Source organism: Eremococcus coleocola DSM 15696 (assembly GCF_000428865.1).
Lineage (GTDB): Bacteria > Bacillota > Bacilli > Lactobacillales > Aerococcaceae > Eremococcus > Eremococcus coleocola.
In genome coordinates, this window is the sequence record NZ_AUAT01000010.1 from 1 (window position 1) to 57,671 (window position 57,671).

A 57,671-nucleotide genomic window follows, 5' to 3' on the forward strand; every position below is an offset into this window, starting at 1 on the left:
TCAAGTATGGGACTATTATAAAAGTAAAGCCAAAGAATACTTAGAAAGCGATTCAGGTTGCCAACTATATGCTCAACGTAAAATAGAAGTTGAGCCTGTTTTTGGTCAAATGAAGCGCAATTTTGGTGTACGAAGAGTTCATGTAAGAGGAAAAATTGGGGTTTCAAATGATATTGGAATCCTGTTAATGGCAATGAATTTAACCAGATTAGCAGAAATGATAAGAAGAAAAGGAAGGGGACCTCTTTTCTTTTCTTATATTTTATTAAAATTAATAAAAACCGAGAAACATCTCATCTTTTTGAAATGTTTGTCGGTTATTTTTGAGACTTTTTGCCCAGCCTCTTTTTTTGAAATAATTTTTCATTCTTAGAGAAGTACTTTGCAAATTTTTACAAACTACTAATTATTTCAATTTTTCCTAATGATAAAATTATGTGTTTTTTTATTGAATTTAATATAAACATAATGATCAAATATTGTTATAGCATTGATGTTTTTGCTTAAACAACTTATAATCAAGTTAGCGCTTACATCACGTTATAATCATTTTTGCTGGCCAGCAGATAGAAAAATCAAATGATGGATCCGCTAAGTATTTGAGAGGAATTTTTCTATGGTTAACAAAAAATTGACATGACTATCAACCCTAGCAATTGCAGCAATAACAATGACAAGCTTAAGTCCCAGCTTACCGCTCTTGTGGCAAGATAGTCAGCTGACCGCTGTCCTCGCCCAAGAATCTAAGGATGAAATCCCAGGCTACCAAGAAGATTTCTTCCAAGCGGTCAATAAGGAATATCTTGATTCAAAGGCTTCATAGAATTCATCAAAGTTCTGGTATCAAGGAAGGCGACCCAATGTATATGAAACCAGAAGATCGGATTATTTTCTGGTAGAATATACCTAAATTTAGCGTCTCTTTTATAATTTATACTCCCTTTTTGAGCGGGTCAGACTTAAGGAAATATTTTTCTTGGGTCTGTCCCGCTCTTTTTGGATAAATTTAAATCAGCCAATGAAGATAAATGCCAGTATCTAGCTATTTAACCTTAAATTCGGTAAAATAAAAGCAGAAGTTACTAAAGGAGAATCACTAATGGCATCCTATTTAAATAAATATCCCCACCTACAAGCAAATATTAAACAAGTCCAGGCTTTGATTGATCAACGTGTAGTGGTGGCCAACCCCCAAATCACCCAAGCTGTCCAAGCCCTCAACGCAGCTGGCGGTAAATTCCTCCGTCCTGCCTTCTTTTTTTTATTTACAGAATTTGGACCTGGGGTTAAAGATCACACTCAAAAAGAAAAACTCTTAAAGGTTGCAGCTTCTTTGGAAATTCTCCATATCGCAACCCTGATTCATGATGATATTATTGATGATTCCCCCCTCCGTCGGAGTCAGGTAACGATTCAAGCTAAGTTTGGTAAGGATGTTGCGGTCTATACGGGGGACTTACTCTTCACTATTTTCTTTGAACTAATCCTAGAAACCATGCAGGCCTCTGATTTCATGGCTATCAATGCCCAAGCCATGAAGAAAATTCTGATGGGCGAGCTCGACCAAATGCAACTCTATTATAAGCAAGATCAAACCATAGATGATTATCTCCAAGCCATTGCCGGTAAAACAGCCGCCCTCTTCGCCCTAGCAGCCCAAGAAGGAGCTTACTTTGGGGGCGCTGATAACCACGTGGTTGCTTTGGCTGAAACCATTGGATACAAGATTGGTATGGCTTTTCAAATCTTAGATGATATTCTGGATTATTCTGCTTCAGCCGAGACCTTTACCAAACCGGTCTTGGAAGACCTAGCCCAAGGCATCTACAGTCTCCCTCTCTTAATTGCTATAGACCAACACCCCGATTACTTTGGACCGCTCCTTAGCAAAACACAGACCATGACCCAAGCAGACATGGAAGCAGTAGCCAAAGGTGTGGTTGATTATGGCGGTTTGGATGGCGCCCGCCAGATGGCCCGGTCTTATACCCAAGAAGCACTAGCAGCCATCGATTCCTTACCTGATAACAAGTCCAAACAGACTTTAAAACAATTGACCCAGTATCTATTGAAACGTAAATTATAAGTAAGTGGCTCCTTGGTTTTTATGGCCAAGGAGTTCCTTTTTTATAAAAAATTATTATTCATTTGGACAGGCGTAGGCTCCTAGCGACTCATCTTGCCAAATGCTTGCGAAAACTCTATTCTTCGCAACGCTTCTTGCCAAAATACTTGCGAAGATTTATTTCTTAGCAACTCCTTAACTCAAAAACCCTAAAAAACACCAATCCCCTCAAAATGAAAAATCGTTACCAGCGAACTGGTAACGATTTTTGTCATAATATTAAACTAAGCCATCATCAATGGCCTTCAATTGTTGGTAACGGGCATTAGATTGGGCCAGGTCAGCCGGGGACCCTTCCATTTCAAGGACCCCATCTTCGATAAAGAGAACCCGGTCTACAGACTCAATCCCCTTCAAATGGTGGGTAATCCAAATTAAGGTCTTTCCTTCCAGAGCGACCATAAAGGTATCAATCAAGGCTTTTTCTGTGATGGGGTCTAAGCCCACCGTTGGTTCATCCAGCAAAACAATCGGTGTATCGGCCAGGAGAATCCGGGCCAAGGCCAGACGGTGGCGTTCGCCCCCAGAAAAACGGAGACCGGCTTCATCAACCATGGTATCCAGACCATGGGGCAGACTTTCAACCATCGGGTTCAGGCCGACTTGGTCTAAGACTTGCCAGACTTGATCTTCACTGGCTTGAGGATTAGCCAAACGAACATTATCCAGGATGGTTGTATTAAAAAGATAAGGTTCTTGATGGATAACGCCCATATAGGCGGCCATATGGTCACCTAAGGCTGCTACGGGGACTCCGCCTAAGTCAATTGACCCTTGACTAGCTGTTAGGTCACCCCGCATTAAGGCCGCCAAGGTAGATTTACCAGACCCGGACCGACCCAAGAGGGCAATTTTTTGCCCTTGAGGAATGGTCAAATTAAACTTTTGCAGAATAAGCCGGTCTGTGCCAGGATAGACAAAACTCAAATCACGAATGACCAAATCATAAGGAACTTGAGGTGTCTTATCAACAGTCAAAGTGTCTAGATCAAAACTGTCGTCCTCGACTTGAGGTAGGTCATTGAGCCGCACTAAAGAATCTGCATAGACATTGGTTTCTTGGACCGCAGCCGACAAGCCGGCAAAAGCATCCACAACCGGGAAAATAGCTAAGACAAAGGCCCCAATCCAGTTGGCGGCACCACCATGACTGCCGACAAATTGGTTAGACGCCCAGACCAGGGTCACCAAAGCCAAACCGCCATAGACCATTTCAAAAATAAAATTCCGCCGGTTATTAAAGTGCCGTAAGCCAGCTTGGACTGCTTGAAGCTTATCTTCATGCGCTTCATGGAGACTTACATATTCTTGACTCCGTTGGGAAAAAATCCAGTCGGCTATGCCCAAGACATTATCAGTTAAGTCAGTGTAAAGGGCATTTTTGATGGTTTTTTCCTGACTTTGTCGGGCCCCATTCGCTAAGACCGACCATAAAGGTAAGGCTAACAAAATCAGAGCAAAATAAAGTAAGACAAAAATAGCAAAGGGCAGCGATACAAAACCTAAAGCCACCACAATAAAGAAGTAAAGGATCCATGCAATAATGGTTGGAAAGATGGTCCGTAAGTATAGATTTTGGAGGTGGTTAATATCTTCAGCTAGCAGCCCCATCACATCCCCCAAACGATAATCGCGCTTGAGGAAAATAGCAATACCTTCTAAGCTTTGATAGAGTTTGAGTCGCAACTTAGAAGTCATCCGCAAGACCCAATTGTGGCTGGCCAAGCGTTCTAAATAACGAAAAACGGGGCGGCCAATCCCAAAGGCTCGGGTTAAAACAATCGGTACATAAACTAAGAGAATATTTTCTGGTTCCGATGCGGACTTAGAAATCAGGAAGCCTGAATTGAACATCAAGGCTCCACCCGCAAAGAAGGTTAAAAAACCCAAAAAGAGGGCTAAGCCCAAGATAAACCGGTATTGAGAAAAGAAGGGTTTGACCCACTGGTCCCCCTTTAAGTGGTTAAATAAAGGTATTTTAGTCATGGTCTCCCCCCATCGCATGTTTTAAGGCGTAAAAATGCCCTTTTTTATCCATTAATTGGTCATAGCTCCCCACTTCCACCATTTGTCCCTGGTCTAAGACTAGGATTAAATCCATTTGTTTTAACCAGTGGAGTCGGTGGGTCGCTAGGAAGACCAAGCGGTCTTCCATTAAAGGCAGCATTTTTTCTTTTAATTCTACTTCCGTTTCAATATCCAAATGGGCCGTAGGTTCATCTAAAAGCATAACCTTACGATCTTGGTCCAGGAAGGCCCGAGCTAAGGCAATCCGTTGGGCTTGACCACCTGATAGCGGTCGGGCCCCATTCCCAATCCGGGTCTCAATCCCTTGGGGCAGCTCTGCCACTAGGTCAGTTAATCCCACTACCTCAATAGCCTGGCGCACTTGGTCGTCACTGGCCTGACTTTGGTAAAAACGGATATTATCGGCTAAGGACATTTCAAAGACATAGGGACTTTGGGGGATATACAGCAATTGCTTCCGCCAATCCACTTGGTTGAAGTTGGGCAAGTCGCTGCTATCCATTTGAATTTGGCCCTGAGCCTTATCCAAAAATCCCGCCAATAAATTAATCAAGGTTGACTTACCTGATCCCGACATCCCAACCACACCAATCTTTTGGTAGCCTTGGACTGAGAGGTCCTTAATATCTAAGGCTATTTTGTCTCCGTAAGCCACTTGGAGGTCCTTTAAGTCAAGTTGACTTTGGTCAGACCATTCACCAATGGCCTGACTAGGCCCTTCAATGGAGTCTTGGTTCAAGATGGATTGAATGGCAGTCATGGTGTTTTTGCCATCCAGGGTAGCATGGTAGTCGGATGAAAAATCCCGCACAGGCAAAAAATAATCCGGCGCGATCACCAAGACCGTCAAGGCTGGTAGTAATTCCATATGCCCATTAATTAAGCGCAAACCTAACATCACCGCCACGATTGCAATCGACAAGGTAGTAAAAAAGTCTAGAGCAAAGGTTGACAGAATCCCAATACTCAAGGTCGACATGGTCGCTTTGCGGAAATCTTCTGACGTCTCATAGATTTTTTGACCGTAAGCTTTGGAAACGCCAAAATATTTCAAGGTTGCAATCCCCCGCAAGGAATCCAAAAAATGGTTGGAAAGAACTTGGTAGGATTGGTATTGTTTATCAGCTTTAGACTTGGCCGCTAAGCCTAGAATAATCATAAAGATAATAATCAAGGGAAAGACCGCTAATAGAATTAAGGCAGACCGCCAATCTAAGTAAGCCACGAAGGCTAAGATGACCCAGGGAATAATCGCCATATTCATCATCTTATTTAAAATCAAGTGTAGATAATTCTCCACTTGACTGATGCCATCCAAGGCCATGGTAATGACATTCCCAGACCCTTCTTTTTGCACGATTTGGGGACCTAAGTCAAATAATTTCTCCAATAATTGGGTCCGTAATTTTTTAGCCTGGTCGGCGGCATAAGTATCTAAGCGTTGATCTTTTACATAGTTAATTAAATGGCGGCCTAAATGGCTAACTACAAATAGTAATATAAATTTCACTTGAGCACCGAGACTTTGACCCAGCCAGAGACCCGTGATGGCCGCTGATAATCCAAAGGCTTGTCCAATGATAAAGAAAGCTTGTAGGATATCTAATCCTGCAAGCAATCCTAATAATTGTTTAATTCCGGACAAGCGCATAACGGCTTTATCCAGCATAATGATCCTCCCCAACCACCGGCATGGTCACTCGTTTTCTAAAGATGTAATAAGCCCATACCGTATAAGCTAAAACAAAAGGTAAAAGGGTCAAGGCAATAATTGACATTACCTTCAAAGTATAAGGAGATGAAGAAGCATTTTGGATTAAGAGATCATATTGAGCACCTAAGGATGAAATCATCACCCGTGGGAAAAGTCCTTGGAATAGCAAGACTACCACAGCGACTAATGAAAGACCGGAGCTGAAGAAGGCAATGCCTTCAGCCCCCTTAAAGGTTGCCCAATGGGCAATTAAGGATAGGACCACAATGATGACTAATAAGGCGAGCGTCATCACAGGGTGAAGACTTAAGAAATCCGTCTTAAAGGCTAAGAGTAAGGCAAAGGCCACCAAGCCTGCATATAAGACCCAATACAAGGCCTTCGCATATTGACGGGCGCGTTCTCTAATCGGACCTTCGGTCTTCAAAGCAATATAGTTCATGCCATGTAAGTAACATAAGAGGGTCATGGCAACACCCCCTACCAATGAAAAGAGATTAACATAATCGCCAAATTGGGCGGTCATATTACCATCTTGGTCAATCGGCATACCTTGAACCATGGCGATAAACATCAAGCCAAAGAAGAAAGGTACAATAGCAGAACCTATCGATAAGGTCCAATTCCAAATGTTTTTCTTAGCTGGGTCCACTTTATGGCGGAATTCAAAAGAAACGCCCCGAATAATCAAGCCAACTAGGATAATTAACAGAATTAAATAGAAACCTGAGAAAAGACTGGCATACCAATAAGGGAAAGAAGCAAACATGGCGCCCCCTGCCGTTAAGAGCCAGACTTCATTGCCATCCCAAACGGGACCAATGGTCTGTACCACTTGATCCTTTTCAGACTCACTATGGGCTAAGGTCTGAACTGCCATCCCAACCCCAAAGTCAAAGCCTTCAAGGAAGAAGAATCCTGAAAAGAGGACCCCAATTAGAACAAACCAAATAAGTTGTAGTGTTGACATTAGATTGTCCCCCTTCCACTAGCCATTTGACTTGGTGCTACTTGTGTTCCAACTAAATCTTCAAAGACAGGTCCCTTATCTAGTTCTCGTTTAATTAAGCCAATTAAAACAATGGCTAAACTAGAGAAGAGAATGAAATAAACTATATTTGAAATTAAGAGGGAGGTTACAGACACATTAGGTGAAACTGAATCAGCAATGGTGAAAAGTCCATAAACAGTCCATGGATAACGACCTTGTTCGGTAATGATCCAACCAAAGGTATTGGCAATAAATGGTGCAAAGGTCATTAAGAAAGTGAGTTTCAACATCCAAGGTTTTGAATAAAGAATTGGATTTTTCTTACGAGTGAAGAATAAGCCTAAGCCAGCTACTAGAATCATTAAGGCACCAAAACCTGCCATCAAGCGGAAACCATAGAACATAAGGTTAACCATTGGGTAATAATTATTATCATCCCCATATTGGGCGACCAATTCTTCATTGGCTGTATTCATTCCTTTAACTGAACCTGAAAGTGAATGGTAAGAAAGAATGGAAAGCATATAAGGAATCTTAATGCCAAATACTTGTTTCTTTTGGGCTTCATCGGCCCAGGCAATGACTGACCAAGCAGCGGGGTCACCTGAATCTTCATAATCCCCTTCCATAGCGGCAAATTTCATAGGTTGGTCTTCAATTAAGGCTTGCATTTGTAAGTCACCTGAAGCCACTGAAGCTAAAGAGCCGGCTAAGGTTAAGACCAAGCCAAGACGTAAGGATTTTTTAAATAGGTTCGATTCTTTAAGATCGCTGGTTTTTACCTTCAAGAGTTTAAAGGCGGATAAACCAGCCACTATGGCCCCACCTAAAGTAAAGGCCCCAAAAATAACATGGGTGAACTCATAAATAAATTGTGGATTGGTCATTAAGGCTGGGAAGTCTGTCATTTGGGCCCGGCCGTTAATAATTTCATAACCCACAGGGTGTTGCATAAAGGCATTGGCCATGAGAATCCAGGCTGCTGATAAGAGTGACCCAATAAATACCAACCACATAAAAACATTATGTAATTTAGGACTGATTTTTTCATTGTCCCAGGTAAACATCCAAAGACCAATAAAAGTTGATTCCATAAAGAAGGCTAAGAGGGCTTCAACTGCTAGCGGCGCCCCAAAGATATCTCCTACAAAGCGGGAATAGTCAGACCAGTTCATCCCAAATTGGAATTCTTGGATAATCCCAGTCACTACCCCTACAGCGAAGGAGAGTAACATAATGTTCCCCCAGAACTTGGTCATAGTTTTATAGACTTCTTTTTTTGTGACCACGTAAAATGTTTCCATAATAGCTACTGCTAAGGCCGTTCCAATTGAAAATGGCACGAAGAAGTAGTGAAAAATCGTGGTCATGGCAAATTGAAATCGTGCAAGATTTTCGATTGTCATGTTTTTTCCTCTTTTCTGAAAAATCACTCTAAGCAAGTTGGGGAGTGGACAGGAAGTGACATTACCTAATTGTCACTTAATCTGCCTGACTCCCTCACTTAAAGTATATTTAATATTCCTAGTTAGTCCCACGTTTAAATCAAAGTCGAACAGAAGATAGGTATATTAATTCATTATTAATGATATAAGTCAAACCGACCTTTGGCAAAGACTTCTTTAAGTCCACCAATATCCATTAAAGACTTATTCATAATAATTTTCTTCATGAATGAAGCTGGATAACCCTTAAGATTGGTTGACCCTACAACGCCTAAGCCGCGAGTATTACCCACTGAAGCCACGGTTCCGGCAGACTTAAAGGAGAAATTTTCAGTCGCTTGACCTTGCAATTGATGGTCTAAGTTCTTAGCCACATGCTCACCCATGGCAATGGCGATTTGGGCAGTCGTTGGGAATGGACGGTCAGAAGACTTATCCATAAAGGCTGCCACATCACCAATAATATAAACACTATCATGATCTGGATCACGCAAATCATCTGCAACGATGACACGACCACGACGAGCCTTGAAGCCAGAATCTTCCATAACTGGGGAACCTGACACACCTGTCGTCCAAACAATGGTTGAAGTGGTGATACTTTCCAGTTCTTCACTGTCCTTGGATGTGCTATAGAGCACTTTACCTGGTTGGATTTCTTTAATCATACAACCTAATTTTAATTGTACATCTAATTTGTCTAATAAATCGATGGCATAGTTAGCCATTTCTTCTTTAAACATTGGCAAAATTTTAGGAGCTGCTTCGACACAAATAATTTGAATCTCTTTAGGATCGACGCCCGCAATTTGCGCATAACGAGCACGTTCGTCCACAAAGGCACCGGCTAATTCAATCCCAGTAAAGCCCGCACCACAGATTACTAATTTTAAATCATCTGGATCTTTAGTGGTTTGATAAGCTTTCATCCGGTCTAAAATATGATTATGAACTGCTTCAGCGGTATCAATATTAACCATTTGTAAAGCATTCTCCATGGCCCCTTTAATACCAAAGGTTTCAGAAACAAAACCTAAAGCAACCACCAGATAATCATATTTAATTTGACCTTGAGCTTTTAAAGTTACAACTTGTTGGTCTTTATCAATATGGGTTACTTGGTCTTGGATAAACTTAACCTAATTTGAATGAATCACATCTGCGATTGGATAAGATATTTTATCACGGTCAACAGAACCAGCTGCCACTTCATGGATTTCAGTTGCTTCGCAGTGATAATCATTCATATCAACTAGGGTAATATGGAAGTCACCAGACTTCTTTTGTAAACTTACAACTGTTTTGAGACCAGCATAACCGGCACCTAAGACTACTATTTCTTGCATGTTCAACATTCTCCTTTAAAAAATAATTCCTAAAAAATAAGTAAGACAATGAATACTAGAACCGAAAGCCAAAATCTTAACTGCACAAATAAAAGTTTGACTTTTGACTTGCTTATGATAAAGTTGACTCGTTTGTTTAATCACAAATGGGACCAAAAGAAACGTAAGTAAAACAGATATAGGAGCTAAGCCAAAATAATATTGAAAAAATATTGCAACAAATGCTAGGCAATTATTAGCGATAAAAAGTCGCAAAGACCAAGGAATCCCCAGGTAATGGACCAAAGTATAACGGCGATTGGCTTCATCCTCGGCTTTATCACACAAGTTATTAGCTAACATCAAGTTAGCAATCCACAAGGTGTTAGGCAGAGCAATGAGGGCAAGCGAAGCTAGACTAGTCAAGGACCAGGTAAAATGTGGATAAACATTCAGATAGACACAGATTAGACTGATCATAAAACCCATGGTAAAGCCTGAAAAGAACTCACCTAAAGGCAAGGACGATAAGGGGCGTGGCCCACCTGAATAGAGGAGTCCGACCGCATAGCAAAAACCCCCCATAATCAAAATAGGAAACCCCACAAAATAGGCTAACACTAAACCAATCAAAAAAGAAATGACTAAGAAACTATACATTAGGCTTTGGACTCGCTTAATCGATAAGTTCTCACGTCCAATAATGTTGGTCTGACGCTGGTAATCTTGATCAAGGGCACGATGATAGTCATTATAATTATCCCAAATATCAACAAACATATTAAATAAGAGCATGGATATAAAAAATAAAAGTAAATACACCAAATTCAGATGGTGATAAAAATAATAACTATAGCAAAGGCCAATTAAAAAAGGTAAGACACTGGCAGTTTTAGCTTTCATCTCAACAAGTTCTAAGAAGACCGCTAGGGTCATGGCATCCCTCATTTCCAATTATAAAGTAAGACAAAGTGTCACTTCTTCCTTAATCATTATAAAACAAAATCAGGTCACTGTTAAATGAATTAAGTCAAGATTATAAAAAAATAGTGATTACTTTTAACTTTACCCTTGTGAAAGTATATTCTAATCCTCCCAGCTATATTTATCTATTTAGGAGGGTATCGTCAGAAAAAAATAAGTCCACTTATAAAGCTTAAAAATAAGTGTTATTTGATGTTATATTTAAGCTTTTTACCTATTTTTATTCTATAAATATTAAGACAAGCATAAAAAAATACCACTACTATTCCCTGAAGCTTTGGAAGCAGTGGTCTTTATTTTGTGAAATAAAGCTCATTTTATAAAACTATTAGCTGAACTTATAGAAAGTGTAAAAAACTTATATAGTATCTATCCCTTCCGATGCATCATTTTCAGGTAGAAACTTAGTCCAAACACCCTATTTTCAATTTGATTTTGAATCGGACACTTCATAATTATCGGCAGCTACAACTTGTCCTTCTTCTAGTTGAACTACTATAGCTGTTTTTAGAGGGTTATGGTTTTCGTCCATGGTAAAAGTTCCAGTTACTCCATGATAGTCTTTAGTTTGGGCAAGGGCTTCTTTCACCGCTTGTGGCTCAGTCGTACCCACCCGTTCGATGGCATCCATTAATACCATGGCCGCATCATAGCCTAAAGCTTCAAAGGCACCGGGTTCTTTTCCGTATTTATCCTTAAACGCTTGGATAAAATCTTGAACGGTTTTATCTTCTGAAACGAGGGAGAAATGGTCGGTATAGTAAATTTCATTGGCATATTCATTGCTTGCTAATTGAGTCAGAATTTGACTAGAATAACCATCGCCGCCTAAAATCGGTGTCTGGATGCCTAATTCACGGGCTTGGTGGATAAATAAACCTGCCTCAGTATAATAAGTCGGCATATAAATCACATCGACATCCTGGTTGAGTAACTTAGTGATAATCACTGAAAAATCAACATCCCCCGCAGCCATACTATCTTCTAGCACGACTTGACCGCCTAGGGCCTGGAATTTGGCTTTGAAATTGTCAGCCAAGCCTGTAGCATAATCTGAAGTAGTATCAACCACTACCGCAGCCTTCTGAGCTTTTAGTTGGTCATGAGCATAGCCAGCCGCCGCAATCCCTTGATAAGAGTCCGCAAAACAAACCCGGAAGAGATAGTCTAAAACTTTGCCTTGATCATCCAAGGTAATCGTATCACCAGTGGCGGCCGGTAAGACTGTCGGAAGCTGGCCCTTAGTAATCAAAGGAATCTCAGCTTGCGCATTGCCTGTCGTTGCTGGGCCTACAATCCCAACCACTCCTTCAGTCACTAAACGTTGGGCAACGGAAGCAGATTCGGTCAGGTCTGACTTATTGTCATAAACTACTGCTTCAACTAACTGTCCATCGAGGAGACCTCCATTTTGATTGACTTGGTCGATAGCTAAGTCTAATCCATCCTTCATGGCTTGACCATAGGCAGCTGCCGCCCCTGATAATTCATAATTACCGCCGATTTTTATGGATTGAGCCGCTAGGGCCGTTTGGCCCCCTACTAATAAATAGACTAGCATAACTAGTCCAAACTGAACTAATTTTTTATATGACACGTTTTCCCCTCCTATGAATATTGTAAGTATAATCAACTGACTTTACTAATTCAATTTAATCGTAAAATAATTTTAAAAATTATTTATTAAATGAATGTTTGCGATAAGTTGCGAGTCTCTTTTAACTTGTCTCTTGGTCTAGGAAAAATGTGCATTGTAACTTTTCAATGCACACGCCACATATTTTCCCTCTTGTTACTAGGAAATATACAAAAAAGCCAACTCTTTTCTGTAAAAAGGTTGGCCTAAATCAATCATACTTAACTTTTATTCCTAGAAATCTCCTTTATCAGGATCGGTCATTTCAACAATACCTTCCAAGTGATTCAAGCGTTCAATATCTTCTGGGCTTAAATCAAAGTCAAAAATATTTAAGTTTGACTTGATATTAGCCGGTGTCTTAGACCGTGGTAACGGCAAGAAACCATGATGAAGTGACCAACGTAGACAGATTTGAGCAACCGTTCGGTCATATTTAGCAGCCATTTCTTTCAAGGTTTCATTTGAGAAGGCACCACCTTTACCTAGTGGAGAATAGGCTTCAATCTGGATCTCCTTATCTTGGCAGTATTTAACTAACTCATCTTGGGTCAAACCAGGAGACAAGGAAATTTGATTCACATGAGGCACAACTTCAGCAGTCTTTAATAATTCTTCAATATGGTGAATTTGGAAGTTAGAAATACCGATGGCTTTGATTTTACCCTCTTTATAGAAATCTTCCATTGCCCGCCAAACTTCTTTATTCCGTTCTTTCCAAGCATCATCTTCCCGGAAAGCTTTTGGATTTGGCCAATGGATTAAAAGTAAGTCTAAGTAATCCACTTGTAGTTTTGCCATAGAACGTTGGATAGAACTATAGGCTTCTTCATAGGTGCCACGGGTATTCCATACCTTAGTGGTTAAGAATATATCTTCCCGGTTTACCCCTGAGTCAATGATTGCCTGACCTACACTCTTTTCATTACCATAGGCTTGGGCTGTATCAATATGGTTATAGCCATATTCTAAGGCCTTTGATACTGAATTATAGGCCATTTCTCCTTCTTCCAGCTGCCAGGTACCGAAGCCTAATTTTGGAATTTCAACACCGTTACTTAATTTATAAGTTTCCATAAAACCGCCTCTTTCTATTAATCATATTTTAATTTTAACATAGCGCTTTCATAGACACTAGAAATTTGAATTGCCTATATTATTTTATTTTGCTCTAAATATTCAAGGTCTAACTCTGCTATCCGCTCAATAGTATAATTATCCATAAGCGCATCAACATAATAATCCCCCGCTGATAACTATGCATAATCATTATTTAGGAAAACATGGATTTGCCATTTATCTTGATAATAGACGAGAGTTCCTATGTGTCGCAAGGTGTTATCTCCCCCACAATTAAATCAATCTTCAAAAGAACGAATCTTAACCCGATCATACTCAAAATAGAAATGATTCGACAAATTTTTCATTTTTTTACCGTCTATTTCCATTTGGCGCATAAATAATATTTGCTTGTTTTCCAAATAGAGGGGAGAATCTTGACTCCCTTCAAACCCAGAATTATCACCACCAAGTTCTAGGGCCTTTTCCTTAGAATAAGTCAAACTCTGTTTGTTTATATCGAACCACCGATAATTTTGATTTAAATTCATTGCAAACTCCTTATAAATTTATGAATTTCTATTTATGAATGAAAACGTTTTTGTTAGAATAATAAGTGTAATATAATTGATAATTTTCTTAGAGGAGTGGGCACGATTGAATATACAACATATAAAATACTTCATTGCTGTTGCTGAACACCGCAATATCTCTAAAGCAGCTCAAGGATTATACCTCTCTCAACCTTCACTTTCCCTTACGATTAAAAATTTAGAAGCTGAACTGGGTAGCCCCTTAATCTATTATAAAAACCGTAAAATGTATCTTACAGATTTTGGTGAATATGTTTTTACTGAAGGTAAGAAAATTCTAGAAAACTATGACACCTTTGTCGAAAAAATTAACAATTTTCACCAACAGGTTCCCCAAAAAATTGCGATTGGGTCAACCAACTTATTTGTCTTACAACATCAAGAGAAAATTGTGAAGTTTATTGATTCTACGCCTGAAGCTGAAATTCACTCGATCCAAACCGGTTCAATCCATTTGCAGGATATGCTAGTTCAGGAAGAAATTGATCTTGGACTCATCTCTGATCCCATTGTACTTCCCAATATAGTCATTGAACCGCTCAACATTGGTTACGATGTCAGTGTTGTTATCTCAGCAGACAATCCTCTAGCCGCTCAAGCTAAACTCCAGTTTAAAGACTTAGAAGCACTTAATTTCTGTGTTCTAAGTGAAGATTATGTCTTATCAAATCGCTATTTAATTGAACGGGGTAAAGAAAATCATTTTGAACCCCATATCTCCTTTATTCACAATGATTGGGAGATTCTAGTCCACTATACTAAACAATTAAAAGCCGTCTGCCTTTTACCTTCAGCACTTGAAAGTAATTGTGTGGTAGACGGCCTAAAATGGATTCCGCTGGATGATCCAATAAATTATTTTCCAGTCAATGTAGCATACTTAAAAGATAAGAAACTTTCAAAATTAGCCCTAAAGCTAATCAACTGTTTAAAAGAAGATTAATTATTTCTTCATGGCCTCTTCCAAAGAAGAGGCTTTTTCTATACCAGTGATGACACGGAAACCACCTTTAGCAAGCGCAATGGCTTCAAACTCACCCGCGTAAATTTTAAGAGGAGCAATAAAATTAACCCGCTCTTCTATTAATTGGCATAAATAATCATAATGGGCCATGCCACCCGTTAAAGCGATATAGTCAACTTTACCCTTGAGTGAAACGGCTAAAGTAGCAATACATTTAGCCAATTGTAAAGCAAAGGCTTGAATCACTTCATCGGCCTCTTGATCACCTTGCTTAACTCTATCTTCAATTTCTCTTAAATCTTTGGTGCCACAAAGAGACTGTAAGCCCGCTTCAGCTCTAACTTTCTTGCTAAGCTCCTGAACCCCTAATTCTTTGGCTAATTTTAAGACTTCTTTTACAGGTAAGCCCCCAGAACGTTCGGCCGAAAACATAATTTCATCATCAGTAACAAAGTCAACAATATCTCCTTGAGTATGGGCTGAGGCAGTTGCACCCCCACCAATATGTACAATAATCAAATTAGCTTTGTCATAGTCCAAACCATTATCACTGGCTAAACGACGCGCAACGGCTCGCATATTGAGATGATGTCCGATACTCTTACGTTGAATTTCTTTCAAGCCTGTATATCGCGCGATTGGCATCATTGAGTCAACTGTGACTGGATCATAGATTAAAGCTTGACATGACTCATTACCAAAATGATCACGAATGGCCGCAGCTAAACCCGCACCTAAATTTGAAGCGTGTTCTAGCACTGGATGGTTCTTCAAATGATCGATTAATTCAGCATCGACTTTAATCGCTCCAGCTTTTACAGGGCCGATGAGACCCCCACGCCCCACAACCGCATCAAGGTCTTGGCTGATTCCATGATTTTCCAAGAGTACCTGGATATCTTGGTAGCGTATCTCAAATTGATCATAAATCTTAGCATAATCTTTTAATTGATCAGGTGTATAGATGACTTCATCTTTCCACACAAGATCCGTATCTTCAAAATAGGCAATCTTGGTTGAAGTGGCACCCGGATTAACGATTACTATTTTCTTCATATTATCCCTACTTACTAGCATTCATTATAGTTTGGGCCAATAAAATGGAAGCATATTTTTCTTCTGCACTGGCAGATCGAGAGGTCAAAATAATTGGCACCTCTGCCCCCATGATAATCCCCGCCATCATAGCTCCTCCAAATAAAATCAAGGCTTTACTAAAAGAATTACCTGTTACTATATTAGGAACCATAACAATATCAGCATCTCCTTGAATTTGACCCGCGTAATTCTTTTCTTTAGCGATGTCCGGTACTAAACTAATATCAGTCGATAAAGGACCTTCCACAATTTCCGGACGGTTAGCATAATATTCCGTCAATTGTACTTGAATATTTGATGAAGCCAATTTAGAAATAGGCTCTTCTGAGGCAGATAATAAAGTGACTTTTGGATTTTGAATCCCTAGACTTTGAAACACCTCAATCCCATGTTGAATAATAATTTTGCTATCTTCAAAATCAGGTTCTAAAGCCATGCCACCGTCAGTAATTCCAATTAACCGGTCTAGTTTAGGAACATAAAGTACAGCAACATGGGTTAAAAGTTGGCTTTTACGAATCCCATTTTCTTTATTCACAACTGGTTTTAATAGGCGACCTGTCGACAATTTACCTTTCATAATGGCTGAGATTTTATTTTCTTTTGCTAACTTCACAGCTGCTTGACTGGCCTGATCATCATCCGCTTGGTCGATAATCTGATAGCTTTCCGCAGGTAAGTCATATTTTTCAAGTAAGCTCTGTAACTTAGCTTGATCATCAATCAAATACACAAAGGTATCACCGCGATGAATGGTATCTTTAATACATTCTAAGACATGGTTATCAGCTGCTTTCACCACAGCTAAAGTCAGTTTTTGATTATGACTGGTATTTTTTTCATAACTTTCTTTAATTGAACTTACTAAAGTCATAATTCAACTCCTTACTAAATATTTAAGAAATAATCTTGTTCAGTTACAACAGGTACTACCTTGGTAAATACATACTTAAAGAGAATACCAAAGGCTATCGGTACAACGGCAAATACGATTAAAGTAATAATAATATTCATAAATGACCAACCACCTGCAGCGAGATTCAAGTGATTAATTGGCCCTACTAAACCAGAGAAACCAAAGCCCGCACTCATTGGGGTACCTTGAATATTAAAGAGACTTGCCAGAATACCACAGCATGCTGCATTCGCAATAATTGGAATAAGGGTGGCTGGTTTTTTAACCACGTTTGGCATAGACATTTTGGGCGAACCAATGAAATGCGCTAAACTGGTTCCTTTTGAATTTACATTCCAACCCATAATGGCTAAACCAAAGCCACAAGCACAAATCCCAAGGTTAGCTGCACCAGACCCAACGCCTGCTAGTGAGATTGCCAGTGCAATCCCTACCGTCGTAATCGGAGAAACAATTAAAATGGCAAAAATTATCGCAATTAAAATACACATAATAAGTGGTTGTAGGTTTAATAAGGAGGCGACCCCTTGTCCAATTACAGTGGTAATCATTGATACATAAGGTAAGAGTAAGCGCCCGACGCTCCCTACAACAACGAGTAATAGGGCAGGAATTACTAAAATTGTATAAGCTTTGAGCTTATTCCCAATCCAAAGAATAATAGCAGCACCAATTGCAGCTGTAATCCCCATATTAATAATGTCACCCGTTCCAGCAATTGCTAGACTACCTTCATTTATTTGAACGGCACCTGAAGCGAACATAGTTGCTAAACCTAATGAGGCTGACTGAATTGGATTAAACTTAAAATTCATCCCAATCATGGTCCCACAAACGAGACCCATCATTGAATTAGACATTGATAAAGCAGCGGCCACCATCGCCAAGCTTGGCATATTTGGGACTAAAGCTTTGACAATTTCACTTAATAAAGCGCCTGGGATCAATACAACGACTGCCCCGATAGCTAGCCCATTAAGCACATTCATTAAAAACTGTTTTCCAGAAATCTTTTCATCCATAGTTTTTCCTCTTTCTATTGATGAATACCTTGTCCTAATAGGACTTCACTTGTATCCATAATGGCTTCACCTAATGATGGATGATTATGAATCGTTAACACGATATCTTCTGCCGTCATTAAGTTTTCAATCGCCAGGGTCACTTCACCGATTAATTCGGCAACTTCTTGACCAACCATTTGAGCTCCTACAATCCGCTTGCTTTCTTTTTCAGAAATTAAACGGATAAACCCTTCGGTTTCATTTTTTGATAAGGCTCTCCCATTGCCTGCAAAATGGAAGGTCGCTTTTTTAACTGCCATGCCTTTTTCCTTAGCTTGGGCTTCAGTCAAGCCAACCACTGCAATTTCAGGACTGGTATAGCAAACAGTTGGAATCACTTGATAATCCACTGCTGCACCCGCGTCGCCTGCGATGGCGGCTGCTGCCACTTTACCTTCATAAGATGCTTTATGGGCTAAAGCTGGGCCAGCAACAATATCACCAATGGCATAGATATGGGCTTGGTTGGTTTTTCCTTGTTGATCGACAGGAATAAAGCCTCTTTCATCCACTTTCACACCGGCTAACTCCAGACTCAAGTTATCGGTGTTGGGTCTACGACCTACCACTACAGCTAACATATCGGCCTCAATGCTTTGTTCTTGGCCCTCTACTTCATAAACCACTTTAAGACCGGCATCTTGGTCTTGAACTGATTTTGCTTTGGCATTGGTAATAATTTCCATGCCCACTTTTTTAGCATAGTTTAAAACAGGTTTAACTAAGTCTTTTTCAAAGGCATTTAGGACAGAGGTCATCCCTTCTAGAACAGTTACCTTAGAGCCCAAATTAGCATAGGCTAAGGCTAACTCCATGCCGATATAACCGCCACCGACCATAACCAAGCGTTCAGGTAATTCTTTTAAATTTAATAATCCCGTTGAGTCTAATACCTTATCTGAAAATTCAAAGTTAGGAATTTGAATCGGACGACTACCTGTCGCAATAATACAATTATTGAAAGAATAGGAGATTCCTTGTTCCTCACCCTGCATCACATGCAGGGTATTGGCAGAGGTAAAGAAGGCTTCACCTTCGACAATTTCTACTTTATTTTTCTTCAACAAGCTACGTACACCCTTAGTTAAGGTACTTACAACCGTATTGTTCTTCCAGTCTTGCATTTTTCCAAAGTCTAACTTAGCCGGTTGATAGGAAATCCCATTCGGTGTCTCAGATAGTGTTTTGACATAATCATGTCCGGTTGAAATTAAAGCCTTAGAAGGGATACACCCTTCATTAAGACAAACACCACCGACATGTTCTTTTTCAATAATAATTACTTTTTGACCAAGTTGAGCAGCGCGGATGGCGGCTACATAGCCACCAGGTCCTGCACCAATCACAATTGTATCTGCTTCTTTACTAAAATCACCAACTACCATTTGCTTATCATCCTTCCGCTAATAATAAATCTGGGTTGTGTAAATATTCTTTCAATTGGTTAATTGCTTTTTGAACATACACTCCATCAACTACCCGATGGTCAAAGGCAAACGATAATTTCATCACTGGTTTAAGAACTGGGTTACCTTCTTCATCTGGTAAAAATACTTTTTCAATGCGGCCAGGAGCAAAAATTGCCACTTCAGGTTGGTTAATCACTGGGGTTGACCATACCACACCTGTTGCAACACCAGCAACATTTGAAAGGGTCATTGAGCCGTGGTTCATATCCTTAGTGGTTAATTTACCTTCATTTGCTTTTTGTGATAATTGGCTCACTTGTTCAGCAATATCAAAGAGACTTAAGCGTTCTGCATTGCGAATCATCGGTACAAATAAGCCAGTTGGCGTATCGGTAGCTACCCCGATATTGTAATAATTATGGTAGTAGACTTCGCTTTTTGCCAAATTCATTGAAGCATTTAAATTAGGGAAACGTTTCAACATGGCCACCAAGGCTTTGACAAAGTAGGCCGTATAAGTCAACTTAATATCTTTTTCTGCCGCAATAACTTTCAACCGATCGCGATGTTCAACTAACTTAGATACTTCAACTTGGTCAAAGACAGTCACATGCGGAGAAATTTGTTTACTTTCAACCATTGCCTTAGCAATCGCTTTACGGACAGCAGGAATTTTCTCGATTCGATCTGCTTGGCTGTCATTGGATTGGTCTTGATAAGGTAGAACCTTGCTGTCAGATACCGGATTAACTACTTCAACCTGAGTTTCAGCATGTGTCGGTTGACTGGTTTCTCCCTCAAGTGATTGCGCTTGTGGATTTTCTAAGTATGCATCGATATCTTCAATGGTTACCTTGCCATGGTTACCCGTACCTTGAATATTTGCTATATTTACCCCTTTGGTCCGGGCATATTTTCTAACTCGAGGAATAGCCATCACACGAATATTATCATTGACTTCAATGACTTCAGCCCCAGATTTTGCTTTAGGTTTTTGTGGTTGTTCTTCGGTTGACGCTTGCGGTGCTTCTGATTCAAGCCCATTTTCTTCCGTTGGACTGGCACTGCCTTCGGTTTCAATATCAGCTATCGGCTTGCCTACTATTCCCATTTCCCCTTCTTGAACGTGTAGTTTACGGATAATCCCTGACACAGGTGATGGCAATTCTACCACTGCTTTATCAGATTGGATTTCTAAAAGAGGTTCATCTTCTTCAACATGGTCTCCTTCTTTAAAAAACCATTGAACAATTTCGCTTTCGTAGGTACCTTCACCTGCGTCTGGCATAATAAATTGATACATGTTTTCCCCTCCCTTAGAATTCAATAATTTCTTTTGCTTTAGCAATGATATCTTGGCTATTTGGAATCCATACTGATTCAGAGGCACCAAAAGAATAAACCGTATCTGGTCCAGAAATACGTTCAACTGGTGCATCTAATTCCATAAAGCAACGAGTTTGAATATCACTCACTAATTGGCCACCAATACCGCCTGATCTTTGTGCTTCTTGAACCACTAAAGCCCGGTGAGTTTTGTTAACAGACGCTTCAATCGTTTCATAATCAAATGGGGAAACCGTTCTTAAGTCAACTACTTCTGCTTCAATACCTTCTTTGGCTAATTCTTCGGCTGCTTTCATAGCTTCCACAACCATAGCTCCATAAGCGATAATTGAAATGTCTTTACCCTCTTTAACAATATTTGCTTTATCAAGCGGCACTGTATAATAACCTTCTGGCACTTCATCTTTAACAGAACGATAGAGTTTTAGATGTTCCATAAATAGGACTGGGTCATTAGATTCTACCGCTGAAATGATAAGCCCTTTGGCATCATAAGCGGAAGAAGGAATGACAATCCGTACCCCAGTTGCTTGGGAAAGTAGCCCTTCAATGCTATCTGAATGCAACTCAGGTGTATGCACACCTCCACCAAAAGGCGCACGAATAGTGACTGGCATTTTACGGGTACCACCATAACGGTAGCGGTAACGAGAAATCTGAGCCACTAAGGCATCCATTGCTTCAAGATAAAAACCAGAAAATTGTAATTCTGGAATTGGGCGGAAACCAGTTGTTGCTAAACCTATCGTAATGCCTAAGATTCCTGATTCAGCTAAAGGTGTATCAAAAATCCGTTCTTCACCGAACTCCTTTTGTAGGCCATCTGTTATCCGAAAGACCCCACCATTTAAACCAACATCTTCACCATAAATTAAGATCTTGTCATCTTTTTTTAGGACTTCACGTAAGCCTTCAGTAATTGCTTGAGCTAAAGTTAATACGGTCATATTAATTCATCTCCTTTTGTTCATAAAGCTTGATTTGTTCACGGATAATTTGTGGTTGAACTTCATACATATGTTTCAATAAGTCTGATACCTTCATTGCAGGCTCTTCAGCCATTCTAGCTAAGGCTTCTTTGACATCTTGTTTACATTGTTCAACGATTTTTTCTTCATGGTCTGAATCCCATAAACCTTTCCCTTTAAGGAATACCCGCATCCGATGAAGTGGATCCTTTGTCCGCCATTCTTCAACTTCATCATCTTGACGGTAACGTTTCGGATCATCTGACATGGTATGTGGACCAAAACGATAGGTTAAGGCTTCAATAAGGACAGGACCATTTCCTGCTAAAGCATATTCTCGTGCTTGCTTAACGGTCGCGTACATTGCCAATGGATCCATCCCATCCACTTGTACTGAGGCGATACCCACACTAACACCTTTTTGGGCCAAAGTTTCAGCTTTGGTTTGCTTAGAAATTGGTACTGAGATTCCATAGCGATTGTTTTGAATAATCGTAATTAATGGAGCTTTATATACGCCCGCAAAGTTAATCCCTTCATAGAAGTCACCTTGTGACGTTGCAGCATCCCCACAATAGGCCATAACAACATTTTCTTTTCCTTGTCTTTGGTATCCCATCGCTACGCCAGCTGCTGGTAGAATAGTTCCACCTACGATAACTTGAGGCACAAAAGCTTGGAAATCTTCATCAAATTGATTCCCAGCAACATGCCCTTTGTACCATAAAAAGCCTTTATAAAGAGGAAGACCATGTAAGGTAAGCGCACCGACATCACGATAGGTTGGCGCAAAGAAGTCACCATCATGCAAGGCTGCCATAGTAGCGATTTGACTCGCTTCTTGCCCTCCCGCTGGGGCATAGTTTCCAAGAGCTCCTTGACGATTTAAGATAATCGTTCTTTCGTCTAAGGTTCTTGCCCATACCATATATTCCATAATTTTAACTAATTCTTCATCAGTTAGACTATCTACCGTTTTTTGATCGAGAATTTTTCCATCCTTATCCAATACTGAAACAGTTTCAAATTGGTCTTTATATTTTTCAATATTTTTCTTGAAGTCCAAAGAACTTAGCTTAACTGTCATATTAATCTGTCCTTTCTTAATTCACACGATTCTTAGTAGTGCCAGTATTAATCACATCGAGGGTTGCCTGTAATCCACCTTCAACCAAATTCTTAACAGCGGTATCGGTGTAATAAGCAATATGTGGGGTAAATTCAATTTTTTCATGGTCTAAGATTCTCTTAAACATATCATCCTCAATTGGCTTATTTGACCAATCTTTAGGAATATAATCGCCTTCAAATTCATAAGTATCCAAGGCTGCATGTTCAATTTTTCCACTATCAAGGGCATCAATTAGGGCTTGGGTGTCCACCAAACCACCCCGAGCCATATTTACGAAATAGGCGTCATCTTTCATCTTGGCAAACATATCCGCATCAAAAAGATGATGATTTTCCTTAGTCAAAGGCATTTGTAGAACAACCACATCAGCATCTTTAATCGTATCTTCGACTGAATCTTGGTAGTCAACAAAATCTCGAATTTGGTCATTTGGATACAAATCGAAACCTAATACTTTAGCACCAAAACCATTAAATAAACGACCAATAATTTGACCAATCCGACCTGTTCCTAGAATTGCCACTGTCATCCCATGCATAGTTTTAGCACGAATCACTGGTTCCCATTTAAAGTTTTGATCTTTAACCCGATGCTTGATTATATTAACTTTACGAACCATCATCATCGTTGAAGTAACCACGAATTCTGCAATGGATTCAGGTGAGTAAGATGGAACATTGGTAACAATAATGTCATTGGCGGTTGCTAAATCCAAATCATACATATCGGTTCCAGCAGAACGTTGAGCAATTTGTTTGATGCCTAGTTCATGGAGCTTTTCGTAGACAGAAGCTTCTGGTGCAACAACTTGACTTAAGGTAATCCCATCTGCTCCAGCTGCTTTTGCGACACTGGCCGTACTTAAAATATCTTCAACAAACTCAATTTCTACATCATTTTCCTGAGCCCAATTTTTAGCAATTTCAAGCTCTTCTTCTTTTGCAGAAAACATTACGATCTTTTTCATTATTTTCCTCCTAGGTTTCTTAATTCCGAAAGCGCTTTACAAATATTATATTAAAGTTAAATAATGCGCTTTCAAAATATATATAAGGTATAGATGTATAAGAAAGTTTTATACTTACCCTAAATATGACTTATAGTTAACCTGTTATAGTGGTGATGCTATTTATCCATCTTAATTCCCCCTATTCACTGAAGGAAAAATCAGTTGAAATTAATCGATTCCCATTAATCCACATAAAAAAACGCCAAGCCATTCAGTCAGTAAAGGTATGCTCTAAATCTGACTAAATGAATTAGCGTTTTTGCTTATTATTTAATTTTAGAAATTACTATTTCACAACTTCCTTACCAGCAATCCGACCAAAGGTCATAATATCTGCAATAGCATTACCACCTAAACGGTTCCCCGCATGGATACCACCGGTTGTTTCACCAACCGCGAATAGACCAGGTATTACTTGACCATCTTTATCTAAAACTTGGGTTTTAGAGTTGATGGCAATACCACCCATGGTGTGGTGAACAGAGGGTGACCGTGGTGTCGCATAGAATGGACCGACATCAATTTTACGACCAAAGTTGGTCTTACCAAAGTCAGGGTCTTCCCCTGCATCAATATAAGAATTATACTTATCAATTTCACTAACCAAGGTTTCAGGATCTGCCCCAATTTGTTCAGCTAGTTCTTCCAAAGTATCGGCCTTATAGATAGATTTACTTGCAATTAAATCTTCGACCTTATCGCCCCAACCATTCTTACCATCTTTGATACCCGCAGTTTCTTCATCACAGATGATATAGAAAGTTTGATCAGGTTGTTCTAAAGCTGCTGCTGCTAGAACATCACGTTCTGAATATTCATTGACAAAACGTTTACCTTCGCCATTGAAAAAGACTTGGTCTTCAGCAGACCCCCAAACACCACCACCAAGAGAACCAGTACCTGGTTGTGAACTTGGCATTAATTGAATAAATTCCATACCAGTGGTATCTGCATCAACAGCTTGAGCCATCACAATCCCATCACCCGTAATGTTAGGTGAGTTGGTGGTACCCATATCTAGAGGAATATCTTCCCAATAATTATTATATTCTTGACGCATTTTAGGATTAGCCCCAAAACCACCGGTAGCAATAACAACCCCTTTATTAGCTTTCAAGGTTAGTTGGCTACCATCTTTCTTACTTGCTTTGACACCGACAACTTTGCCATCTTCTTGAATGAGTTCTTCACCCCTAGTTTCAAGTAAAATTTGTACTCCGTTTTCTTCCGCCTTATTCGCAAATGGGGTTACGATTCCTTCCCCAATCCCTTTAACTAAGACATGAGACCGTGGCCATAAAGCCCCTAAAATAGTAGAGGTTTGATCAGAAAATTCAACTCCATTATCTTCCATCCAATGAAGGGTATCCAAGGAATTATTCGTTAAAGTTGTAACCAAATCATAGTTTCCTGAAATTTCTTTTCCATCTTTGTCTTCCCGTTTACCTCCAATATAAGTATGGATGGCATGTAGTTCCGGTGAGTCAAAGAGATAGGTTTCGCCACTGTCAAAATATTCCTTAATTTGGCCTTGTAATTTTTCAAAAGTTGGAGCGAAATCACCATAATTTGCTGGGTCATCTTCCAAATAGCCTTGTAATTGTTCCTTCAGGGTATCCGTAATTTCTTGGTTTTGTTCCCGGTCAGGATCATAAGTATTAAAACCAGCTCCAGAAATTAAGGTATTCCCACCGACTGCGATATTTTTTTCGATTAAGATAACTGAAGCGCCTTCTTCAGAAGCAGAAACGGCAGTAGCTAAACCAGCTCCACCCCCACCAATGACAATGACATCAGCTTCCATTTCTTCATCATCTTGGGCAGTTGTTTCATTTTTTCGTTCTTTTAAAGCATTGATATTCCCACCAGCTTGAGTTAAACAATCCGTTACGGCAGCTATTAAAGCCCCTGTTGACTTACTTGCACCTGAAACTGTATCTACCGCTAAGGTTTGTTCATTTTGGATGGTTTCAACTAACTTATCAATCGACACATTCCCTAAACCTTCCGTTTCTTCGTGGTTCACCTTGATAGATTCGATGGTATCTTCACTCACCGTCACTTCAACCTCTACAGGACCATGGTTACCTTCCGCACTCGCCTTATATGTCCCTGGCGTAAATATAACCCCATCATCCCACTTGGTTTCTGCCAGTGAGCTTTGGTTACTTTGAGATAATATAAACAAGCCTACCACTAGGATCGCACTCAACGTCAATAGCCATTTCAACGTATTCTTCACAATATTTCCTCCTTCTAAAAATATAATAATTATTTCACAAGAAGAATTATATAATATTTCCACAAAATTCCCAATAATTTTTGAAAACGTTTTTTTCTTTTCGTAAAAATTTAATTTCACGGTATATAAATAAAACCCCGTTAAAAACGGGGTTTTATTACTATTTAAAAATATCCTCTTTATAATCCACCCGGTAGAGATATAAACCTGATGGATCTGCGGTCGGGCCAGCCTGGTTTCGGTCTTTGACTGCCAACAAACGTTTAAATTCATCTACAGGTTTCAAACCATCGCCAATCTGCAACAAAGTTCCCACAATAATCCGGACCATATTATAAAGAAAACCATTACCAGCAATCATAAACCTTAATTCCTGGTTAACTAGGTCCTCTTCAATTGTAGCAAATTTAATCGTCCGCACCTTATCTTCCTTATCCGAATGGGTCGAACAAAAAGAAGTAAAGTCATGCTGACCCACTAAGTCAGTTAAGGCTCTCTGCATCTTGCCTAGATCATAGCGATAAGGATGGTGCAAGGTATAAAACCGTTTAAAGGGATCGGGATAGGCTTGGGTATCAATCCGATAAAGATAAGCTTTACCGATAGCATGGTAACGAGCATGAAAGTCCAGCGCCACCTGGCTGACTGCTACAACCCGAATGTCCTTATTTAAAATAGAATTTAAAGCCTTGGCCAAAGCTAGAGGATGAATTTCAAAATCCAAGTCAAAATGCACCACTTGCCCCAAGGCATGAACACCCGAATCGGTCCGACCAGAAGCCACGGTCAAAACGGGATGATCAGCTGGCCGCTTAGCCAACTTCAAAAGGGCTCGGTCAAGCTGGGCTTGGACGGAAGGTCCATTGGGTTGAACTTGGTAGCCCACATAGTTACTGCCATCATATTCTACTTTAATTGCATAGCGTGGCATAAGACCTACCCCAAGAAGCGGAGGCCAATAAGGACCGCCGTAATTAGAATAAGGGCCAAAACAGCTAATGCATCAATTCGCTCATAGGATAGTTGCCGGTACTTGGTCCGTCCCTCACCGCCCCGATAACCCCGCGCTTCCATGGCATTGGCCATTTCTTCCGCCCGGTTAAAGGCTGAGACAAAAAGCGGAATCAGGATTGGAATAATGGCTTTAATCCGGTCCATAAAGGAACCTTCATTGAACTCAACGCCCCGTGACCGTTGGGCATTCATAATTTTTTGAGCTTCATCCATTAAAGTTGGAACATACCGTAAAGCAATCGATAACATTAAAGCAATCTCATGGGAAGGAAAACCAAACTTAGCTAAGGGTCTCAGTAAATGTTCAATCCCATCCGTTAATTCTAAGGGGGCTGTGGTTAGGGTAAGAATGGTTGAGAATATAATAATCAAAACTAAACGGAGAAAGATAAAGATTCCCGAAACAATCCCTGCAGAAGTAATGGCTAGGGGTCCTAAATGGAAATAAACCGTCCCACCTGTAGAAAATAAGATTTGAAAGGCAACCGTAAAGAGAATCAACCAAATCATAGGTTTGATCCCATTTAAGAAAAAGCTGATTGAAATCTTGGATAGAAGCACTAAAGTTAGAGCGACTAGAACTAAGAATAGGTAACCCATCCAGTTATTAGCCAAAAAGACTAAGAAAATAAAATAGAATGTAGCCAATAATTTAGTTCGGGGGTCAAGTCGGTGGATTAAAGAGTCGCCTTTAATATAACGACCTAATAAGAGTTTATCTAGCATGGTGACCTCCTTGAACTTGGGCCGCTTTCATAGCCACCAATTGGTCTGCCAGGTCAGCAACGGATAAGACAGTGGTTATACTACGATCAAGCGTCGGGTTGGCCTTAACAATATCTTCTAAAAACCCTGTGGCTCTTGGTAAATCTAACTGCTTGGCTTCCAACCATTGACTGTCGGCAAAAATTTCTTGCGGACTGCCTTTTTTAACTACTGTACCGCCTTCCATCACAACCACATAGTCGGCATAATCAGCCACATCATCCATTTGGTGGGTGACCATAACCAGGGTAATCCCATCTTGGCGGTGTAAGTTCATAAACATTTCCATCATGTTTTTATGACCTAAAGGGTCCAATCCAGCAGTCGGTTCATCTAAAACCAAAACTTCTGGTTCTAAGGCTAAGACCCCCGCAATTGCCACCCGCCGCATTTGTCCTCCGGATAAGTCAAAGGGTGACCGCTCATAAAGATATTCTGGGAGCCCGACTAAGGCTAATTTCTCACGGGCAATCCGTTCAGCTTCTTCTTCCGACACCTTAAAGTTCAAAGGTCCAAACATAACGTCTTTTAAAACCGTTTCTTCAAATAGTTGTGACTCAGGAAACTGAAAGACCACACCCACCTTCTTACGAAGTGGTTTCAAAGATCCATGTTCCGAATCCTTGGTCACCGTAAAATTATCTAACTCAATCGTGCCTTCTGTTGGCCGTAAGAGCATATTTAAATGTTGAATCAAGGTAGACTTACCTGAGCCAGTATGGCCAATAATGGCGGTTACCCTGCCCACAGGGATGGTGACATCCACATCATGCATGGCCCGGAATTCAAAAGGTGTGCCCGCACTATAGGTATGGCCTACTTGTTTAAATATGATTGGTTGATCCATGCTAGTAAAGCCTCCTCATCCATATAGTGATCGGGTACGTCTACCCCATGCGCCTTCAAGGCTGAAATCAATTTCTGAGCAAAAGGTAAGTCCAAGCCCATTTCAATGAGTTGGTCGCCCAAGGCAAAAACCTCAGCTGGCTGAGCTTGCATGGTAAAATGACCGTCTTTTAAAATAAAAATCCGGTCAGCGCGCGAAGCTTCATTAATATCATGGGTAATTGAAATGACAGTTAAGTCATGGTCTTCCTTAATTTGGTCCACGATCGAAATAATTTCTTGTCGGCCCTTAGGGTCCAACATAGCCGTGGCTTCATCAAGTATAATGACTTGCGGACGAAGGGCAATCACAGATGCAACCGCCACTCTTTGCTTTTGTCCACCAGATAAGCGTGCCGGCTCCTTATCTATAAATTCAGACATCCGGACTAACTCTAGAGCTTCCTTAACCCGGTCCACCATTTCCTCCCGTGGCACACCCCGGTTTTCCATACCAAAAGCCACGTCGTCTTCTACCGTAGAACCCACAAATTGATTATCAGGATTTTGGAAAACCATGCCGACGGCTTGACGAATATCCCAAACAGTCTCGGCATTTAATTCTTTACCGTCAACGATAATCTGACCAGAGTCGGGAACCAAAAGGCCATTTATCATCTTAGCTAAGGTTGATTTACCTGAGCCATTGGGACCAATAATGGCAATCCATTCGCCTTTTTTTATTTCTAATGAAACATCTTTAAGTACCTGGCTTTCACTCATCGGATAGTGAAAATTCAAGTCTTTTATTTCAATAATATTCTCAGACATTATTTCCTCCTGTTATTTTCCTTCATAGCTAAGGCCAAAACCGAAGTTATGATTTTAGCTATAAAAAAAAACACTTACGATGATAGCACAGGGTTAGCAAGAATTACCTTGCTAACCAAACATTATTGAATCTATTATATCAATAAGCGTGCTACAGAGCTAGACTAATAGAAATTAATCATAACACTCTCCATCATAAAGTGATTTCTACTCATTAATGAAATCAACTATACTAATTCGATAATTGCCATAGGGGCAGCGTCACCACGTCTTGGTGATGTTTTAAGAATACGAGTATAACCACCATTACGGTCAGCATAACGTGGTCCATAAACATCAAACAAACGGTGTAATACGCGTTCAACCACTACTTGGTCATCTTCGATGCGGGCATCAGCAATTTCATTGCGTAAGAAAGCAGCTGCTTGACGACGGCTTGCTAAGTCACCTTTTTTAGCTAAAGTAATCATTTTTTCAACTGATTTACGTACTTCTTTAGCACGGGTTTCAGTAGTAACAATACGTTCATTGATGATCACATCTGTCGTTAAGTCGCGTAACATCGCTTTACGTTGCGCACTTTTTCTACCTAATTTACGGTATCCCATGTGTCAATCCTCCTTCTTAAAAATATCCTAATCTTCGTCTCTTAAGCCAAGGCCTAAGTCGTTTAATTTATTTTTTACTTCAGTTAATGATTTACGGCCCAAGTTTCGAACCTTCATCATTTCAGCCTCTGTCTTATTCGTTAATTCTTGAATTGTATTAATACCAGCCCGTTTCAAGCAGTTATAAGACCGTACGGATAAGTCTAACTCTTCAATGGTCATGACTAATACTTTTTCTTTTTCAGTTTCTTCTTTTTCGACCATGATTTCTACATCTCTAGCTTCTTCATTAAGATCTACAAATACATTTAGATATTCGATCAAGATTTTAGCTGCTAAACTTAACGATTTTTCAGGGCTGATTGATCCATCTGTCCAAATATCAAGGGTTAATTTGTCACAAATATTTTGTTGACCAATCCGAGTATTCTCAACTTGGTAATTAACTTTCTTGACAGGTGTATAGATGGAGTCAATTGGCAATACGCCAATCGTTGTATCATCTGATTTATTAAAATCACTACGAACATAACCGCGTCCTGTGGATGCATTTAATAACATCTTGATTTCAGCACCTTCAGCAAGGGTACAGATTTCAAGTTCAGGATTTAAGATTTGAACGTCATTATCATGAATAATATCAGCAGCTGTCACGATTTTAGGACCTACTGCATTTAATTCTAAGACCTTGTCTTCTTCAGTATATAACTTCAAAGCTAGGTTCTTAATATTTAAGATAATAGTAGGTACATCTTCAACAACACCGTCAATGGTTGCAAATTCATGGACAACACCATCAATTTGAATGCTTGTTACGGCTGCTCCTGGTAATGAAGATAATAAAATACGACGTAATGAGTTTCCAAGGGTTGTTCCGTATCCACGTTCAAGTGGTTCAATAACGATCTTACCGTATTTTTCATCGTCACTCACTTGAATAGTAGTAATTTCTGGTTTTTCAATTTCGATCATGGTGATAATTTTCCCCTTTCAAAACGTTTGTTTCAATGATAAGAGTGCGTTCAAATTAATGAAGTGATAATTATCATTAGACACGGCGACGTTTTGGAGGACGACAACCGTTATGTGGGATTGGTGTTACGTCACGGATGGCAGTAACATCTAAACCAGTAGCTTGTAATGAACGGATAGCAGATTCACGACCTGAACCTGGTCCTTTAACAGCTACTTCTACAGATTTCATTCCATGTTCCATTGCGCCTTTGGCAGCAACTTCAGATGCCATTTGAGCAGCGTATGGAGTAGATTTACGTGAACCACGGAAACCTAATGAACCAGCGGAAGACCAAGAAATAGCATTTCCGTTTTCATCTGTGATCATAACAATTGTATTGTTAAAGGTTGAACGAATATGTGCAATTCCTTTTTCTACATTTTTCTTGACACGACGGCGTCTACGCGCATTTTGTCTTTTAGCCATTTGTGAATACCTCCTTTATTAATTATTATTTTTTGCCTGCAAGTGATTTTTTAGGTCCCTTACGAGTACGGGCATTGTTCTTTGTGTTTTGTCCACGAACTGGTAAACCACGACGATGGCGTAAGCCACGGTATGATCCGATTTCTTGAAGACGTTTAATGTCCATCCGGATATCACGGCGTAAGTCACCTTCAACCTTGATACCATCAATGATTTGACGGATACGGTCTAATTCTTCGTTAGTGAGGTCTTTGACACGAGTGTCTTCGCTCACGTTTGCTTCTGCTAAAATATTTTGAGCGGTTTTTTTACCAATACCAAAAATATATGTTAATGAGATAACAACACGTTTGTCACGTGGGATATCGACACCAGCAATACGAGCCATAAATCTATTTCCCTCCTTTATATATTATCCTTGACGTTGTTTATGTTTAGGATTTTCGCAAATCACCATAATTTTACCGTTACGACGGATAACTTTACATTTTTCACACATTGGTTTTACAGATGCTCTAACTTTCATTTTATTCCCTCCTCATTCAACTTAGGATTATTTGAAACGATACGTAATACGACCTTTAGTTAAATCATAAGGAGACATTTCGACTGTAACTTTATCTCCTGGTAATATACGAATATAATTCATACGGATTTTACCTGAAACATGAGCTAAAATCTCATGACCATTTTCTAATTTAACTTGGAACATCGCATTGGGTAAGGTTTCAAGAACTGTACCTTCAACTTCAATCATATCATCTTTAGCCATATGGGTTACCTCCTCAATAATACCAGTATAGATAAGTTATCTAGTGACTGTTTACTCACCTAATATGTCACGAATATGTCTGTAAACGACTTCGATGTCTTCTTGACCATTGACTTCATGTAAGATACCTTCTTGGCGGTAGTGGTCTAAAATTGGGCTAATTGAATCCATTTGTAATTGAATCCGGTGACTAACCTTTTCAGGTTTGTCATCTTCCCGTTGATAGAAATCACTGGCACCACAATTATCGCAAACACCATCTACTTTAGGTGGGTTGTATAATTTATGATAGGTTGCTCCACATGAGCGACAAATAATACGGCCACTCAAGCGTTCTTTTAAGACTTCTGGATCGACCTTGATATAAATCACGGCATCCAAGCTTGAGTTAATATCTTTAAGATTAGCTTCAAGGGCTTGGGCTTGATTTAAGGTTCTTGGATAACCATCAAGCATAAAGCCATTGGCTTTAACATCACTTTGTGCTAAACGTTCTTTTACCAAATTATTGGTAATTTCATCAGGGACTAAATTACCTGCATCAGTAAAGGCTTGAGCTTGTTTTCCTAATTCAGTTTGATTCTTAATTGCTTCCCGGAAAATATCACCGGTAGCGATATGAATCATATCGTAATCACGGGAAATCATTTCGCTTTGTGTTCCTTTACCTGCACCTGGTAGACCCATTAATAGAATATTCATTCTCATCCATCCTTATCTCATTGACTTCGTTCTATTGATATAAGAATCCTTTATAACGACGTGTGGTAACCCGACCTTCAATTTGCTTAGCTGTTTCAATCCCAACCCCAACAACGATTAACAAACTTGTACCTGACAAGGATAAATTCATTGGAATTTTATAGAAGAAACCAATCACAATTGGAAGAACCGCAATAATGGTTAAGTATAAAGATCCTACGCCACTTAATCGGTTAATTAAGCTAGTAATGTAGTTTTCAGTATCTTTACCAGGGCGTACACTTGGAATATAACCACTTTGTTTTTGCAGATTTTCTGCCACTTTTTCTGGATTTACTTGCACTAATGAATAGAAGTAAGTAAAGGCAATTAAGAGAATGGTATAGAAAATTGCACCATAGGGATGTTGTAAATTAAAGACTTTCATAAAGAATTTAAGAACCGGTCCTGCCTTCTCAGTATTCATAAATGAGAAAATCATTTGCGGCGTTGTAATGAAAGATGACGCAAAGATAACAGGAATTACACCAGCTGAGTTAATTTTTAGTGGGAGATGGGCAGTTGTATTGGTACCAGACACCTTTTTAGCATGGTGGATGGGTAACCGTCTTTGCCCGCGTTCCATGATGACAACTACAACAATTGAAATAAAAATTGCTAAAACAATTAATGCTAAAACAATTAAATTCTGTTGTAACTTATCACCTGCACCGACAATGCTTGATTCATAGTAAGAGTAAAAGTCCTTCGGTACTTGTGCCACAATCCCCGCAAAGATTATCATGGACACACCATTACCAACCCCATGACGGGTAATCATTTCCCCTAACCAGACCAATAACATTGATCCAGCCGTTAAAATGATTGCGATGGTCACATAGGTTGCTGTTGAAGGATTTTTAACTAAGCCTAAACCTGACAATTGGTTGAAACCAAAGGATAAGCCAAGGGCTTGGGCAAAACCTAAAACTATTGCTGTATAGGTTGTTGCTTGGTTTAATTTGCGTCGGCCAACCTCACCTTGCTTAGCCCACTCAGTAAACTTAGGTACTAAGTCCATTTGTAAAAGTTGGATTACAATCGAACTAGTGATATAAGGGGAAACCCCTAAAGCAAATAAAGAATATTTCTTTAAGGCTCCACCACCAAAGGTATTAAGTAAAGCGAGTACCCCAGTATTGGATAATTCAGAAATAGCTGAAGCATCCACACCAGGAACTGGGATATGAGATCCTAGACGGAAGATTGCAAAAATAAACAAAGTATAGAGTAGTCGTTTGCGGACGTCCTTACTGGATAAAGCATTTTTAATGAAGGTAAACATTAAATCACCTCTATTGATCCACCAGCGGCTGTAATAGCTTCTTCAGCAGTTTTTGAAAACTTAGCAGCTTGAACAGTTAACTTTTTAGTTAATTCGCCATTACCTAAGATTTTCACACCTGATAATTCTTTTTTAACGATTCCTTCTTCAACTAATAATGCAGGTGTAACGGTAGTTCCATCTTCAAATTTGTTTAAAGATTCTACATTTACAATAGCATAGTCTTTACGGTTAATGTTATTGAAACCACGTTTTGGTAAACGGCGGAATAATTGAGTTTGTCCACCTTCAAAACCTAAACGTACATTTCCACCAGAACGTTGTTTTTGTCCTTTTTGACCGCGTCCAGCAGTTTTACCATTACCAGACCCTTGGCCACGTCCAACACGGTTACGTTCTTTACGAGAACCTTCAGCAGGTTGTAAAGTATGAAGTTTCATGTTTGTTGGCACCTCCTTGTATATTCAGTATATAATTTATGCTTCCTTAACTTCAACTAAATGGCTGATTGATTTTAACATATTGCGAACTTGTTCGCTGTCTGCTTTAACAACCACACGATTTGGCCGAGTTAAGCCTAAAGATTTTGCAGTATCTACTTGGTTTTTAGGACGACCAAATAAGCTTTTAGTTAATTTAATTTCTAAATTTGCCATCTTAGGGTCCTCCTTAGCCTAAAATTTCTTCAACTGATTTGCCACGTAATTTGGCAACAGCTTCTGCTTCTTTTAAGTTTTTCAAACCTTCGATTGTTGCTGTGATCATGTTAATTGGGGTGTTAGAGCCCAATGATTTACTAGTAACATCAGCGATACCAGCTAATTCGACAACGGCACGAACAGGTCCACCTGCAGCAACTCCAGAACCGGCAACAGCTGGTTTTAATAACACACGGCCGCCACAGAATTCTCCAATCACTTCATGAGGGATTGTGGTACCGGTACGAGGTACGGCAATTAAGTGTTTCTTAGCATCTTCGATGGCTTTACGGATTGCTTCTGGTACTTCTTGTGCTTTACCAGTTCCGAAACCAACGTGACCATCTTTATCGCCAACTACAACAAGTGCAGAGAAGCGTAAACGACGACCACCCTTAACAACTTTAGTGACACGGTTAATCGCTACTACGCGATCTTCGATCTCACCTAAAGAATTTGGATTGATATAGTCCATTAATTGGTTTCCTCCTTCTATTAAAATTCTAGTCCATTTTCACGGGCTGCTTCAGCTAAAGCTTTCACACGACCATGATAAATGTAACCACCGCGGTCAAACACAACTTTTTTATGACCTGCAGCAACAGCACGTTCTGCAACTAATTTACCCACTTCAGTGGCTTGTTCAGTTTTAGTTCCGGCTTTAAAGTCTTTTTCATTACTAGAGGCACTAACTAGCGTCACACCCGCTACGTCATCAATTAATTGAGCGTAGATGTTTGTATTTGAACGAAATACATTTAAGCGTGGGCACTCAGCAGTACCAGAGATTTTATTTCTTACACGTTGATGTCTTTTTTGACGAGTCTTGTTTTTATCTGGTTTAGTAATCATTTTGTCACCTCTTTAAGTTTTTTTAAGCAAAACAGAATAAGTAGTCGAGAACTATTTACCTGTTTTACCTTCTTTACGACGAACATATTCATCCACGTAACGAATACCTTTACCTTTATATGGTTCTGGTGGACGTACTTCACGGATTTGGGCAGCTACTTGGCCAACATGTTCTTTTGAAATACCAGAAACGGTAATTTCTGTATTTGAAGGGACTTCAAATTCGATATCGCCTTCTGCTTCAAATTCAACTGGGTGAGAAAGGCCTACGTTTAGGACTAATTTCTTACCTTGCAATTGAGCACGATATCCAACCCCAATTAATTGAAGTTGTTTCTTGAAGCCATTTGTTACGCCATCAATCATATTTGATACTAATGAACGAGTAGTACCGTGTAATGAACGGTTTAACTTGTTGTCATCAGGTCGTGTAAATGAAATTTGGCTTTCTTCGATATTTAAGTCAATGTTTGGGTGTAACTCGCGGGTTAATTCCCCTTTAGGGCCTTTGACTGTGATTGCGTGGCCATCTAAATTTACGGTTACGCCTGCTGGAATTTCTACTGGGTTTTTACCAATACGACTCACAGATCGCACCTCCTTGTAATTTATCTAATAATTAGTGGCTTACCATACGTAAGCAATCACTTCGCCGCCAATACCTGCTTGACGAGCTTTTTTATCAGTCATAACGCCATTTGATGTAGTAATGATGGCAATTCCTAAACCATTTAATACTTTAGGAAGTTGTTCAGCATTCACATAGTGACGTAAACCTGGTTTTGAAATACGTTTGATACCTGAGATAACTTTTTCATCATTTTTACCATATTTTAAGGTTAAGGTAATTACGTTTTGTTTGTTATCTTCTGCGACTTCAAATTTTTTGATGAATCCTTCTTCTTTTAAGATTTCTGCAATCGCTAGTTTAGCTTTTGAAGAAGGTGCAGAAACGGTTGCATGTCCTTGTGCATTAGCATTACGGATACGAGTTAGGAAATCTGCAATTGGATCTGTCATAACCATAGGTGTTTTACCTCCTTATTTCTTCTTAATTTCGAGTATTTTACCAGCTTGCTTTTTTAACGCCAGGAATTTGGCCTTTATAAGCTAGTTCACGGAAGCAAACACGGCATAGTCTAAATTTACGATAAACTGAATGTGGACGGCCACAACGTTCGCAACGAGTATATTCTTGAACTGGGAATTTTGCTTTACGTTGATTCTTTTCGATCATTGATTTCTTAGCCAATTATATTCGCCTCCTTCTTATTTTCTAAATGGCATGCCTAATTCTTTTAATAAGGCATATGATTCTTCATCTGAGTTAGCAGTAGTTACGATAACAATATCCATACCACGTACTTTATCAACATTATCAATGTTAACTTCAGGGAAGATTAATTGTTCTCTAACACCTAAAGTGTAGTTTCCACGACCATCAAAGGCTTTGTTTGAGACACCTTGGAAGTCACGAACCCGTGGTAATGATACTGAAATTAGTTTGTCTAAAAATTCATACATTTTTTGACCACGTAAGGTAACTTTAGCACCAATTGGCATTCCTTCACGTAAGCGGAATCCTGCGATTGATTTCTTCGCTTTAGTAATCACTGGTTTTTGACCAGAAATTAAAGTTAATTCGTCAACGGCTTTGTCTAAGTTCTTAGCATTAGATGTAGCATCGCCGACACCCATGTTAATGACGATTTTTTCGATTTTAGGAACTTGCATCACTGATGTATAGTTGAATTGTTCGACTAATTTAGGTGTTACTTCGTTGTTAAATTTTGTTTTTAAACGGCTTTCCATGTGGATAAATCCTCCTTCCCTGATTATTTAATAACTTCGTTAGATTTAGTTGACACACGCACTTTTTTGCCATCTTCAACACGGTAAGTTACCCGAGTAACTTCACCGGTCTTAGGATCAACAAGTTGTACATTTGAGGCATGAAGCGGAGCTTCAACTTCAACGATACCACCGGTTGATAATTGCGTAGGTTTTTGGTGTTTTTTGACAATGTTAATGCCTTCAACCACAACTTTATCTTCTTTAGGTAAGGTTTTTAGGACTGTGCCTTCTTTGCCTTTATCTTTACCAGCAATAACTTTTACTTTGTCGCCAGATTTAATACGCATTATGTATCCTCCTTCGTTATTTGATTACAGAACTTCTGGAGCTAATGAGACGATCCGCATATAGTTATTGTCACGTAGTTCACGGGCTACAGGTCCGAAAATACGAGTTCCACGAGGGGTTTTATCATCACGGATAATGACACATGCATTTTCATCAAATTTGATGTATGAACCATCTTTACGACGAGCACCTGATTTTGTTCTAACGATAACTGCTTTTACGACATCGCCTTTTTTGACAACTCCACCTGGTGTTGCTTGTTTAACCGTTGCAACAATCACATCACCAATGTTAGCGGTCTTACGTCCTGAACCTCCAAGTACTTTAATAGTTAATACTTCACGGGCACCTGAGTTGTCAGCAACTTTTAATCGACTTTCTGATTGAATCACTTGGTTATCCTCCTTCCGAGTAGACTAGATTGATTAGATAATAACTGCTTCTTCTACAATCTCAACTAAACGGAAGCGTTTCGTTTTAGATAATGGACGAGTTTCCATAATACGAACGATATCGCCTTCTTTGGCTTGATTGTTTTCATCATGGGCAGTATATTTCTTAGAATATTTCATTTGTTTGCCTAATTTTGGATGTTTTTTCCGAGTTTCAACGACAACAGTGATTGTTTTGTCATTTTTTGCGGATAAGACACGTCCTTGATAGACCTTACGTTGATTACGTTCTTCACTCATTACTTATAATGCCTCCTTTGCCTTATTTGCCAGACAATTCTTGCTCGCGCATTACAGTTTTAATACGTGCAATTGATTTGCGAACTTGTTTGAGTTGAGCAGTGTTTTCTAATTGTCCTGTTGCTAATTGGAATCGAAGGTTAAATAATTCTTTTTTAAATTCTTTTTCTTTGGCTACCATTTCTTCAGTAGTCAATTCTCTAATTTCTTTAATTTGCATTCGATTCACCACCATATTCTTCACGTTTTACAAATTTAGTCTTGACAGGTAATTTGTGTGACGCTAAGCGGAATGCTTCACGTGCCACTTCTTCAGGCACACCATCAATTTCAAACATGATTTTGCCACGTTTTACTGGTGCAACCCATCCTTCAGGAGCCCCTTTACCAGAACCCATCCGGACACCGATTGGTTTAGATGTATATGATTTATGAGGGAAAATCTTAATCCATACTTTCCCACCACGTTTCATATAACGGGTCATCGCGATACGGGCAGCTTCAATTTGACGGTTGGTGATCCATTTAGATTCGACGGCACGAAGACCATATGAACCAAAATCAACATTCTTACCACCTTTAGCTTCTCCGTTCATTTGACCACGGAATTCACGACGGTGTTTTACACGTTTTGGTACTAACATGCTTATTTCCCTCCTTTGCCAGAGTTTTCTTGACCTGGTAAGATTTCACCACGGCAAATCCAAACTTTAACGCCGATTTTACCATAAGTAGTGTCTGCTTCTTCCCAAGCGTAGTCAATATCTGAACGTAGAGTATGTAATGGAACGGTACCTTCACTATAGTGTTCAGTACGAGCCATATCTGCTCCGTTCAAACGACCTGATACTTGTGTTTTGATTCCTTGTGCGCCAGCGCGCATTACACGTTGGATGGCTTGTTTTTGTGCACGACGGAAAGCAACACGGTTTTCTAATTGTTGTGCAATATCTAAAGCAACTAACTTAGCGTCTAAGCTAGGTTCTTTGATTTCAACGATATTAATATGAACTTTCTTACCTGTTAATTTGCTTAAGTCGTTACGTAAAGTATCAACTTCAGCTCCACCTTTACCGATAACCATACCTGGTTTAGCAGTGTGGATTGATACGATAACTCGGTTAGCAGCGCGTTCAATTTGAATTTGAGAAACTGAGGCATCTGTTAGTTTACCGTATACATAGTTACGAATACGTAAATCTTCATGTAAGAAATCGGCATAGTTCTTGTTGTTAGCGAACCATTTAGCATCCCAGTCACGGATAATGCCGACACGCATTCCTATTGGATGTACTTTTTGACCCATATTATGCCTCCTCTTTTTCTGATACTACCACTGTAATGTGGCTGGTACGTTTATTGATTGCAGAAGCAGAACCTTTTGCCCGTGGACGGTACCGTTTTAGAGTTGGTCCTTCGTTGACATAAGCTTCGCTTACATACAAGTTTTCTAAATCTAAATCATAATTGTGTTCAGCGTTTGCGATAGCTGACATCAATACTTTTTCAACGACTGGAGAGCCAGCTTTTGGTGTGAATTTCAAAATTGCGATTGCTTCACCAACGCTTTTCCCTCTGATTAAGTCTACTACCAAACGCACTTTACGAGGGGCAATACGAACTGTTTTAGCCGTTGCTGTTGCAGAAGTAATTTGTTCTGACATGTGTTTCCCCTCCTTTATTAGCGTTTAGCGGTCTTTTTATCGTCCGCTGCGTGACCTTTATAGGTCCGTGTTGGAACGAATTCGCCTAATTTATGTCCGACCATATCTTCTTGGATATATACTGGCACATGTTTACGGCCATCATAAACTGCAATGGTTAAACCAATGAAGTTAGGGAAGATGGTTGAACGGCGAGACCAAGTTTTAATAACTGATTTCTTAGGACTATCTGCTTGAGCTTCTACTTTTTTCATGAGATGGCCATCGACAAAAGGCCCTTTCTTTAAACTACGACTCAAAAGTGTAGCCTCCCTTCATATTATGTACTACGGTCTATTTTTTACGACCACGAATGATTAACTTGCTAGATTTCTTACGTGGGTTACGTGTTTTAGTACCCATTGTTTTCTTGCCCCATGGTGACATTGGACTTGGACGACCAATTGGAGCGCGTCCTTCACCACCACCGTGTGGGTGATCGTTAGGGTTCATTACAGAACCACGGACAGTTGGACGAACAGATAACCATCTTGTCCGACCAGCTTTACCTAAGTTAATCAATTCATGTTGTTCGTTACCAACAGTTCCAATGGTTGCACGACAAGTTGAAAGAATCATACGAACTTCACCTGAAGCTAAACGAACTAAGGTATATTTACCTTCTTGCCCTAATACTTGGGCACTTGCTCCAGCAGAACGAACTAATTGTCCACCTTTACCAGGTTTTAATTCGATGTTGTGGATAAATGTACCGACCGGAATGTTAACCAATGGTAAGGCGTTACCGATTTGGATATCGGCGTTTTCACCAGATTCAATTTTTTGACCTACTTTAATGCCTTTAGGGGCAATAATATAAGCTTTCACACCGTCTTCATAATGAACTAATGCAATATTTGCAGAGCGGTTTGGATCATATTCAACTGTTGCGATGGTTCCGATGACACCATCTTTGTTACGTTTGAAGTCAATCACACGGTAAGCACGTTTATGACCGCCACCGTGATGACGAACTGTGATTTTACCTTGACTATTACGGCCAGCATTTTGTTTTTTTGATTCTAGTAATGTTTTTTCAGGTTTGTTCGTTGTAATTTCTGAGAAATCATAACCAGTCATGTTACGACGACCGTTTGTAGTTGGTTTATAATGTTTAATCGCCACGCGTTTTCCCTCCTACTTTAAAGATTGTTTAAGAATTATTCTTCTTCAGCGCCTTCACCGAATAATTCGATGTCTGCGGATTCAGCTGTTAATGTTACAATTGCTTTTTTGTAACGACGGGTGAAACCTACGTAACGACCCATACGTTTCTTTTTAGCACGAACATTGACAGTATTTACTTGAGCAACTTTTACGCCTTCAAACATTGCTTCAACAGCTTGTTTGATAAGGTTTTTATTAGCACGACGATCAACTTCAAAAGTATATTTCTTGTCATCGATTGCTAACATTGATTGTTCAGTGATTACTGGACGTAAGATAACTTCTGAAAATTCCATTATGCTAATGCCTCCTCTACTGTTGCTAATGCTGCTTGAGTAATTAAGACCTTATCATAATTTACAACATCTAAGACATTGACATTACCTTGGTCGATTACTTTCACATTTGGAATATTACGAGCAGCTCTGAAGACTGCTTCATTGTTATCTTCTAAGACAAGTAATACTTTGCGGTTCAAATCTAAGTTAGATAAGATTGCTTTGAATTCTTTAGTCTTAGTAGCTTCTAATTGGTCAACTACAACAAATTCGTTATCAATCACTTTTTGTGATAAGGCTGAACGAATTGCTAAGCGACGCATCTTTTTAGGTAATTTATAACTGTATGAACGAGGTGTTGGGCCGAATACTGTTCCGCCACCAACCCATTGTGGTGATCTGATTGAGCCTTGACGGGCACGACCTGTACCTTTTTGTCTCCAAGGTTTACGTCCTCCGCCGCGTACAGCAGAACGGTTTTTCACTGCGTGAGTACCTTGACGTTGAGAAGCTCTTTGCATGATAACTGCATCAACAACTACGCTTTGGTTTGGTTCAATCCCGAAGATTGCATCATTTAATTCAATTTCTCCTGCATTGCTGCCATCTTGTTTAAATAATGTTACTTTTGCCATTCTCTCGTTCCTCCTCTCTTAATTAATTGCTTTTAACTGCAGTTCTGATTTCTACTAAAGATTTTTTAGGTCCTGGGACGTTTCCTTTAATCAAGATTAAGTTGTCTTCAGCTACAACTGCTACAACTTCAAGATTTTGGATTGTTACTTGTTCGCCACCGGTTTGACCTGGTAGGTTTTTGCCTTTGAATACTTTAGAAGCATCTGACGCCATACCCATTGAACCAGGACGACGGTGGTAACGAGAACCGTGAGCCATAGGTCCACGAGATTGTCCGTGGCGCTTGATGGCACCTTGGAATCCTTTACCTTTAGATGTACCCGTTACATCAATGATGTCACCGGCTTCGAAAGTTTCTACTGTGATTTCTTGTCCTACTTCAAATGATCCTAGCTCAACATTACGAAACTCGCGAATGAAGCGCTTAGGAGTAGCATTTGCTTTTGCTACATGACCTTTATGTGGTTTTGTGGCTAACACTTCGCGTTTGTCTTGGTAACCTAATTGAACTGCTTCGTAACCATCGTTTTCAAGTGATTTAACTTGTAAAACAACGTTTGGAGTAGCTTCAACAACTGTTACAGGGATTAATTCTCCATTTTCAGTGAAGTATTGAGTCATACCGACTTTTTTTCCTAAGATTCCTTTGGTCATGAGTACACCTCCATTTTTTTAATTTTTATAATTTAATTTCTACGTCAACGCCACTTGGTAAATCTAATTTCATCAAAGCATCTACTGTTTTAGCAGTTGGATCAATGATATCGATTAAACGTTTGTGGGTACGCATTTCGAATTGTTCACGTGAATCTTTGTATTTATGTGGTGAACGGATAACTGTATAGACTGAACGTTCTGTTGGTAACGGAATTGGTCCAGCTGTTTTAGCTCCAGTTCTTTGCGCAGATTCTACGATTTTATTCGCTGATACATCCAAAGCACGATGTTCATATGCTTTCAAACGAATCCGAATTTTTTGTTTTGCCATGTGTTTTCCTCCTTCGTCATTCATCTTATTATGACTTGCTCCACAAGAATTACCGTCACATCCGTTCAATGGCAACTCAACCGGGTGTGTCGCAACCTCTCGTTTCAACGCTTCCCCTCACTCATTTCTGGGGGGTATGCACTAATTTAGGGCATAGCAATCCCTTTTTTAAGGCACAAAGAGTATTATAGCGAACAAATCCGCCATATGCAAGGCTTTTCCCTCACTTTATTAAAGTTTTTCTATGAAAACCTTTTATTTTTATTTTCTTGGTTTTGACCCTCAATTACATGCTTAAATTTTTCTTCTATACTTACATTTAATAAAGTTCGTGTTTGATTAGACTATAAAAAAGAGAGCAGGTAAGAAGTAGAAAATCTGTGGTTTTCTACTTCTTGCCCGCCCAGCGCACTCTTGACTAGGATGGAACAAGTCGCATTGCGACGCCGTTTCCATCCAGTCAACTCCTCCGTGACATCATTCTTATTTTAATATAAACTAGCGGAGCTGGGCATGTTTGCCTAGCCCCTTGTTTCATTTATGAAATTAACGTGTGAAATCAATCCGTTTAGATAGAGGGTACATGAAGATAGCCCCTAAAGCTAAAGAACCTAATTCAATCACAACTTGTGAGATATAAAGCGGCCAGAAGGCATCGCCTGATCCTAGCATGATAATCATTAAAGTGATGGTAAACATCGATAATGAGAAAACAATTGCTAAAATCGCATATTTCACTAACATCGGATCGCCTTTAAAACCTGCTTTTTGAGCCCAAGTCGCAGCTTTTTCCGCTAAGTATTTACCAATAAATAGGAAGACTAAGGATGACAGTGACCCAATCACCATATCCCAAATACCATAAGCAAAGTAGTTAACGATAAAAACACCCACCGTAATGGCGTAAATATGCCGTTTATTGTAGAGGGCCAAGAAGTTTAGTCCTTCTGAAATCCGAAAACCTGGTCCAAAAGCCAGTGGGGCTAAGAGAAAGGTTAAGACGACATAGAGGGCTGAAACAACCGCCATAAGGGTCATATCGTGGGCTTTAGAGTTTACAGACTGTCCTTGATGATTCATTTTTATCCGCTCCTTTGTAGGTCAGTTTCCTGCCTAGTAGTCTACTATGGCCAAAGGACAAAGAGTGGTACTCCACTGAAGTGCCATAGCTATCTTAATTAAGACTTATCAATCTTACCGAAATAGAGCTGAAGTTTCAAGCCTTTTTAGCCAAAAATCACTCATCCTACCGGCTAATTATACTTGACCGACTAGCGAAACTAAAAAAACTGGTCAAAAAAATGAGCCTGGTCAACTATTTAACATAGCCAACCAAGCCCATATAATTATTTGATTTAATTCCTTGACAATTTATGCCTATAACAGAGAATGATCTTCTTTCTTTTCTTCCTCTTCCATGGCTTTAGACGCTTTTTCTAATTGCTTAGCCGCAAAGTCACGGCCACCTAAACCAAAGGCCAGCGCAATTGCAATGCCCACAGAACCGAGGACAATCATAAAGGCTGTATTAACAATCGTTTGAGCAATTTGTAATTGTTCTAGAATCATAAAGGCACCCACAATAATAATTGAATAGCGAACAAATTCGCCAGCTAGATTATTACCAGTGGCCTTAGCCACGAAATTAGCAAAGATATTACCACCTATAAGAGCAATACCTAAAATAATTAAGGCAGATAGGACTAAAGGTAAGTAGGCAATAATACTTTCACCAATCGTATTTAAGACTTCAAGCTTAAGCACATTGATTGCTTCTACAATAAAGAAGAGGACAATTACGCCACGGAGAATTCCTGCTGTTAAGCCAGAAATTGAAACATCTGATTCTTGCGAGTTAAAGTTGAGATACTTAGAATATTTATTAATCCCAGTGGTTGCTAACAAGTTTTCAACCAGGTCCCCGACCAACTTAGCAATAAAACCACCAATAATTAATAGGACAGCTGCTGTAATAATATTAGGAATAGCTGCTAAAATAGAATTGAGCATGCTAATAATTGGGACAGAAATCGATTGGATACCCAAGGTCTCCAAGGCTACAGTAAGAATTGGGACAAACAATAAAATGTAAATAATCGTAGCAACTACTTCGGCGACTTGTTGGTCATCTACATCCATTTGACCAGTTTGGCCAGTCATCTTGGCATACCACTTATCAATATTTAAACCGGATAGTAAATTTTTGATTAAGCGACGAACGAACTTACAGAAAAATGCACCCACCACTAAAATTAAGATGGCCAAGACAATATTAGGAATATAGTTGAAGAACTTATTAAACATATTAACAATCGGATCCATCACTCCACCCACATTTAAACCGTTTAAAATGGCTGGTAAGAAGAATAAGATTACTAGAAAATAAACAATGGAGCCAATAGTGTCTAGGAATGTTTTACCTTCCTCATCGTTTTTAGCAATTCCCCATTTTTCTAAGCGATCAGAAAATCCAATCTTCTCTAGACCTTTAATAATTAAACTCTTTAAAGCCCAAGCAATAATTAAGGCTAAGATAAGCATTAACAAAGCCCCTAAAACCCCTGGAGCAGCTGACATAATAGAATCAAAAAACTTTTGATAATTCATTAAAGCATCCTCCTATCTTTTATTATAATTCCACAAATAATTGTAACATATTTGTTATAATTACTAAAATGATAACTGTTTACCTCTCATTTTAAACTATTTACCGGAATATACTAACTACTTACGTTTCGTACATATCGTTGTAATAACAAAGCAAGAGATACATCACAAAACCTCCCCCGTCTAGTAGATAAAAAACATGACTTTTAAGACTATTGAGATAAATTAAGATTAATATGACTACTGTCGCGGAAATTAAGCGTTTAAGCCAGCGACCTGGTAGTTCTTGGTAATATAGATAGGATAAACGGAGTAAAAAGATAAGGGGTGAAAAGACAACCATCATTAGCAATAAAACTTTGGGGTGCTTCCCCAGTAAATACTGCCAACGTTGATTCACCATTTCTTCGTCTAGACCTAAATACTGCTTAAGCTGACTATAGCCTAAAAAGCTCGTTGCGCACCCAAGGCAAGGGTTTTTATAGAATTTGAGCACAAAAAAACACCCCGAAGGGTGTTTTGATTAATCAACTAATTATGCAAGGATTGTAGTTACAGTACCTGCACCTACAGTACGTCCACCTTCACGAATTGAGAAACGAGTTCCTTCTTCGATAGCGATTGGGTGAATTAATTCAACTTCCATAGTTACGTTATCACCAGGCATTACCATTTCAGTACCTTCTGGTAATTCTACAACACCAGTTACGTCAGTTGTACGGAAGTAGAATTGAGGACGGTAGTTAGAGAAGAATGGAGTATGACGTCCACCTTCTTCTTTTGATAATACATAAACTTCAGCTTTGAATTTAGTATGTGGAGTAATAGATCCAGGAGCTGCTAATACTTGACCACGTTCGATATCTTCACGAGTAACACCACGTAATAAAGCACCAATGTTATCCCCTGCTTCAGCAAAGTCTAACATCTTACGGAACATTTCAACACCAGTTACAGTAGTTTTCTTAGTTTCATCGTGGATACCAACGATTTCAACTTCGTCACCAACTTTAACTTGACCACGTTCAACACGGCCAGTTGCAACAGTACCACGACCAGTGATTGAGAACACGTCTTCGACTGGCATCATGAATGGTTTGTCAGTTTCACGTTGTGGTTCTGGAATATATTCATCAACTGCAGCCATTAATTCCATGATTTTTTCTTCTTGAGCTTCGTCACCTTCTAAGGCTTTCAAAGCAGAACCAGCGATTACAGGGATATCATCTCCTGGGTAATCGTATTCAGATAGTAAATCACGAACTTCTAATTCAACTAATTCTAGTAATTCTTCGTCGTCCACTTGGTCAACTTTGTTTAAGAATACTACGAAGTAAGGAACACCTACTTGACGTGATAACAAGATATGTTCACGAGTTTGAGGCATTGGACCATCAGCAGCAGATACTACTAAGATAGCGCCGTCCATTTGAGCAGCACCAGTGATCATGTTTTTAACGTAGTCCGCGTGTCCTGGAGCGTCGATATGAGCGTAGTGACGGTTTTCAGTTTCATACTCGATATGAGAAGTATTGATTGTGATTCCACGTTCTTTTTCTTCTGGTGCGTTATCGATTGAAGCATAATCTTTAGCTTCACCAAAACCGTGTTTTGCTAATACAGTTGCGATCGCAGCTGATAAAGTTGTTTTACCGTGGTCAACGTGGCCTAATGTACCAATGTTAACATGGGGTTTCGTACGTTCGTATTTTTCTTTTGACATTCTTATTCCTCCTAATAATTGGATAATAGATTCAATAAACACCTATCAAAGTTAATTATAGCGTGTCTTGTTAGGGATTTCAACAATATAATCCCTAACAAATCAGCTAGTTTCTAACAAATTAATTGCCAGAATGTTTTTTGATAATTTCTTCTTGGATAGATTTAGGAACTGCTTCATAGTGGTCAAATTGCATAGAGAAAGTACCACGTCCTTGAGTAGAAGAACGTAAGGTAGTTGCATATCCAAACATTTCTGATAATGGAATGAAACCTTTCACGATTTGCGCATTACCACGCATAGTTGTTCCTTCAACACGTCCACGACGAGAGTTTACGTGTCCCATTACATCCCCTAAATATTCTTCAGGAACTGTAATTTCTACCGCCATCATAGGTTCCAAGATGGTTGGTTGAGCTTTCTTAGCAGCTTCACGTAAGGCTAATGAAGCAGCTACCTTGAAGGCCGTTTCAGATGAATCGACATCATGGTAAGAACCATCATATAATTTAGCTTTAACGTCTACTAATGGGTAACCAGCTAAGACACCATTTTCCATAGCATCTTTAAGTCCGGCTTCAACTGCTGGGATATATTCACGTGGTACCACACCACCGACGATTGCGTTTTCGAATTCGAAACCGCCACCTTCTTCGTTAGGTGTGAATTCAACCCAAACGTGACCATATTGACCTTTACCACCTGATTGACGAACGAATTTACCTTCAGCTTGACAAGCTTGACGGAAGGTTTCACGATAAGATACTTGTGGCGCACCTACAGTGGCATTTACCTTGAATTCACGTTTCAAACGGTCAACAATGATATCCAAGTGAAGTTCACCCATACCGGCAATAATTGTTTGACCTGTTTCATGGTCAGTGGTTGCACGGAAGGTTGGATCTTCTTCAGCAAGTTTTGCTAAAGCTTGGGACATTTTATCTTGGTCAGCTTTTGAATCTGGTTCAATTGCTACGTTGATAACTGGTTCAGGGAATTCCATTGATTCTAGAATAACTGGTGTGTCTTCAGCACATAAAGTATCACCGGTACCGGTATCTTTCAAGCCAACAGCTGCGGCAATATCACCAGAAAATACTTCTGGGATTTCTTGACGGTGGTTGGCATGCATTTGAAGAATACGGCCGACACGTTCACGTTTGTCTTTACTTGCGTTTAAGACATATGATCCTGCTTCAAGTGTACCTGAATACACACGGAAGAAGGTCAAACGACCTACGAATGGGTCAGTCATAACTTTGAAGGCTAAAGCCGCAAAAGCTTCTGAATCATCCGCATGGTGAGCCACTTCTTCTTCTGTTCCTGGAACAGTACCAATAATTGGTGGTACGTCAGTTGGAGCAGGTAAGTAATCAATGACACCATCAAGCATTAATTGAACCCCTTTATTCTTGAAGGCTGATCCACAGAATACTGGGTAGAATTCAACAGATAGGGTAGCTTTACGGATAGCTTGTTTTAGACGGTCAACAGAAATTTCTTCACCGTCAAGGTACATCATCATTAATTCTTCATCATAATCAGCCACTGCTTCGATTAATGAGTCATGTAATTCTTCAGCTTTATCTTTTAAGTCAGCAGGAATTTCAATCTTATCAATTTGAGTTCCTAAATCATCAGCATAGTTCCATGCTTCCATGGTTACTAAGTCGATAATACCAGTAAAGTTATCTTCAGCACCAATTGGTAATTGAACCGCATGGGCATTTGCTTGAAGACGATCATGGATAGAATCAACTGCATCTAAGAAGTTTGCGCCTAATTTATCCATCTTATTAACAAATACCACACGTGGTACATGATAAGTGGTAGCTTGACGCCAAACAGTTTCAGTTTGAGGTTCTACACCTGATTGCGCATCCAAAACAGTGACAGCACCATCGAGCACACGTAATGAACGTTCTACTTCAACCGTGAAGTCCACGTGCCCTGGGGTGTCGATAATGTTTACGCGATACCCTTTCCATTGTGCAGTTGTTGCTGCAGAAGTGATGGTAATTCCACGTTCTTGTTCTTGTTCCATCCAGTCCATTTGGGAAGCACCCTCATGAGTTTCCCCAATTTTGTGGATTCGACCGGTATAATACAAGATACGCTCAGTGGTCGTTGTTTTACCAGCATCAATATGAGCCATGATACCGATATTACGAGTGTTTTCAAGAGAAAATTCTCTTTTTGCCATCGGTTTTTACCCCTCTTTCATTTTTTGAGATTTCATTTACATCGTTTCTAGAGTGACAATACCATAGTTTGAAATAGATTACCAACGGTAATGTGCGAAAGCTTTGTTAGCTTCTGCCATTCTATGCATATCTTCACGTTGTTTCACTGATGCACCAGTATTATTAGCAGCATCCATTACTTCACGGGCAAATCTTAATTCCATAGATTTTTCACCACGTAAACGTGAATAGTTAACTAACCAACGTAATGCAAGTGTGACACGACGATCTGGACGAACCTCAACTGGGACTTGGTAGTTAGATCCCCCAACACGGCGGGCTTTAACTTCAAGTAATGGCATAATGTTTTCAATTGCTTGTTCGAAGACTTCTAATGGTTCATTCCCAGTTTCTTCACGGATAATGTCGAAAGCTGAGTATAAAATTTTAGAAGCTTTTCCACGTTTACCGTCTAACATAATACGGTTAATTGTACGAGTTACTAATTGTGAATTATAAATTGGATCTGGCAAAACTTCACGTTTTGGCGCTCTTCCTTTACGAGACATTCACTTTCCTCCCTTCATTTGTAAGTTAATCGAGTATATATTTATTTTTTGGCTTAGCCTTTAGGACGTTTTGCACCGTATTTAGAACGACTTTGTTTACGATCGTTAACACCTGAAGTATCTAAAGCACCACGTACGATATGGTAACGTACCCCTGGTAAGTCTTTTACACGTCCACCACGAATAAGAACAACACTATGTTCTTGTAAGTTGTGGCCTTCACCTGGGATATAAGCAGTTACTTCCATCAAGTTTGATAAACGAACACGGGCATACTTACGTAAAGCAGAGTTCGGTTTCTTAGGTGTCATGGTTCCCACACGAGTACATACACCACGTTTTTGAGGTGACATAGTAGTGATTTGAGAACGTTTGAAACTGTTGTAACCAACGTTTAATGCTGGTGAATTTGATTTAGAAGTTTTGCTCTTACGAGGCTTTCTGATCAATTGATTAATTGTAGGCATTTATAGGTCCTCCTCTCCTAATTCCTAGTCCACACATCCAAGTGTGTCATATGTGATAAAAAGTTAGGCAACCCCAAGGGATTGCTAGCATCAGGTGGTTTTAAAGCAGTCAGCACGACTGGTTATCAGGAATCTGACATTAAAACACCTTAAATAATTTAACACTAATAAAGACTGGGGTCAAGGAAAATATAAAAAAAGAAGCCTAAATATAGCTTCTTTTCTTAACTTATTTTGCATCGACATTTATATGGTTGTATTTTTCAGGTTCTTCCTCAAATTTACGTACCACATATGGGCAAGTCGCTTTAATCTTCTTACCTTCTTTATCCATTTCTTCCACCAAGCGGTCTAGCAATTGACCTGCAGCACCTTGGCCACGGAGTTCCGGTGAAACAAAAGTATGGTTAGCATCCACTACGTTTGCATCTGCAGTTACCGGAAAAGTAATTTCTGCAATCTTTTCCCCTGCTTCATTATATGAACGAATTGCTTGACCTTCACGAACTAATTCCATAATATTCCCTCCTTTTTCATGATTTTATTATATAATGGTTACTGCAACCTGCCAAGAAATTGGCTTGGTATCGTAATGTCAAAGGAGATGCTTATGTTATTAAGTCGTAAAAATACCTTAAATATTCAAAGTCTAAGAAAACAACTCGCTTCACTCACCCCTTCTGAAAATTATCAAGAAACAGAAGCCTTAATCGAGGAATTGTCGGACTATGTCCGACTCTATCAAGTTTATGAAGCTGCCCTAAACGAAGTCGCTACTAAATTAGAAAATCTCGATAATGAATTTCAAGTAAATTATAACCATAACCCGATCCACCATATTGAATCTCGTCTTAAAAGCTTTGAAAGTCTAGTTAATAAAGCACGTCGTTTTCAAGTTAAATTAAGTATCCCTAATTTAAAACGGGAAATTCTTGATATTGCGGGGATTCGAGTGATTACAAATTATGTCGAGGATATTTATCAATTAGAAAAACTCCTCCTACAACAACATGATATCTCCCTGTTGAAACGCAAGGATTATATTAAAAGCCCCAAAGCCTCTGGTTATCGTAGTTTACATATCGTTGTTTCTGTTCCCGTCTTCCTTTCAACCGGTGTCAATTATATGCCAGTTGAAATTCAAATCCGTACCATTTCCATGGATATGTGGGCTAGTTTGGAACATAAACTACGATATAAAAATGATGGCAATGAGAAAGTGGCCCAGTATGAGGATGAGTTACAAACTATCTCTGAGCGATTGTTCGCGATAGACCAAGAAATGCAGACCATCTACCACGCAATTTCTTAACTTTTTATTTTTAAATTTAACTAGGCAAATAGCCAAGCCCTTTTATGATAGGGCTTGGCTATTTGTATTTTCAAAACCTAATTTATATGACAAATGTATTTTGTGATTATTATGTTTAATTAGCTTATGATCACCATGATTTCCCATATAAATTATCCCAATAAAAATTTAAAACATAAAAAAAGACTAGCCATCTGGCTAGTCAAGTTATTTAATTATTTCTTAAAGTTGGGAACAGTAAAACATCACGAATTGACTGAGCATCAGTTAGGAGCATCGCCAAGCGGTCGACCCCAATTCCGATACCACCAGTAGGTGGCATACCATATTCAAGAGCTTCTAAGAAGTCATCATCCACAGGATGAGCTTCATCATTACCAGCATCTTTTTCAGCCATTTGCGCTTCAAACCGTTCTCTTTGATCGATTGGATCCGTTAACTCGGTAAAAGCATTGGCGTATTCATTACCAACAATGAATAATTCAAAGCGGTCAGTAAAGCGCGGATCTTCATCATTCTTACGAGCGAGTGGTGAAACTTCCACAGGATGTCCGTATACAAAAGTTGGTTGAATACATTTATCTTCACAGTATTCTTCAAAGAAGTTATTGATTACGTGACCTACCGTATTATCATGGTCATTTAATGGCACATGGTGTTCTTTGGCTAATGCTTTAGCTTCTTCAAAGGTCATTTCTTGCCAGAAATCAACCCCCGTATATTCCTTAATCATATCAACCATATGACGACGTGCCCATGGCGTTTCTAAATCAATTTTTTGACCCGCATAGTCAATCACGGTTTGACCAATGGCTTCTTTAGCAACTGTCCGGATCAGATTTTCCACTAGGTCCATGCAGTCTGTATACACAGAATAGGCCGTATAAATTTCAATGGTTGTAAATTCAGGGTTGTGAGTAGTATCAATTCCTTCATTCCGGAAGACCCTTCCCAATTCATAAACCTTTTCAAAGCCACCGACTACGAGACGTTTTAAATGAAGTTCAGTTGCAATCCGTAGATATAATTCCATATCTAAAGCATTATGATGGGTGATAAATGGCTTAGCAGTTGCCCCACCTGCTATATTATGTAAAACAGGGGTTTCAACTTCTAAGTAACCCAAGTCATCCAAATAACGCCGGATTTGCCGGATAATCATCGAACGATTGATGAAACGTTGACGACTGTCATCATTAGAAATCAAGTCCAGATAACGTTGACGATACCTTTGTTCCACATTGGTTAAGCCATGGAATTTATCTGGTAGCGGACGTAAAGCCTTAGTTAAAGGATAAAATTCTTCTGCGTGGACTGAAAGTTCACCGGTATTCGTCTTGAAAACATATCCTTTCACTCCAACAATATCGCCTAAGTCAGCTTGCTTGAACCAAAGATAACGGTCTTCGCCTATTGCATCCTTACGCACATAGATTTGAATTCGGCCAGCCATATCTTGAATATGGGCAAAACCAGCTTTACCTTTACCCCGTTTAGAGACTAAACGACCCGCAATAGCCACTTGAATTTTAACTTCATTTTCAAAATATTCTTTATCGTATTGATCATAACTTGAAATAAGTTCTTGTGATAAATGGCTCCGTTGGAAACCTGAATCGAAAGGTTTAGCGTCTTCCGCTGCAAATAATTCAGCCATTTTTTCACGACGAACAATTAATTGATCATTTAAATCTTCTACCTGTACTTCTTTTTCTTTATCTAACACCCATGTCACTCCTTATTCTGAAATACTCTATCATTAGCATTTAAACATATTTTCTATATTTTTACAATCGTTGACCGGCTTTGGACTTAAAATTATCCATTAATCCAAGTCTTCAGACCTCTGTTCAATTTCAGCAACCATAGCCTGTAAATCACTTTCACTAAATTGATAAACCTCATTACAATAATGACAGACCACTTCAGCGCCATGGTCTTCAGCAATAATCGTCTTGAGTTCTTGGCTTCCAATCATAGCTAGCCGATTACGGTAGTAGCCCTTGGAACAAGGGCAATGGAAGGAAAGGGCCTGCCGGTCTAATTCGCGGTAATTGCCTGCCCCTACTAAAATATCTGCTAGTTCTTCTAAAGATTTACCTTGGTCAATCAAATCAGAAAAACGTCCCAAGGCTTGTAGTCGGTCTTCCAAGGCAGTAATTGTCTCTTCACTGGCACCTGGTAAGACTTGTATCATAAAGCCCCCCGCGGCCAAGACCGATTCATCCGGGGCCACTAAGACAGATAAGCCAATAGCGGAAGGCGTTTGTTCAGATACAGCCATATAATAAGTAAAGTCTTCCCCCAATTCACCCGAAACCAAGGGGACTTGGCCGACATACGGTTCCAAAGAATCTTCGATCGTCTTCTTGACAATCAAGGTGCCGGGTAAACCTACCCCACCGGCTACATCAATTTTACCGGCCGCATTCAAAGGTAAAGCAACATGAGGCTGACTAGCAAAGCCCCAGACGCGGCCATCATTATAGGCTTCAGCCATAATCCGGCCAAGCGGACCTTGACCATCAACGACGACATTAAGTCGATCTTTTCCTTTTAAATTAGCCGCTAAAAGACTGGTCGCAATCAAGGTCCGACCAAGGGCTGCAGTCGCAGTTTGCCAAGTATCATGACGTTGATGGGCTTCTTCCACTGTTTCTGTTGCCTTGACCACAAAGAGTCTTACTTCTTGATTAAAGGCTAGCGCCTTCATTAATTGATCCGTCATTGGTCTTTCCTTTCTTTTGTCCCATGAAAAAACCGAACGGAAAAGCACAAGATGCTCTCTTTCGCTCGGTCCTTTTAAATTTAATTACAAATTAGGGTCTGAATCCACTGGTTTATCGGTTGGATTGATTTCAGATGCCCCTGGGGCTGCTCCAGCTTGACTTGGATCAGCTTCTTCTTGAGCTTTTTCCTTAGCTTCTTCAAAACTATCAGCCTTTTCTGGCTCTTGTTCTGCCTCTTCTTCATCTGAATCAAGTGGCATATGACCTGTTTCAAACAAGGATTTAATTTGACGTTTATCTAAGGTTTCAATTTCTAACAACTTGTTAGCAATGACATCTAATTGTTGACGGTGAGCTGTGATAATTTCGGTTGCATCTTGATGGGCTTCTTCCATAATACGACGCACTTCGTTATCAATCTCAAAGGCAATACTTTCAGAATAAGCCGCATGTTGACCGTACTGACGACCCGCAAACGGTTTGGAATCATCTTCGTATTGAACTGTACCCAACTTATCAGACATACCATATTCGGTTACCATTGACCGCACAATCGAAGTCGCTTGTTTAAAGTCTTGACTAGCCCCCGTTGATTTATGGTTAAAGACGATTTCTTCCGCTACACGACCACCTAATAGACCGACCACTTGTTCATATAATTCTTTATACGTCACAATATATTGGTCTTCCTTAGGTAACATAATAGCATAACCACCCGCGCGCCCCCGCGGTACAATCGTTACTTTGTGGACAATCCGCGCATCAGATAAGACCATCCCTACAACCGTATGACCAGCTTCATGGAAAGCGACCGTCCGGCGTTGAGTTTGAGAAATTTGTTTATCAGCTTTAGCAGGACCTGCAATCACACGGTCGTGAGCCTCGTCAACATCTGCCGCAGTAATTTCTTTGCGGTTAAAACGCGCTGCAATTAAGGCGGATTCATTTAATAAGTTTTCAAGGTCAGCCCCAGAAAAGCCAGGTGTTTGTTGAGCAATCACTTTTAAATCTACATCTTTAGCTAATTTCTTATTGCGGGCATGGACGCGTAAAATAGCTTCCCGACCTTTAACATCAGGGTTACCCACGAGAATTTGACGGTCAAAACGTCCAGGACGTAATAAGGCAGGGTCTAAGACATCAGACCGGTTGGTAGCTGCCATGACAATGATTCCTTCATTGCCTTCAAAACCATCCATCTCAACTAGCAATTGGTTAAGGGTTTGTTCCCGCTCATCGTGGCCACCGCCCATACCGGCGCCCCGTTGGCGACCCACTGCATCAATTTCATCAATAAAGATAATAGCTGGTGCAGCTTTTTTAGCATTTTCAAACAAGTCACGGACCCGGCTAGCACCGACCCCAACAAACATTTCAACGAATTCAGATCCAGACATACTAAAGAATGGTACACCGGCTTCACCTGCAACAGCTTTGGCAAGTAATGTTTTACCTGTTCCTGGAGGGCCTTCTAATAAGACCCCAGCTGGAATCCGAGCTCCTAAGGCTGTAAAGCGTTTTGGATCTTTTAGGAATTCAACCACTTCGACCAATTCTTGTTTTTCTTCTTCTGCTCCGGCAACGTCTGAGAAACGTACTTTAACATTTTGCTTAGAGACCTCTTTTGATTTACTCTTACCAAAGTTCATCACGCCACGGCCGCCGCCACCTTGTTGCATCATGGTATAAAGAATAAAGAAGGTAGGAATCAGCAAGAAGAAATAAGGTAACATGGACAACCACATGCCTGCACTGGACTCAGGCAAAGACTTCATTTCAGTTTTGCTGGCCTTAGCAAGATCAGTCACAGTTTTAAGGGTGGCATCATTACCTAAGATTTCAGTTTTAAATTTCTTAGCAGTATCTGAGCTTTCAAAAATAGAAATAAAAGAATCGGTTTCTTCTTTACTATTTTTTTCCTTATAGTCACCCTGGACACTATAGACGCCAGAGCCAATTTGAATTTCAAACTTGTCGATTTTACCTGCTTCCAATTGAGTCATGAATTCACTTGAATTAATTTCATCAACCTGGCCAAACTGGGACAGGGAACCGGTAAAAGCTTGAAATACACCAAATAAAGCCAAAACCATCACTACATAGAATAGGATGCCTCTTGGAAATTTTGGTTTTAAATTACGATTGTTCATCCAAGCATTTCTCCTTTAGTTATTTATTTAGTTAGCATTTAAAAATTATACCATAAACTTTTTAAAAAGATGAAGCATAATGTTTATTGATAAACTTCAGGTTTAAGTACCCCAATATAAGGTAGGTTACGATATTTTTGCTTAAAGTCAAGGCCATACCCAACCACAAATTCATTAGGCACTTCTAAACCAACATAATCAGGAATTAAGTTTTTAACAATTCGACGTTCAGGCTTATCCAATAAGGTACAAACCTTGACTGAAGCTGCTTTCCGGTATTTAAACAACTCTACCAAATAGTTAAGCGTGCGGCCGGTATCAATAATATCTTCAACTACTAAGACATGACGACCTTCTAAGCGCGTATCTAAGTCTTTGATAATTTTAACTTCACCCGATGATTCAGTTTCTTCACCATAACTAGAAACGTCCATAAAATCAATA

General features: G+C 39.6%; 67 protein-coding genes and 1 pseudogene (1 of these 68 running past the window's edge). 5 read left to right on the forward strand and 63 right to left on the reverse strand.

Going from position 1 to position 57,671, the window contains the following annotated elements:
* The 3 genes from G396_RS11350 to G396_RS0102930 all read left to right on the forward strand — a co-directional run.
* Positions 1 to 373: transposase (locus G396_RS11350; RefSeq protein WP_155857393.1), on the forward strand; the 373-nt coding region annotated here is incomplete at its 5' end.
* 297 nt (positions 374 to 670) lie between these two features.
* A complete protein-coding gene (locus tag G396_RS11355; RefSeq protein WP_155857394.1) occupies positions 671 to 823 on the forward strand; it encodes a hypothetical protein in 153 nt (50 codons plus the stop codon).
* Between the two features lie 276 nt (positions 824 to 1,099).
* Entirely contained in the window at positions 1,100 to 2,086 is a 987-nt protein-coding gene (locus G396_RS0102930; protein WP_028125004.1) for a polyprenyl synthetase family protein, read from the forward strand.
* A 258-nt stretch (positions 2,087 to 2,344) separates the two neighbouring features.
* Here the strand turns inward: G396_RS0102930 and cydC are convergent, their stop codons facing one another.
* From cydC to G396_RS0102975, 9 genes and pseudogenes are all read right to left on the reverse strand, one after another.
* Positions 2,345 to 4,111: a thiol reductant ABC exporter subunit CydC gene (gene cydC / locus G396_RS0102935; RefSeq protein ID WP_028125005.1), complete on the reverse strand. Its 1,767-nt coding sequence runs from the start codon at positions 4,109 to 4,111 to the stop codon at positions 2,345 to 2,347.
* Positions 4,104 to 5,822 (reverse strand): thiol reductant ABC exporter subunit CydD, encoded by a 1,719-nt coding sequence (gene cydD / locus G396_RS0102940; RefSeq protein ID WP_028125006.1) that lies wholly within the window; start codon positions 5,820 to 5,822, stop codon positions 4,104 to 4,106. Before cydD ends, cydC begins: the two co-directional genes overlap by 8 nt.
* Complete coding sequence (gene cydB / locus G396_RS0102945) at positions 5,812 to 6,837, reverse strand: cytochrome d ubiquinol oxidase subunit II (RefSeq protein ID WP_028125007.1); 1,026 nt, start codon at positions 6,835 to 6,837, stop codon at positions 5,812 to 5,814. The genes cydD and cydB overlap by 11 nt, the downstream gene beginning before the upstream one ends.
* Positions 6,837 to 8,264, reverse strand: a complete 1,428-nt coding sequence (locus G396_RS0102950) for a cytochrome ubiquinol oxidase subunit I (RefSeq protein ID WP_006417810.1) — start codon at positions 8,262 to 8,264, stop codon at positions 6,837 to 6,839. The genes cydB and G396_RS0102950 overlap by 1 nt, the downstream gene beginning before the upstream one ends.
* A gap of 176 nt (positions 8,265 to 8,440) precedes the next feature.
* Positions 8,441 to 9,649: pseudogene (locus tag G396_RS10030) on the reverse strand (NAD(P)/FAD-dependent oxidoreductase).
* A 15-nt stretch (positions 9,650 to 9,664) separates the two neighbouring features.
* A complete protein-coding gene (locus G396_RS0102960; RefSeq protein ID WP_028125008.1) occupies positions 9,665 to 10,564 on the reverse strand; it encodes a prenyltransferase in 900 nt (299 codons plus the stop codon).
* Positions 10,565 to 11,036: 472 nt separating this feature from the next.
* Positions 11,037 to 12,209: an ABC transporter substrate-binding protein gene (locus tag G396_RS0102965; RefSeq protein WP_028125009.1), complete on the reverse strand. Its 1,173-nt coding sequence runs from the start codon at positions 12,207 to 12,209 to the stop codon at positions 11,037 to 11,039.
* 273 nt (positions 12,210 to 12,482) lie between these two features.
* A complete protein-coding gene (locus tag G396_RS0102970; RefSeq protein WP_006417896.1) occupies positions 12,483 to 13,325 on the reverse strand; it encodes an aldo/keto reductase in 843 nt (280 codons plus the stop codon).
* Positions 13,326 to 13,606: 281 nt separating this feature from the next.
* Positions 13,607 to 13,858, reverse strand: coding sequence for a hypothetical protein (locus G396_RS0102975; protein WP_028125010.1), 252 nt, complete (start codon positions 13,856 to 13,858; stop codon positions 13,607 to 13,609).
* 106 nt (positions 13,859 to 13,964) lie between these two features.
* On the opposite strand from G396_RS0102975, the gene G396_RS0102980 reads away from it, so the two are divergent.
* Complete coding sequence (locus G396_RS0102980; protein ID WP_006417885.1) at positions 13,965 to 14,843, forward strand: LysR family transcriptional regulator; 879 nt, start codon at positions 13,965 to 13,967, stop codon at positions 14,841 to 14,843.
* On the opposite strand, the gene buk is transcribed toward G396_RS0102980, so the two are convergent.
* From buk to G396_RS0103225, 50 genes are all read right to left on the reverse strand, one after another.
* Positions 14,844 to 15,920: a butyrate kinase gene (buk, locus tag G396_RS0102985; protein ID WP_028125011.1), complete on the reverse strand. Its 1,077-nt coding sequence runs from the start codon at positions 15,918 to 15,920 to the stop codon at positions 14,844 to 14,846.
* 7 nt (positions 15,921 to 15,927) lie between these two features.
* Positions 15,928 to 16,836: a phosphate acyltransferase gene (locus tag G396_RS0102990; RefSeq protein WP_006417849.1), complete on the reverse strand. Its 909-nt coding sequence runs from the start codon at positions 16,834 to 16,836 to the stop codon at positions 15,928 to 15,930.
* A gap of 14 nt (positions 16,837 to 16,850) precedes the next feature.
* Complete coding sequence (locus tag G396_RS0102995) at positions 16,851 to 17,900, reverse strand: PTS sugar transporter subunit IIC (RefSeq protein ID WP_028125012.1); 1,050 nt, start codon at positions 17,898 to 17,900, stop codon at positions 16,851 to 16,853.
* A gap of 14 nt (positions 17,901 to 17,914) precedes the next feature.
* Positions 17,915 to 19,327, reverse strand: coding sequence for a dihydrolipoyl dehydrogenase (gene lpdA, locus G396_RS0103000; RefSeq protein WP_028125013.1), 1,413 nt, complete (start codon positions 19,325 to 19,327; stop codon positions 17,915 to 17,917).
* 7 nt (positions 19,328 to 19,334) lie between these two features.
* A complete protein-coding gene (locus G396_RS0103005; RefSeq protein ID WP_028125014.1) occupies positions 19,335 to 20,654 on the reverse strand; it encodes a dihydrolipoamide acetyltransferase family protein in 1,320 nt (439 codons plus the stop codon).
* Positions 20,655 to 20,667: 13 nt separating this feature from the next.
* A complete protein-coding gene (locus tag G396_RS0103010; protein ID WP_028125015.1) occupies positions 20,668 to 21,645 on the reverse strand; it encodes an alpha-ketoacid dehydrogenase subunit beta in 978 nt (325 codons plus the stop codon).
* A 1-nt stretch (position 21,646) separates the two neighbouring features.
* Entirely contained in the window at positions 21,647 to 22,753 is a 1,107-nt protein-coding gene (gene pdhA, locus G396_RS0103015; protein WP_006417783.1) for a pyruvate dehydrogenase (acetyl-transferring) E1 component subunit alpha, read from the reverse strand.
* Positions 22,754 to 22,769: 16 nt separating this feature from the next.
* Complete coding sequence (locus G396_RS0103020; RefSeq protein WP_028125016.1) at positions 22,770 to 23,765, reverse strand: D-2-hydroxyacid dehydrogenase; 996 nt, start codon at positions 23,763 to 23,765, stop codon at positions 22,770 to 22,772.
* Positions 23,766 to 24,093: 328 nt separating this feature from the next.
* The gene (locus G396_RS0103025; RefSeq protein WP_028125017.1) at positions 24,094 to 26,049 is read right to left on the reverse strand and encodes a flavocytochrome c; all 1,956 of its coding nucleotides are present in this window, start codon (positions 26,047 to 26,049) and stop codon (positions 24,094 to 24,096) included.
* A gap of 160 nt (positions 26,050 to 26,209) precedes the next feature.
* Positions 26,210 to 26,980 (reverse strand): tRNA pseudouridine(38-40) synthase TruA, encoded by a 771-nt coding sequence (gene truA / locus G396_RS0103030; protein WP_028125018.1) that lies wholly within the window; start codon positions 26,978 to 26,980, stop codon positions 26,210 to 26,212.
* Positions 26,981 to 26,985: 5 nt separating this feature from the next.
* On the reverse strand, positions 26,986 to 27,789 hold the full coding sequence (locus G396_RS0103035) for an energy-coupling factor transporter transmembrane component T family protein (RefSeq protein WP_028125019.1): 804 nt from the start codon (positions 27,787 to 27,789) through the stop codon (positions 26,986 to 26,988).
* Positions 27,779 to 28,675, reverse strand: a complete 897-nt coding sequence (locus G396_RS0103040) for an energy-coupling factor ABC transporter ATP-binding protein (protein WP_028125020.1) — start codon at positions 28,673 to 28,675, stop codon at positions 27,779 to 27,781. Before G396_RS0103040 ends, G396_RS0103035 begins: the two co-directional genes overlap by 11 nt.
* Positions 28,645 to 29,484 (reverse strand): energy-coupling factor ABC transporter ATP-binding protein, encoded by an 840-nt coding sequence (locus tag G396_RS0103045; RefSeq protein ID WP_028125021.1) that lies wholly within the window; start codon positions 29,482 to 29,484, stop codon positions 28,645 to 28,647. Before G396_RS0103045 ends, G396_RS0103040 begins: the two co-directional genes overlap by 31 nt.
* A 227-nt stretch (positions 29,485 to 29,711) precedes the next feature.
* Positions 29,712 to 30,092 (reverse strand): 50S ribosomal protein L17, encoded by a 381-nt coding sequence (gene rplQ, locus G396_RS0103050; protein ID WP_006417726.1) that lies wholly within the window; start codon positions 30,090 to 30,092, stop codon positions 29,712 to 29,714.
* Positions 30,093 to 30,119: 27 nt separating this feature from the next.
* On the reverse strand, positions 30,120 to 31,064 hold the full coding sequence (locus tag G396_RS0103055; protein ID WP_006417945.1) for a DNA-directed RNA polymerase subunit alpha: 945 nt from the start codon (positions 31,062 to 31,064) through the stop codon (positions 30,120 to 30,122).
* A gap of 76 nt (positions 31,065 to 31,140) precedes the next feature.
* Entirely contained in the window at positions 31,141 to 31,533 is a 393-nt protein-coding gene (rpsK, locus tag G396_RS0103060; protein ID WP_006417891.1) for a 30S ribosomal protein S11, read from the reverse strand.
* Between the two features lie 25 nt (positions 31,534 to 31,558).
* The gene (gene rpsM / locus G396_RS0103065; protein ID WP_006417765.1) at positions 31,559 to 31,921 is read right to left on the reverse strand and encodes a 30S ribosomal protein S13; all 363 of its coding nucleotides are present in this window, start codon (positions 31,919 to 31,921) and stop codon (positions 31,559 to 31,561) included.
* A 24-nt stretch (positions 31,922 to 31,945) separates the two neighbouring features.
* On the reverse strand, positions 31,946 to 32,059 hold the full coding sequence (gene rpmJ / locus G396_RS0103070; protein ID WP_028125022.1) for a 50S ribosomal protein L36: 114 nt from the start codon (positions 32,057 to 32,059) through the stop codon (positions 31,946 to 31,948).
* 27 nt (positions 32,060 to 32,086) lie between these two features.
* Complete coding sequence (gene infA, locus G396_RS0103075; protein WP_028125023.1) at positions 32,087 to 32,305, reverse strand: translation initiation factor IF-1; 219 nt, start codon at positions 32,303 to 32,305, stop codon at positions 32,087 to 32,089.
* Positions 32,306 to 32,356: 51 nt separating this feature from the next.
* Positions 32,357 to 33,007, reverse strand: a complete 651-nt coding sequence (locus G396_RS0103080; RefSeq protein ID WP_006417753.1) for an adenylate kinase — start codon at positions 33,005 to 33,007, stop codon at positions 32,357 to 32,359.
* Between the two features lie 31 nt (positions 33,008 to 33,038).
* Positions 33,039 to 34,331 carry a preprotein translocase subunit SecY gene (secY, locus tag G396_RS0103085; RefSeq protein WP_006417890.1) on the reverse strand — a complete coding sequence of 431 codons (1,293 nt, stop codon included), beginning with the start codon at positions 34,329 to 34,331 and terminating at the stop codon, positions 33,039 to 33,041.
* Positions 34,331 to 34,771, reverse strand: a complete 441-nt coding sequence (gene rplO / locus G396_RS0103090) for a 50S ribosomal protein L15 (RefSeq protein WP_006417778.1) — start codon at positions 34,769 to 34,771, stop codon at positions 34,331 to 34,333. Before rplO ends, secY begins: the two co-directional genes overlap by 1 nt.
* A gap of 36 nt (positions 34,772 to 34,807) precedes the next feature.
* Positions 34,808 to 34,987: a 50S ribosomal protein L30 gene (gene rpmD / locus G396_RS0103095; protein ID WP_006417893.1), complete on the reverse strand. Its 180-nt coding sequence runs from the start codon at positions 34,985 to 34,987 to the stop codon at positions 34,808 to 34,810.
* 13 nt (positions 34,988 to 35,000) lie between these two features.
* Positions 35,001 to 35,504, reverse strand: coding sequence for a 30S ribosomal protein S5 (rpsE, locus tag G396_RS0103100; RefSeq protein WP_006417829.1), 504 nt, complete (start codon positions 35,502 to 35,504; stop codon positions 35,001 to 35,003).
* Positions 35,505 to 35,524: 20 nt separating this feature from the next.
* Complete coding sequence (gene rplR, locus G396_RS0103105; RefSeq protein WP_006417767.1) at positions 35,525 to 35,881, reverse strand: 50S ribosomal protein L18; 357 nt, start codon at positions 35,879 to 35,881, stop codon at positions 35,525 to 35,527.
* Between the two features lie 51 nt (positions 35,882 to 35,932).
* Positions 35,933 to 36,469, reverse strand: a complete 537-nt coding sequence (gene rplF / locus G396_RS0103110) for a 50S ribosomal protein L6 (RefSeq protein ID WP_006417856.1) — start codon at positions 36,467 to 36,469, stop codon at positions 35,933 to 35,935.
* 39 nt (positions 36,470 to 36,508) lie between these two features.
* The gene (rpsH, locus tag G396_RS0103115; RefSeq protein WP_006417843.1) at positions 36,509 to 36,907 is read right to left on the reverse strand and encodes a 30S ribosomal protein S8; all 399 of its coding nucleotides are present in this window, start codon (positions 36,905 to 36,907) and stop codon (positions 36,509 to 36,511) included.
* Between the two features lie 40 nt (positions 36,908 to 36,947).
* Entirely contained in the window at positions 36,948 to 37,133 is a 186-nt protein-coding gene (locus G396_RS0103120; RefSeq protein WP_006417841.1) for a type Z 30S ribosomal protein S14, read from the reverse strand.
* Between the two features lie 17 nt (positions 37,134 to 37,150).
* Positions 37,151 to 37,693, reverse strand: a complete 543-nt coding sequence (gene rplE / locus G396_RS0103125) for a 50S ribosomal protein L5 (protein WP_006417942.1) — start codon at positions 37,691 to 37,693, stop codon at positions 37,151 to 37,153.
* A gap of 23 nt (positions 37,694 to 37,716) precedes the next feature.
* Entirely contained in the window at positions 37,717 to 38,022 is a 306-nt protein-coding gene (gene rplX, locus G396_RS0103130; protein ID WP_006417804.1) for a 50S ribosomal protein L24, read from the reverse strand.
* A gap of 24 nt (positions 38,023 to 38,046) precedes the next feature.
* Positions 38,047 to 38,415: a 50S ribosomal protein L14 gene (rplN, locus tag G396_RS0103135; protein ID WP_006417952.1), complete on the reverse strand. Its 369-nt coding sequence runs from the start codon at positions 38,413 to 38,415 to the stop codon at positions 38,047 to 38,049.
* Between the two features lie 33 nt (positions 38,416 to 38,448).
* The gene (rpsQ, locus tag G396_RS0103140; RefSeq protein ID WP_006417886.1) at positions 38,449 to 38,715 is read right to left on the reverse strand and encodes a 30S ribosomal protein S17; all 267 of its coding nucleotides are present in this window, start codon (positions 38,713 to 38,715) and stop codon (positions 38,449 to 38,451) included.
* Positions 38,716 to 38,737: 22 nt separating this feature from the next.
* A complete protein-coding gene (gene rpmC / locus G396_RS0103145; RefSeq protein ID WP_006417722.1) occupies positions 38,738 to 38,935 on the reverse strand; it encodes a 50S ribosomal protein L29 in 198 nt (65 codons plus the stop codon).
* On the reverse strand, positions 38,925 to 39,359 hold the full coding sequence (rplP, locus tag G396_RS0103150) for a 50S ribosomal protein L16 (protein ID WP_006417839.1): 435 nt from the start codon (positions 39,357 to 39,359) through the stop codon (positions 38,925 to 38,927). The genes rpmC and rplP overlap by 11 nt, the downstream gene beginning before the upstream one ends.
* 2 nt (positions 39,360 to 39,361) lie before the next feature.
* On the reverse strand, positions 39,362 to 40,021 hold the full coding sequence (rpsC, locus tag G396_RS0103155; protein ID WP_006417733.1) for a 30S ribosomal protein S3: 660 nt from the start codon (positions 40,019 to 40,021) through the stop codon (positions 39,362 to 39,364).
* A 1-nt stretch (position 40,022) separates the two neighbouring features.
* Entirely contained in the window at positions 40,023 to 40,379 is a 357-nt protein-coding gene (rplV, locus tag G396_RS0103160; RefSeq protein ID WP_006417800.1) for a 50S ribosomal protein L22, read from the reverse strand.
* 17 nt (positions 40,380 to 40,396) lie between these two features.
* A complete protein-coding gene (gene rpsS, locus G396_RS0103165) occupies positions 40,397 to 40,678 on the reverse strand; it encodes a 30S ribosomal protein S19 (protein ID WP_006417757.1) in 282 nt (93 codons plus the stop codon).
* Between the two features lie 34 nt (positions 40,679 to 40,712).
* Positions 40,713 to 41,543 carry a 50S ribosomal protein L2 gene (gene rplB, locus G396_RS0103170; protein WP_006417737.1) on the reverse strand — a complete coding sequence of 277 codons (831 nt, stop codon included), beginning with the start codon at positions 41,541 to 41,543 and terminating at the stop codon, positions 40,713 to 40,715.
* A 35-nt stretch (positions 41,544 to 41,578) separates the two neighbouring features.
* Complete coding sequence (locus G396_RS0103175) at positions 41,579 to 41,881, reverse strand: 50S ribosomal protein L23 (RefSeq protein WP_006417850.1); 303 nt, start codon at positions 41,879 to 41,881, stop codon at positions 41,579 to 41,581.
* Complete coding sequence (rplD, locus tag G396_RS0103180; protein ID WP_006417792.1) at positions 41,881 to 42,498, reverse strand: 50S ribosomal protein L4; 618 nt, start codon at positions 42,496 to 42,498, stop codon at positions 41,881 to 41,883. The genes G396_RS0103175 and rplD overlap by 1 nt, the downstream gene beginning before the upstream one ends.
* Positions 42,499 to 42,520: 22 nt before the next feature.
* Entirely contained in the window at positions 42,521 to 43,153 is a 633-nt protein-coding gene (gene rplC / locus G396_RS0103185; protein WP_006417943.1) for a 50S ribosomal protein L3, read from the reverse strand.
* A 25-nt stretch (positions 43,154 to 43,178) separates the two neighbouring features.
* Positions 43,179 to 43,487, reverse strand: coding sequence for a 30S ribosomal protein S10 (gene rpsJ / locus G396_RS0103190; protein WP_006417872.1), 309 nt, complete (start codon positions 43,485 to 43,487; stop codon positions 43,179 to 43,181).
* A gap of 546 nt (positions 43,488 to 44,033) precedes the next feature.
* Positions 44,034 to 44,567 carry a QueT transporter family protein gene (locus tag G396_RS0103195; protein WP_006417760.1) on the reverse strand — a complete coding sequence of 178 codons (534 nt, stop codon included), beginning with the start codon at positions 44,565 to 44,567 and terminating at the stop codon, positions 44,034 to 44,036.
* A gap of 297 nt (positions 44,568 to 44,864) precedes the next feature.
* On the reverse strand, positions 44,865 to 46,094 hold the full coding sequence (locus G396_RS0103200) for a mechanosensitive ion channel (RefSeq protein ID WP_028125024.1): 1,230 nt from the start codon (positions 46,092 to 46,094) through the stop codon (positions 44,865 to 44,867).
* 121 nt (positions 46,095 to 46,215) lie between these two features.
* Positions 46,216 to 46,497, reverse strand: a complete 282-nt coding sequence (locus G396_RS11585) for a hypothetical protein (protein ID WP_162139958.1) — start codon at positions 46,495 to 46,497, stop codon at positions 46,216 to 46,218.
* Between the two features lie 132 nt (positions 46,498 to 46,629).
* On the reverse strand, positions 46,630 to 47,817 hold the full coding sequence (gene tuf, locus G396_RS0103205) for an elongation factor Tu (protein ID WP_006417826.1): 1,188 nt from the start codon (positions 47,815 to 47,817) through the stop codon (positions 46,630 to 46,632).
* 121 nt (positions 47,818 to 47,938) lie between these two features.
* Positions 47,939 to 50,020 carry an elongation factor G gene (fusA, locus tag G396_RS0103210; protein WP_028125025.1) on the reverse strand — a complete coding sequence of 694 codons (2,082 nt, stop codon included), beginning with the start codon at positions 50,018 to 50,020 and terminating at the stop codon, positions 47,939 to 47,941.
* Positions 50,021 to 50,098: 78 nt separating this feature from the next.
* The gene (rpsG, locus tag G396_RS0103215; RefSeq protein ID WP_006417761.1) at positions 50,099 to 50,569 is read right to left on the reverse strand and encodes a 30S ribosomal protein S7; all 471 of its coding nucleotides are present in this window, start codon (positions 50,567 to 50,569) and stop codon (positions 50,099 to 50,101) included.
* 53 nt (positions 50,570 to 50,622) lie between these two features.
* Complete coding sequence (rpsL, locus tag G396_RS0103220) at positions 50,623 to 51,036, reverse strand: 30S ribosomal protein S12 (protein WP_006417819.1); 414 nt, start codon at positions 51,034 to 51,036, stop codon at positions 50,623 to 50,625.
* Between the two features lie 229 nt (positions 51,037 to 51,265).
* Positions 51,266 to 51,553: a GNAT family N-acetyltransferase gene (locus G396_RS0103225; protein WP_006417771.1), complete on the reverse strand. Its 288-nt coding sequence runs from the start codon at positions 51,551 to 51,553 to the stop codon at positions 51,266 to 51,268.
* 93 nt (positions 51,554 to 51,646) lie between these two features.
* Here G396_RS0103225 and G396_RS0103230 point away from each other — a divergent pair, with 93 nt between their 5' ends.
* Complete coding sequence (locus G396_RS0103230; RefSeq protein ID WP_006417785.1) at positions 51,647 to 52,348, forward strand: GTP pyrophosphokinase; 702 nt, start codon at positions 51,647 to 51,649, stop codon at positions 52,346 to 52,348.
* Between the two features lie 211 nt (positions 52,349 to 52,559).
* Here G396_RS0103230 and lysS read toward each other — a convergent pair whose 3' ends face one another.
* The 4 genes from lysS to hpt all read right to left on the reverse strand — a co-directional run.
* Entirely contained in the window at positions 52,560 to 54,074 is a 1,515-nt protein-coding gene (lysS, locus tag G396_RS0103235; RefSeq protein WP_006417750.1) for a lysine--tRNA ligase, read from the reverse strand.
* 99 nt (positions 54,075 to 54,173) lie between these two features.
* Complete coding sequence (gene hslO / locus G396_RS0103240; RefSeq protein WP_028125027.1) at positions 54,174 to 55,076, reverse strand: Hsp33 family molecular chaperone HslO; 903 nt, start codon at positions 55,074 to 55,076, stop codon at positions 54,174 to 54,176.
* Positions 55,077 to 55,160: 84 nt separating this feature from the next.
* Positions 55,161 to 57,227, reverse strand: coding sequence for an ATP-dependent zinc metalloprotease FtsH (gene ftsH, locus G396_RS0103245; RefSeq protein WP_028125028.1), 2,067 nt, complete (start codon positions 57,225 to 57,227; stop codon positions 55,161 to 55,163).
* An 83-nt stretch (positions 57,228 to 57,310) separates the two neighbouring features.
* On the reverse strand, positions 57,311 to 57,671 hold the 3' portion of the coding sequence (gene hpt, locus G396_RS0103250) for a hypoxanthine phosphoribosyltransferase (protein ID WP_028125029.1). 182 nt of this gene lie beyond the right edge of the window; the window shows 361 of its 543 coding nt (coding positions 183-543); its start codon lies off the right edge, out of view; the stop codon is at positions 57,311 to 57,313.

Coding starts and splice junctions, on each gene's coding strand:
- G396_RS11355 (WP_155857394.1), top strand. CDS start 671: ATGACAAGCTTAAGTCCCAGCTTACCGCTCTTGTGGCAAGATAGTCAG.
- G396_RS0102930 (WP_028125004.1), top strand. CDS start 1,100: ATGGCATCCTATTTAAATAAATATCCCCACCTACAAGCAAATATTAAA.
- cydC (WP_028125005.1), bottom strand. CDS start 4,111: ATGACTAAAATACCTTTATTTAACCACTTAAAGGGGGACCAGTGGGTC.
- cydD (WP_028125006.1), bottom strand. CDS start 5,822: ATGCTGGATAAAGCCGTTATGCGCTTGTCCGGAATTAAACAATTATTA.
- cydB (WP_028125007.1), bottom strand. CDS start 6,837: ATGTCAACACTACAACTTATTTGGTTTGTTCTAATTGGGGTCCTCTTT.
- G396_RS0102950 (WP_006417810.1), bottom strand. CDS start 8,264: ATGACAATCGAAAATCTTGCACGATTTCAATTTGCCATGACCACGATT.
- G396_RS0102960 (WP_028125008.1), bottom strand. CDS start 10,564: ATGACCCTAGCGGTCTTCTTAGAACTTGTTGAGATGAAAGCTAAAACT.
- G396_RS0102970 (WP_006417896.1), bottom strand. CDS start 13,325: ATGGAAACTTATAAATTAAGTAACGGTGTTGAAATTCCAAAATTAGGC.
- G396_RS0102975 (WP_028125010.1), bottom strand. CDS start 13,858: ATGAATTTAAATCAAAATTATCGGTGGTTCGATATAAACAAACAGAGT.
- buk (WP_028125011.1), bottom strand. CDS start 15,920: ATGAAGAAAATAGTAATCGTTAATCCGGGTGCCACTTCAACCAAGATT.
- G396_RS0102990 (WP_006417849.1), bottom strand. CDS start 16,836: ATGACTTTAGTAAGTTCAATTAAAGAAAGTTATGAAAAAAATACCAGT.
- G396_RS0102995 (WP_028125012.1), bottom strand. CDS start 17,900: ATGGATGAAAAGATTTCTGGAAAACAGTTTTTAATGAATGTGCTTAAT.
- lpdA (WP_028125013.1), bottom strand. CDS start 19,327: ATGGTAGTTGGTGATTTTAGTAAAGAAGCAGATACAATTGTGATTGGT.
- G396_RS0103005 (WP_028125014.1), bottom strand. CDS start 20,654: ATGTATCAATTTATTATGCCAGACGCAGGTGAAGGTACCTACGAAAGC.
- G396_RS0103010 (WP_028125015.1), bottom strand. CDS start 21,645: ATGACCGTATTAACTTTAGCTCAAGCAATTACTGAAGGCTTACGTGAA.
- pdhA (WP_006417783.1), bottom strand. CDS start 22,753: ATGACAGTTAAGCTAAGTTCTTTGGACTTCAAGAAAAATATTGAAAAA.
- G396_RS0103020 (WP_028125016.1), bottom strand. CDS start 23,765: ATGAAAAAGATCGTAATGTTTTCTGCAAAAGAAGAAGAGCTTGAAATT.
- truA (WP_028125018.1), bottom strand. CDS start 26,980: ATGCCACGCTATGCAATTAAAGTAGAATATGATGGCAGTAACTATGTG.
- G396_RS0103035 (WP_028125019.1), bottom strand. CDS start 27,789: ATGCTAGATAAACTCTTATTAGGTCGTTATATTAAAGGCGACTCTTTA.
- G396_RS0103040 (WP_028125020.1), bottom strand. CDS start 28,675: ATGGATCAACCAATCATATTTAAACAAGTAGGCCATACCTATAGTGCG.
- G396_RS0103045 (WP_028125021.1), bottom strand. CDS start 29,484: ATGTCTGAGAATATTATTGAAATAAAAGACTTGAATTTTCACTATCCG.
- rplQ (WP_006417726.1), bottom strand. CDS start 30,092: ATGGGATACCGTAAATTAGGTAGAAAAAGTGCGCAACGTAAAGCGATG.
- G396_RS0103055 (WP_006417945.1), bottom strand. CDS start 31,064: ATGATCGAAATTGAAAAACCAGAAATTACTACTATTCAAGTGAGTGAC.
- rpsK (WP_006417891.1), bottom strand. CDS start 31,533: ATGGCTAAAAGACAAAATGCGCGTAGACGCCGTCGTGTCAAGAAAAAT.
- rpsM (WP_006417765.1), bottom strand. CDS start 31,921: ATGGCTCGTATTGCTGGTGTCGATATCCCACGTGACAAACGTGTTGTT.
- rpmJ (WP_028125022.1), bottom strand. CDS start 32,059: ATGAAAGTTAGAGCATCTGTAAAACCAATGTGTGAAAAATGTAAAGTT.
- infA (WP_028125023.1), bottom strand. CDS start 32,305: ATGGCTAAAGATGATATGATTGAAGTTGAAGGTACAGTTCTTGAAACC.
- G396_RS0103080 (WP_006417753.1), bottom strand. CDS start 33,007: ATGAATATTCTATTAATGGGTCTACCAGGTGCAGGTAAAGGAACACAA.
- secY (WP_006417890.1), bottom strand. CDS start 34,331: ATGTTTACCTTCATTAAAAATGCTTTATCCAGTAAGGACGTCCGCAAA.
- rplO (WP_006417778.1), bottom strand. CDS start 34,771: ATGAAACTTCATACTTTACAACCTGCTGAAGGTTCTCGTAAAGAACGT.
- rpmD (WP_006417893.1), bottom strand. CDS start 34,987: ATGGCAAATTTAGAAATTAAATTAACTAAAAGCTTATTTGGTCGTCCT.
- rpsE (WP_006417829.1), bottom strand. CDS start 35,504: ATGGACTATATCAATCCAAATTCTTTAGGTGAGATCGAAGATCGCGTA.
- rplR (WP_006417767.1), bottom strand. CDS start 35,881: ATGATTACTAAACCAGATAAAAACAAGACTCGTCAAAAAAGACATCAA.
- rpsH (WP_006417843.1), bottom strand. CDS start 36,907: ATGGTTATGACAGATCCAATTGCAGATTTCCTAACTCGTATCCGTAAT.
- rplE (WP_006417942.1), bottom strand. CDS start 37,693: ATGGAAAGCCGTTTAAAAACAAAATTTAACAACGAAGTAACACCTAAA.
- rplX (WP_006417804.1), bottom strand. CDS start 38,022: ATGCGTATTAAATCTGGCGACAAAGTAAAAGTTATTGCTGGTAAAGAT.
- rpsQ (WP_006417886.1), bottom strand. CDS start 38,715: ATGAGTGAAGAACGTAATCAACGTAAGGTCTATCAAGGACGTGTCTTA.
- rpmC (WP_006417722.1), bottom strand. CDS start 38,935: ATGCAAATTAAAGAAATTAGAGAATTGACTACTGAAGAAATGGTAGCC.
- rplP (WP_006417839.1), bottom strand. CDS start 39,359: ATGTTAGTACCAAAACGTGTAAAACACCGTCGTGAATTCCGTGGTCAA.
- rpsC (WP_006417733.1), bottom strand. CDS start 40,021: ATGGGTCAAAAAGTACATCCAATAGGAATGCGTGTCGGCATTATCCGT.
- rplV (WP_006417800.1), bottom strand. CDS start 40,379: ATGTCAGAACAAATTACTTCTGCAACAGCAACGGCTAAAACAGTTCGT.
- G396_RS0103175 (WP_006417850.1), bottom strand. CDS start 41,881: ATGGAATTTTCAGAAGTTATCTTACGTCCAGTAATCACTGAACAATCA.
- rplD (WP_006417792.1), bottom strand. CDS start 42,498: ATGGCAAAAGTAACATTATTTAAACAAGATGGCAGCAATGCAGGAGAA.
- rplC (WP_006417943.1), bottom strand. CDS start 43,153: ATGACCAAAGGAATCTTAGGAAAAAAAGTCGGTATGACTCAATACTTC.
- rpsJ (WP_006417872.1), bottom strand. CDS start 43,487: ATGGCAAAACAAAAAATTCGGATTCGTTTGAAAGCATATGAACATCGT.
- G396_RS0103195 (WP_006417760.1), bottom strand. CDS start 44,567: ATGAATCATCAAGGACAGTCTGTAAACTCTAAAGCCCACGATATGACC.
- G396_RS0103200 (WP_028125024.1), bottom strand. CDS start 46,094: ATGAATTATCAAAAGTTTTTTGATTCTATTATGTCAGCTGCTCCAGGG.
- G396_RS11585 (WP_162139958.1), bottom strand. CDS start 46,497: ATGGTGAATCAACGTTGGCAGTATTTACTGGGGAAGCACCCCAAAGTT.
- tuf (WP_006417826.1), bottom strand. CDS start 47,817: ATGTCAAAAGAAAAATACGAACGTACGAAACCCCATGTTAACATTGGT.
- fusA (WP_028125025.1), bottom strand. CDS start 50,020: ATGGCAAAAAGAGAATTTTCTCTTGAAAACACTCGTAATATCGGTATC.
- rpsG (WP_006417761.1), bottom strand. CDS start 50,569: ATGTCTCGTAAAGGAAGAGCGCCAAAACGTGAAGTTTTGCCAGATCCA.
- rpsL (WP_006417819.1), bottom strand. CDS start 51,036: ATGCCTACAATTAATCAATTGATCAGAAAGCCTCGTAAGAGCAAAACT.
- G396_RS0103225 (WP_006417771.1), bottom strand. CDS start 51,553: ATGGAATTAGTTCGTGAAGGTCAAGCAATTCGTTCATATAATGAAGCA.
- G396_RS0103230 (WP_006417785.1), top strand. CDS start 51,647: ATGTTATTAAGTCGTAAAAATACCTTAAATATTCAAAGTCTAAGAAAA.
- hslO (WP_028125027.1), bottom strand. CDS start 55,076: ATGACGGATCAATTAATGAAGGCGCTAGCCTTTAATCAAGAAGTAAGA.
- ftsH (WP_028125028.1), bottom strand. CDS start 57,227: ATGAACAATCGTAATTTAAAACCAAAATTTCCAAGAGGCATCCTATTC.